This window comes from Paenarthrobacter sp. NPDC090520 (genome assembly GCF_044769205.1).
In the GTDB taxonomy this organism is placed as follows: Bacteria; Actinomycetota; Actinomycetes; order Actinomycetales; family Micrococcaceae; genus Arthrobacter.
Genome location: NZ_JBIVXM010000028.1, coordinates 1 through 56,551 on the forward strand (window position 1 = coordinate 1; position 56,551 = coordinate 56,551).

Annotated in this window: 52 protein-coding genes, 1 tRNA gene and 1 pseudogene; 14 read left to right on the plus strand and 40 right to left on the minus strand. The window is 64.1% G+C overall.

Annotated elements, in window-relative coordinates:
* Positions 1-128: 128 nt before the first annotated feature.
* Genes ACIQTZ_RS22045 through ACIQTZ_RS22060 form a run of 4 tightly spaced genes read right to left on the minus strand, consistent with a single transcriptional unit; the run spans position 129 to position 4,289 of the window.
* The gene (locus tag ACIQTZ_RS22045) at positions 129-746 is read right to left on the minus strand and encodes a rhomboid family intramembrane serine protease (protein ID WP_400330788.1); all 618 of its coding nucleotides are present in this window, start codon (positions 744-746) and stop codon (positions 129-131) included.
* A gap of 12 nt (positions 747-758) precedes the next feature.
* Complete coding sequence (gene ilvA, locus ACIQTZ_RS22050; RefSeq protein ID WP_400270495.1) at positions 759-1,997, minus strand: threonine ammonia-lyase; 1,239 nt, start codon at positions 1,995-1,997, stop codon at positions 759-761.
* Positions 1,998-2,000: 3 nt separating this feature from the next.
* Positions 2,001-3,281 carry an AI-2E family transporter gene (locus tag ACIQTZ_RS22055; RefSeq protein WP_402946971.1) on the minus strand — a complete coding sequence of 427 codons (1,281 nt, stop codon included), beginning with the start codon at positions 3,279-3,281 and terminating at the stop codon, positions 2,001-2,003.
* A gap of 57 nt (positions 3,282-3,338) precedes the next feature.
* Positions 3,339-4,289, minus strand: a complete 951-nt coding sequence (locus ACIQTZ_RS22060) for an aldose 1-epimerase family protein (RefSeq protein WP_402984117.1) — start codon at positions 4,287-4,289, stop codon at positions 3,339-3,341.
* Between the two features lie 99 nt (positions 4,290-4,388).
* Here ACIQTZ_RS22060 and galT point away from each other — a divergent pair, with 99 nt between their 5' ends.
* Genes galT through ACIQTZ_RS22075 form a run of 3 tightly spaced genes read left to right on the plus strand, consistent with a single transcriptional unit; the run spans position 4,389 to position 7,980 of the window.
* A complete protein-coding gene (gene galT / locus ACIQTZ_RS22065; RefSeq protein ID WP_402984120.1) occupies positions 4,389-5,531 on the plus strand; it encodes a galactose-1-phosphate uridylyltransferase in 1,143 nt (380 codons plus the stop codon).
* Positions 5,528-6,688, plus strand: coding sequence for a galactokinase (galK, locus tag ACIQTZ_RS22070; protein ID WP_402984123.1), 1,161 nt, complete (start codon positions 5,528-5,530; stop codon positions 6,686-6,688). Before galT ends, galK begins: the two co-directional genes overlap by 4 nt.
* Before the next feature lie 53 nt (positions 6,689-6,741).
* Complete coding sequence (locus tag ACIQTZ_RS22075) at positions 6,742-7,980, plus strand: acetyl-CoA C-acetyltransferase (protein WP_402984126.1); 1,239 nt, start codon at positions 6,742-6,744, stop codon at positions 7,978-7,980.
* A gap of 67 nt (positions 7,981-8,047) precedes the next feature.
* Here the strand turns inward: ACIQTZ_RS22075 and ACIQTZ_RS22080 are convergent, their stop codons facing one another.
* Entirely contained in the window at positions 8,048-8,971 is a 924-nt protein-coding gene (locus ACIQTZ_RS22080) for a Bax inhibitor-1/YccA family protein (protein WP_402984129.1), read from the minus strand.
* A 401-nt stretch (positions 8,972-9,372) separates the two neighbouring features.
* On the opposite strand from ACIQTZ_RS22080, the gene ACIQTZ_RS22085 reads away from it, so the two are divergent.
* From ACIQTZ_RS22085 to ACIQTZ_RS22100, 4 genes are read left to right on the plus strand one after another with little or no spacing between them, the layout of a single operon-like run.
* Complete coding sequence (locus tag ACIQTZ_RS22085; protein ID WP_400270488.1) at positions 9,373-10,650, plus strand: branched-chain amino acid ABC transporter permease; 1,278 nt, start codon at positions 9,373-9,375, stop codon at positions 10,648-10,650.
* Positions 10,651-10,659: 9 nt separating this feature from the next.
* The gene (locus ACIQTZ_RS22090) at positions 10,660-11,628 is read left to right on the plus strand and encodes a branched-chain amino acid ABC transporter permease (protein WP_400330768.1); all 969 of its coding nucleotides are present in this window, start codon (positions 10,660-10,662) and stop codon (positions 11,626-11,628) included.
* Positions 11,625-12,632 (plus strand): ABC transporter ATP-binding protein, encoded by a 1,008-nt coding sequence (locus ACIQTZ_RS22095; protein WP_402946983.1) that lies wholly within the window; start codon positions 11,625-11,627, stop codon positions 12,630-12,632. The genes ACIQTZ_RS22090 and ACIQTZ_RS22095 overlap by 4 nt, the downstream gene beginning before the upstream one ends.
* A complete protein-coding gene (locus tag ACIQTZ_RS22100) occupies positions 12,629-13,399 on the plus strand; it encodes an ABC transporter ATP-binding protein (RefSeq protein WP_402984132.1) in 771 nt (256 codons plus the stop codon). The genes ACIQTZ_RS22095 and ACIQTZ_RS22100 overlap by 4 nt, the downstream gene beginning before the upstream one ends.
* A 554-nt stretch (positions 13,400-13,953) precedes the next feature.
* On the opposite strand, the gene ACIQTZ_RS22105 is transcribed toward ACIQTZ_RS22100, so the two are convergent.
* The 25 genes from ACIQTZ_RS22105 to ACIQTZ_RS22225 all read right to left on the minus strand — a co-directional run bounded on the left by ACIQTZ_RS22105 (position 13,954) and on the right by ACIQTZ_RS22225 (position 39,922).
* On the minus strand, positions 13,954-14,808 hold the full coding sequence (locus tag ACIQTZ_RS22105) for a phosphotransferase family protein (protein ID WP_402984135.1): 855 nt from the start codon (positions 14,806-14,808) through the stop codon (positions 13,954-13,956).
* A gap of 280 nt (positions 14,809-15,088) precedes the next feature.
* Positions 15,089-16,450: an ABC transporter substrate-binding protein gene (locus ACIQTZ_RS22110; RefSeq protein WP_402984137.1), complete on the minus strand. Its 1,362-nt coding sequence runs from the start codon at positions 16,448-16,450 to the stop codon at positions 15,089-15,091.
* Between the two features lie 222 nt (positions 16,451-16,672).
* Positions 16,673-16,746: transfer RNA gene (locus tag ACIQTZ_RS22115), tRNA-Leu, on the minus strand.
* 21 nt (positions 16,747-16,767) lie between these two features.
* A complete protein-coding gene (locus ACIQTZ_RS22120; RefSeq protein WP_402984140.1) occupies positions 16,768-17,688 on the minus strand; it encodes an N-acetyltransferase in 921 nt (306 codons plus the stop codon).
* A gap of 83 nt (positions 17,689-17,771) precedes the next feature.
* Positions 17,772-19,226 carry an NAD(P)/FAD-dependent oxidoreductase gene (locus tag ACIQTZ_RS22125; RefSeq protein WP_400330754.1) on the minus strand — a complete coding sequence of 485 codons (1,455 nt, stop codon included), beginning with the start codon at positions 19,224-19,226 and terminating at the stop codon, positions 17,772-17,774.
* A 38-nt stretch (positions 19,227-19,264) separates the two neighbouring features.
* Complete coding sequence (locus tag ACIQTZ_RS22130) at positions 19,265-20,644, minus strand: S8 family serine peptidase (protein WP_402984143.1); 1,380 nt, start codon at positions 20,642-20,644, stop codon at positions 19,265-19,267.
* Positions 20,641-21,597 carry an exopolyphosphatase gene (locus tag ACIQTZ_RS22135; protein WP_402984145.1) on the minus strand — a complete coding sequence of 319 codons (957 nt, stop codon included), beginning with the start codon at positions 21,595-21,597 and terminating at the stop codon, positions 20,641-20,643. Before ACIQTZ_RS22135 ends, ACIQTZ_RS22130 begins: the two co-directional genes overlap by 4 nt.
* The gene (locus tag ACIQTZ_RS22140) at positions 21,594-22,283 is read right to left on the minus strand and encodes a DUF501 domain-containing protein (RefSeq protein WP_400330745.1); all 690 of its coding nucleotides are present in this window, start codon (positions 22,281-22,283) and stop codon (positions 21,594-21,596) included. Before ACIQTZ_RS22140 ends, ACIQTZ_RS22135 begins: the two co-directional genes overlap by 4 nt.
* 68 nt (positions 22,284-22,351) lie before the next feature.
* On the minus strand, positions 22,352-23,143 hold the full coding sequence (locus ACIQTZ_RS22145) for a septum formation initiator family protein (RefSeq protein WP_402984148.1): 792 nt from the start codon (positions 23,141-23,143) through the stop codon (positions 22,352-22,354).
* Between the two features lie 169 nt (positions 23,144-23,312).
* Positions 23,313-24,593, minus strand: a complete 1,281-nt coding sequence (gene eno / locus ACIQTZ_RS22150; protein ID WP_387433287.1) for a phosphopyruvate hydratase — start codon at positions 24,591-24,593, stop codon at positions 23,313-23,315.
* Positions 24,594-24,713: 120 nt separating this feature from the next.
* Complete coding sequence (locus ACIQTZ_RS22155; RefSeq protein WP_402984151.1) at positions 24,714-25,391, minus strand: MazG nucleotide pyrophosphohydrolase domain-containing protein; 678 nt, start codon at positions 25,389-25,391, stop codon at positions 24,714-24,716.
* Positions 25,375-26,517 carry an adenosine deaminase gene (locus tag ACIQTZ_RS22160; protein WP_402984153.1) on the minus strand — a complete coding sequence of 381 codons (1,143 nt, stop codon included), beginning with the start codon at positions 26,515-26,517 and terminating at the stop codon, positions 25,375-25,377. The genes ACIQTZ_RS22155 and ACIQTZ_RS22160 overlap by 17 nt, the downstream gene beginning before the upstream one ends.
* A gap of 29 nt (positions 26,518-26,546) precedes the next feature.
* Positions 26,547-27,230, minus strand: a complete 684-nt coding sequence (locus ACIQTZ_RS22165) for a DedA family protein (protein WP_397324820.1) — start codon at positions 27,228-27,230, stop codon at positions 26,547-26,549.
* 193 nt (positions 27,231-27,423) lie between these two features.
* On the minus strand, positions 27,424-28,092 hold the full coding sequence (locus ACIQTZ_RS22170; protein WP_400330734.1) for a DedA family protein: 669 nt from the start codon (positions 28,090-28,092) through the stop codon (positions 27,424-27,426).
* Positions 28,093-28,103: 11 nt separating this feature from the next.
* The gene (locus tag ACIQTZ_RS22175) at positions 28,104-29,414 is read right to left on the minus strand and encodes a thymidine phosphorylase (RefSeq protein WP_402984156.1); all 1,311 of its coding nucleotides are present in this window, start codon (positions 29,412-29,414) and stop codon (positions 28,104-28,106) included.
* Positions 29,411-29,809 carry a cytidine deaminase gene (locus tag ACIQTZ_RS22180; RefSeq protein ID WP_400330728.1) on the minus strand — a complete coding sequence of 133 codons (399 nt, stop codon included), beginning with the start codon at positions 29,807-29,809 and terminating at the stop codon, positions 29,411-29,413. Before ACIQTZ_RS22180 ends, ACIQTZ_RS22175 begins: the two co-directional genes overlap by 4 nt.
* A 3-nt stretch (positions 29,810-29,812) precedes the next feature.
* Entirely contained in the window at positions 29,813-31,102 is a 1,290-nt protein-coding gene (locus tag ACIQTZ_RS22185) for an ABC transporter permease (RefSeq protein ID WP_402984159.1), read from the minus strand.
* The gene (locus ACIQTZ_RS22190) at positions 31,099-32,445 is read right to left on the minus strand and encodes an ABC transporter permease (RefSeq protein WP_402984162.1); all 1,347 of its coding nucleotides are present in this window, start codon (positions 32,443-32,445) and stop codon (positions 31,099-31,101) included. Before ACIQTZ_RS22190 ends, ACIQTZ_RS22185 begins: the two co-directional genes overlap by 4 nt.
* Positions 32,432-33,955: an ABC transporter ATP-binding protein gene (locus ACIQTZ_RS22195; RefSeq protein ID WP_402984165.1), complete on the minus strand. Its 1,524-nt coding sequence runs from the start codon at positions 33,953-33,955 to the stop codon at positions 32,432-32,434. Before ACIQTZ_RS22195 ends, ACIQTZ_RS22190 begins: the two co-directional genes overlap by 14 nt.
* A 126-nt stretch (positions 33,956-34,081) precedes the next feature.
* Positions 34,082-35,149 (minus strand): BMP family protein, encoded by a 1,068-nt coding sequence (locus ACIQTZ_RS22200; RefSeq protein ID WP_400331623.1) that lies wholly within the window; start codon positions 35,147-35,149, stop codon positions 34,082-34,084.
* Positions 35,150-35,415: 266 nt separating this feature from the next.
* Positions 35,416-36,441, minus strand: a complete 1,026-nt coding sequence (locus tag ACIQTZ_RS22205; protein ID WP_402984168.1) for an NADP-dependent oxidoreductase — start codon at positions 36,439-36,441, stop codon at positions 35,416-35,418.
* Positions 36,438-36,869, minus strand: a complete 432-nt coding sequence (locus ACIQTZ_RS22210) for an organic hydroperoxide resistance protein (protein ID WP_402984171.1) — start codon at positions 36,867-36,869, stop codon at positions 36,438-36,440. The genes ACIQTZ_RS22205 and ACIQTZ_RS22210 overlap by 4 nt, the downstream gene beginning before the upstream one ends.
* A gap of 47 nt (positions 36,870-36,916) precedes the next feature.
* Positions 36,917-37,351, minus strand: a complete 435-nt coding sequence (locus ACIQTZ_RS22215) for a MarR family winged helix-turn-helix transcriptional regulator (protein ID WP_400330710.1) — start codon at positions 37,349-37,351, stop codon at positions 36,917-36,919.
* Between the two features lie 122 nt (positions 37,352-37,473).
* The gene (locus tag ACIQTZ_RS22220) at positions 37,474-38,679 is read right to left on the minus strand and encodes an amidohydrolase (protein WP_402947030.1); all 1,206 of its coding nucleotides are present in this window, start codon (positions 38,677-38,679) and stop codon (positions 37,474-37,476) included.
* A gap of 109 nt (positions 38,680-38,788) precedes the next feature.
* On the minus strand, positions 38,789-39,922 hold the full coding sequence (locus ACIQTZ_RS22225) for a mannose-1-phosphate guanylyltransferase (RefSeq protein ID WP_402984174.1): 1,134 nt from the start codon (positions 39,920-39,922) through the stop codon (positions 38,789-38,791).
* Positions 39,923-40,175: 253 nt separating this feature from the next.
* On the opposite strand from ACIQTZ_RS22225, the gene sdhC reads away from it, so the two are divergent.
* The 5 genes from sdhC (at position 40,176) to ACIQTZ_RS22250 (ending at position 44,599) form a co-directional block, all read left to right on the plus strand.
* Entirely contained in the window at positions 40,176-40,556 is a 381-nt protein-coding gene (gene sdhC / locus ACIQTZ_RS22230) for a succinate dehydrogenase, cytochrome b556 subunit (RefSeq protein WP_011773978.1), read from the plus strand.
* A gap of 3 nt (positions 40,557-40,559) precedes the next feature.
* Positions 40,560-41,021: a succinate dehydrogenase hydrophobic membrane anchor subunit gene (locus tag ACIQTZ_RS22235; protein ID WP_387433251.1), complete on the plus strand. Its 462-nt coding sequence runs from the start codon at positions 40,560-40,562 to the stop codon at positions 41,019-41,021.
* 94 nt (positions 41,022-41,115) lie between these two features.
* The gene (gene sdhA / locus ACIQTZ_RS22240; protein ID WP_400330700.1) at positions 41,116-42,915 is read left to right on the plus strand and encodes a succinate dehydrogenase flavoprotein subunit; all 1,800 of its coding nucleotides are present in this window, start codon (positions 41,116-41,118) and stop codon (positions 42,913-42,915) included.
* Positions 42,915-43,697: a succinate dehydrogenase iron-sulfur subunit gene (locus tag ACIQTZ_RS22245; protein WP_402947035.1), complete on the plus strand. Its 783-nt coding sequence runs from the start codon at positions 42,915-42,917 to the stop codon at positions 43,695-43,697. Before sdhA ends, ACIQTZ_RS22245 begins: the two co-directional genes overlap by 1 nt.
* A gap of 125 nt (positions 43,698-43,822) precedes the next feature.
* Positions 43,823-44,599: an alpha/beta hydrolase family protein gene (locus ACIQTZ_RS22250; protein WP_402984177.1), complete on the plus strand. Its 777-nt coding sequence runs from the start codon at positions 43,823-43,825 to the stop codon at positions 44,597-44,599.
* Between the two features lie 71 nt (positions 44,600-44,670).
* On the opposite strand, the gene ACIQTZ_RS22255 is transcribed toward ACIQTZ_RS22250, so the two are convergent.
* Complete coding sequence (locus ACIQTZ_RS22255) at positions 44,671-45,972, minus strand: ABC transporter substrate-binding protein (RefSeq protein WP_402984180.1); 1,302 nt, start codon at positions 45,970-45,972, stop codon at positions 44,671-44,673.
* 113 nt (positions 45,973-46,085) lie between these two features.
* Here ACIQTZ_RS22255 and ACIQTZ_RS22260 point away from each other — a divergent pair.
* Positions 46,086-46,895 (plus strand): annotated as a pseudogene (locus ACIQTZ_RS22260) (glycoside hydrolase family 43 protein); the annotation flags it as partial.
* 90 nt (positions 46,896-46,985) lie between these two features.
* Entirely contained in the window at positions 46,986-49,232 is a 2,247-nt protein-coding gene (locus tag ACIQTZ_RS22265; RefSeq protein ID WP_402984201.1) for a hypothetical protein, read from the plus strand.
* 7 nt (positions 49,233-49,239) lie between these two features.
* Here the strand turns inward: ACIQTZ_RS22265 and ACIQTZ_RS22270 are convergent, their stop codons facing one another.
* The 9 genes from ACIQTZ_RS22270 to ACIQTZ_RS22310 all read right to left on the minus strand — a co-directional run bounded on the left by ACIQTZ_RS22270 (position 49,240) and on the right by ACIQTZ_RS22310 (position 56,325).
* A complete protein-coding gene (locus tag ACIQTZ_RS22270) occupies positions 49,240-49,392 on the minus strand; it encodes a hypothetical protein (RefSeq protein WP_402984183.1) in 153 nt (50 codons plus the stop codon).
* Positions 49,393-49,411: 19 nt separating this feature from the next.
* Positions 49,412-50,497 carry a YihY/virulence factor BrkB family protein gene (locus ACIQTZ_RS22275; RefSeq protein WP_402984186.1) on the minus strand — a complete coding sequence of 362 codons (1,086 nt, stop codon included), beginning with the start codon at positions 50,495-50,497 and terminating at the stop codon, positions 49,412-49,414.
* Positions 50,424-51,101: a 2'-5' RNA ligase family protein gene (locus tag ACIQTZ_RS22280; protein WP_402984188.1), complete on the minus strand. Its 678-nt coding sequence runs from the start codon at positions 51,099-51,101 to the stop codon at positions 50,424-50,426. The genes ACIQTZ_RS22275 and ACIQTZ_RS22280 overlap by 74 nt, the downstream gene beginning before the upstream one ends.
* 4 nt (positions 51,102-51,105) lie before the next feature.
* Positions 51,106-52,203 carry a tryptophan--tRNA ligase gene (trpS, locus tag ACIQTZ_RS22285; protein WP_402984190.1) on the minus strand — a complete coding sequence of 366 codons (1,098 nt, stop codon included), beginning with the start codon at positions 52,201-52,203 and terminating at the stop codon, positions 51,106-51,108.
* 23 nt (positions 52,204-52,226) lie between these two features.
* Positions 52,227-53,060 carry an exodeoxyribonuclease III gene (locus ACIQTZ_RS22290; RefSeq protein ID WP_402984192.1) on the minus strand — a complete coding sequence of 278 codons (834 nt, stop codon included), beginning with the start codon at positions 53,058-53,060 and terminating at the stop codon, positions 52,227-52,229.
* Between the two features lie 10 nt (positions 53,061-53,070).
* The gene (locus ACIQTZ_RS22295; protein ID WP_402984195.1) at positions 53,071-53,637 is read right to left on the minus strand and encodes a hypothetical protein; all 567 of its coding nucleotides are present in this window, start codon (positions 53,635-53,637) and stop codon (positions 53,071-53,073) included.
* Positions 53,638-53,709: 72 nt separating this feature from the next.
* Positions 53,710-54,543, minus strand: coding sequence for an ABC transporter permease (locus ACIQTZ_RS22300; protein ID WP_402984198.1), 834 nt, complete (start codon positions 54,541-54,543; stop codon positions 53,710-53,712).
* Positions 54,540-55,367 (minus strand): ABC transporter permease, encoded by an 828-nt coding sequence (locus tag ACIQTZ_RS22305; RefSeq protein ID WP_402984204.1) that lies wholly within the window; start codon positions 55,365-55,367, stop codon positions 54,540-54,542. The genes ACIQTZ_RS22300 and ACIQTZ_RS22305 overlap by 4 nt, the downstream gene beginning before the upstream one ends.
* A 28-nt stretch (positions 55,368-55,395) precedes the next feature.
* The gene (locus ACIQTZ_RS22310; protein ID WP_400331618.1) at positions 55,396-56,325 is read right to left on the minus strand and encodes an ABC transporter ATP-binding protein; all 930 of its coding nucleotides are present in this window, start codon (positions 56,323-56,325) and stop codon (positions 55,396-55,398) included.
* Between the last annotated feature and the right edge of the window lie 226 nt (positions 56,326-56,551).

Genomic DNA, 56,551 nt, shown 5'->3' on the forward strand with positions numbered 1-56,551 from the left:
CGCAGACCCCGACCCACCCTCAACCTCGAAACCCCAGCCAACCGGCTTAACCAGCTGCTACAAGCGGCCTAACCCCCCAGCGTTGCTCCCACCCCCTCAAAACGCGCTTAAATGCGACCCAGTTGGGTTTAGGGGGTGGTGGCTGTGGATTTGGGGCGCAGGAGGATCGCCGCGACGATGCCGCCGATCGCGCCGCCCAGGTGCGCCTGCCACGAAACGTACCCCATCACGGTGGGCAGCACGCCGAACAAGATGCTGCCATAGGCCATGAAGAGCACCACTGACAACAGGATCTGCCACCAACTGCGGTTGAAGAATCCCCGGACCAGCAGGAAGGCAAAGAATCCAAACACCAGTCCGGAGGCGCCAACGGTGACTCCTCCCCCGCCGATGAGCCAGACGGTCAGGCCGGACCCCAGCCAACTGAACGCAAGTGCCGTGATGAACACCCTCAGCCCCGCCAGGAACACCAGGAAGCCGAAGATCAGCAGCGGCAGCGTATTGGAAAGCAAGTGGTTGAGGTTGGCATGCAGCAGCGGGAAGGTCAGGATATCCAGGACACCGTCGAGAGATCGCGATCGCAAGCCAAACGTGCGGTTGAGCCCATGCGACATGAGCGTATTCAGGAACTCAATGACGTAGAGCAGCACCACGAAGCCGCCCATGAAGAGCAACCCTCCCTTGGCCCTTCCCGCCAGCGAATCGCGGGCCTCGGCCTTTGAACCATCGGGCGTTTCGAGCACCATGCCGGCCTCCTGTCAGTGCACCACGATCGGCTGGAAGCCCTCGGCGCGGAGCGCGCCCAGTACTTGTTCCCCGTGTTCGTGGCCCTTGGTTTCCAGGTTGATGGTGATCGAAACGTCGCCCATGCTGATGGAGCCGCCCAGGCGCGTATGGTCCAGCCCGGTGACGTTGGCGTCGTTTTCCGCGATGATGCGGGCGATCGTTGCCAGGGAACCGGGCCGGTCGTCCAGCATCATCCGGACGGTCATGAACCGCCCGGCCGCGGAGAGACCGCGCTGGATGACCTTCAGCATAAGCATCGGATCGATGTTGCCGCCGGAGAGCACGACGGCGGTGTTCCCCGGGTTTTCGATCTTGCCGTCCATCAGTGCGGCTACTCCCACCGCGCCGGCCGGTTCCACCACCATCTTGGCCCGCTCCAGCAGGAAGATCAGCGCCCGTGCCAGCGAGTCTTCGCTGACAGTTACGACGTCGTCCACCAGTTCGCGGATGATGCTGAACGGGAGCTGTCCCGGCCGGCCTACGGCGATACCGTCTGCCATGGTGGAAACCTTCTTGAGGGGTACCAGGGCGTCGGCAGCCAACGACGGCGGGTAGGCGGCAGCGTTTTCGGCCTGGACGCCGATGACACGGATGTCGCGGCCCAGCTCCTTGGCTTTGGCCTTGATGGCGACCGCCACCCCGGCCAGCAGGCCGCCACCGCCGACGCCCATGAGGATGGTGTCCACGTGCGGGATCTGGTCCAGGATTTCCAGCCCGATGGTTCCCTGTCCTGCCACTACATCCACGTTGTCGAAGGGGTGAACGAAGACTGCACCGGTCTCGTTGGCGTAGCGCTGCGCCTCGGCCAGGGCTTCATCCACGTTGTGGCCGTGAAGCACCACCTCCGCGCCGTGGCTCCGGGTGGCGGCGAGCTTGGGAAGGGCCACGCCGAGCGGCATGTAGATGCGGGCGTTGATGCCCAGGCTCTTCGCGGCGACTGCTACGCCTTGGGCGTGGTTACCGGCGGAGGCCGCTACGACGCCACGCTTCTTTTCGTCCTCGGAGAGGCGGGCCATGCGGACGTAGGCACCGCGGACCTTGAACGAACCGGCGCGCTGCAGGTTCTCGCATTTGAAGAAGACGTTGCCGCCAACGAGGGTGCCAAGTGCCCGTGAGGACTCCACCGGAGTCTTCGTAATAATGCCCTCGAGCAGCTCCTGCGCCTTGAGGACATCGTCCAGCGTGACGGGCAGGGTTTCGAGGGTATTCACTGGCTATTCTCCTTTGTTGGTGTCGGCGTCAGAAGGCTCCGTGGGGACGCTTCCTGAAACCTTGGCCTTGCTGTCGGAACTGGCGCCGCCTCGGGTATGACCGGCGGGAAGGGCGACGTCCTTGAAATTGGAGTCGCCGTCAGGCCCCGGTGAACCTTCGGCGGTGGCGGCCTCAGCCGCTCCCAGTCCCCCATCATGTTCCCACGTCCGCCCGGCAATGTAGCGAACGGCCGTATTTACTACGGCGAGGATTGGAACGGCAAAGAGTGCTCCCGGGATGCCTGCGAGGTAGGAACCGGCCGCCACAGTGAGGATGACGGCGACCGGATGCAGCGCTACGGCCTTGCCCATGACCAGTGGCTGCAGGATGTGGCTCTCGAGTTGCTGGACCAACAGCACGATCGCCAGCATGATCAAGGCGTTGACCGGTCCGTTGGCTACCAGGGCCAGCAGGACGGCGATGGCACCGGTCACCAGCGCACCCACCACGGGGATGAACGAGCCGATGAACACCAGTACAGCCAAGGGCAATGCCAGGGGAACCTGGATGATTGCAGCTCCGACGCCGATGCCCACGGCATCCACGAAAGCGACGAACATCTGGATCCGCACGTAATTGACCATGGAGGTCCACCCGCGGCGGCCGGCCCCATCCGTGGCCCGCCGGGCTTTCTTGGGGAGCAGCCGGACAAGGAAGGCCCAGATCCGGCTCCCCTCCAGCAGGAAGAAGATCAGGATGAAGAGTGCCAGCACCAGTCCGGCCGCGAAATGGCCTGCCGTGCTGCCGAAGGAGAGCGCTCCGCTCAGGATGCTGCTGCTGTTGTTTTGCAGGGCGTTTGCTGCGTCGGCGATGTACTTGTCGATCTGGTCCGCGGTCAGGTGCAGTGGACCGTCGGCAAGCCAGGTCTGGACCTGCTGAATGCCGGTAAGCGCCTCCTGCCACAGCTCCCCGAAGCCGGCCGCCAACTGGCGTCCCACCAGGGCCAAGGCCCCTGCGATCACGCCAATAAAGGCCAGCACCGTGATGGCCACAGCAAGCCCGTTGGGCACCTTCAGGTTGCGCAGCCAAACCACCACGGGGTAGAGCAGGCCTGCCAGCAGGGCAGCAACCATGACCGGGATGATGAGGAAGCTGACCTTGCCCAGCAGCCAGACGAGGATGCCGATCATCACCAGAATGAGGCCGGCACGCCAGGACCATGCGGCCGCTATGCGCACACCGTACGGTATATCCTCGGCAATTTGGCGGTCTGAACGGGTTTTGGCGTCCGGTGTTGGCGTCATGAACCCATACTTCCGCAGCCCGGGCCGTATGGGAAACCGGCACTACCCGCAAACCGGCTAAAGCGAAGCGCTGATACCCCAGGTCATGGCGAAGGATCCACCGGGCGCCAGCCAACGCAGGCCGTCTCCGCTGTTAAAAGCGTTGGCCGGACCCGTCATGGGTTCCAGCGCTACGGCTTTGCTCCGGCCCGGGAACGTGTCGGTCACGAACACGTGGACATACTGGCAGTTCCGGTCCTGCACCAGGCTCACGCTGCGCCCATCCGGTGCGCTCAGCGTGTGGCGGGCAGTGCCGCCGTCGTACGCCAAATCGGTGAAGGCGACGTCTATGTCCAAACTGCCCACGGAGCGCCCTCCGGACAAGTCGAAATCGCCTTCCACGGGGGCGGTGCTCCGTGGAATCAAGCGCTCGTCGGCAACCAGCCGGGTTCCCGCCTTGACGTGCAACGTCAGGTCTTCCGGAGCAACGTCACCGAGGCGCAGGTAAGGATGGGCCCCGAGAACGAAGGGTGCCTGGGCATCCGAATCGTTCACCAGGGTTTGCTCGACGTGCAGGTCCTGGTTGGCATCGAGTTCGTAGCGGACGCGGTGGCGGACCAGGAACGGGTAGCCGTGCTGCGGAAAGACCGTGGCCTCCAAGGTCACGGAAAACTCGGATTCATCCACCAGCGCGTACCCGGCGTTCCTCAGCAGGCCGTGGCTGGCATTGTTGCGGGACACCTCTGTAACGTCGAGTTGCTGCTTCTTGCCCTCGAGGTGCCACACGCCGTCTTCCACGCGGTTGGCCCACGGCGCCAGGGTGATTCCCGTGGCACCGGGAGGAATATCGGCGTCCCCGTAGCTTTCGGTCAGCTGGACTCCGCCGCGCGAGTACAAGCGGAGGCCGGCAGCCAGTTCCGTGACAATTGCGATCGCCTCGCCGCGGCGCAACTCGAATTGGCGGCCTGTGGCAAAGCGGCGCGCCTCGGACCGGGGTTCTGCATCTGGAGTGGGGGAAGAGTCAGGCATGGAAATACCGTACTGCACCCCGATGCTTGACCGGATTCGAGCAATGTTAATTTTTGTTAGAAACTATGCGTTTTTGATTGCTTATGGAATGATGGGTTCATGAGTCGCATCACCACTACCCGCCTCGCCGACAGCCGCGAGCTGATCTACTTCGACGACCCCGGGACTCCCGAACGGACACCTGGGTCCTTGGTGGACCACCGGGACCTTCCGGCCCGCGGGGAACCCGGCGAGGTGCGGTACGACGCTTTGTCCGGAGAGTGGGTTGCGGTGGCTGCCCACCGCCAGAGCCGCACCCACCTTCCGCCGGCTGAGCAGTGCCCCATATGCCCCACCACAGCCGCCAACCCGTCGGAGATACCTGCTCCTGACTACGACGTGGTGGTCTTCGAGAACCGCTTCCCCTCGTTGGGTCCTGCGCTGGGCGATATTCCACAAGCCCCCGCCAGCGGAGGCCACGGCATCAAGGGAGCCGCGTTCGGCCGTTGCGAGGTAGTGGCCTTCACCCCGCAGCACACGGGCTCGTTCGCCGGACTTGGCGAGACCAGGGCACGCACGGTCATCGAAGCATGGGCCCAGCGCACCGAAGCCTTGAGCGCCCTGCCCGGCATCAAGCAGGTGTTTCCCTTCGAGAACCGCGGCGCAGACATTGGAGTGACGCTGCACCACCCACACGGCCAGATTTACGCCTACCCCTACGTCACTCCGCGCGCCGCCAGCCTGGGCGCTGTTGCCCGGAAGTACTACGACGACGTCGACGCGAAGGAAACGCTCGCGGCGTCGTTGCTCAGGGCCGAACGGGAAGACGGAAGCCGCATGGTGCTGGAAGCACGCCACTTCAGCGCCTACGTTCCCTTCGCTGCCCGGTGGCCCCTGGAGATCCACCTGGTTCCACACCGGCACGTTCCCGATCTTGCGGCCCTGACCGGGGAGGAACGGGACGAACTGGCACACGTGTACCTGGACCTGCTCAAGCGCCTGGACGCCCTGTATCCAACGCCCATGCCCTACATCTCGGCCTGGCATCAGGCTCCCCTGGATTCTTCGCTGCGTCCCGCCGGACAGTTGCACCTGCAGCTCACCTCACCCCGGCGCGCCGCGGATAAGCTGAAGTACCTGGCCGGCTCGGAGGCGGCGATGGGTGCGTTCATCAACGACACCACTCCGGAGGCCGTGGCAGAACGCCTGCGCAGCGTCGCCGGCGCCCCCTCCGTCAAGACCCTGGAAGGCTCCCCCGCATGACCACCACCACAGACACCAGCGCCCTGGCCGAACGCTTCCAGGAGACGTTCGGAACAGCCCCCGACGGCGTGTGGCAGGCACCGGGACGGGTGAACCTCATCGGAGAGCACACCGATTACAACGAAGGCTTCGTCCTGCCGTTCGCGATCGACAAGACCGCCAAAGTTGCCCTCAGGCTCCGCAACGACGCCACCGTTCGCCTGCTCTCCACGTTCGGCGGCCACGGACTGGTGGAAACGTCGCTGGAGGGCCTGGAACCCGGCTCAGGCCAAGGGTGGTCCCGCTACCCCTTGGGCGTGGCCTGGGCTCTGCAGGAACGCGGAATCACAGTGCCCGGCTTCGACCTCCTGCTGGATTCCGACGTGCCCCTGGGCGCCGGACTGTCTTCCTCGCACGCCATTGAGTGCGCAGTGATCACGGCCCTGAACGAACTCACGGACGCTGGTCTCAGTGCTGAAGAACTGGTCCTGGAAACGCAGAGGGCCGAGAACATCTTTGTTGGCGCCCCTACGGGGATCATGGACCAATCGGCTTCCCTCCGCGGCGCCAAGAGCCACGCTGTGTTCCTTGACTGCCGTGACCAGCACGTGGACCTGGTCCCCTTCGATGCAGAATCCGCAGGACTGGTGCTGCTGGTCATCGACACCAAAGTCTCGCACTCCCACGCCGACGGCGGGTATGCCTCGCGCCGGGCGTCCTGCGAGTTGGGCGCAGAGGTCCTGGGCGTCACCGCCCTGCGCGATGTTGGCGTGGAAGACCTCGAAGAAGCCTCCGGCGTCCTGGACGAAACCACGCTGCGCCGCGTCCGCCACGTGGTGACGGAAAACGACCGTGTGCTGCAAACCGTAGAGCTGCTGGGCAGCCACGGCCCTGCCAGCATCGGCCTCCTGCTCGATGCCAGCCATGCTTCGATGCGGGATGATTTCGAGATTTCCTGCCCGGAACTGGATCTGGCCGTCGAGGCCGCCAAGACTCACGGCGCCATCGGTGCCCGGATGACAGGCGGTGGCTTCGGCGGCTCGGCGATCGCCCTCACTCCGGTGCGCCAGGAGCAGCAGGTGCGGGACGCCGTCGTACGTGCTTTTGCCCAGGCCGGCTTCACTGAACCGGACATCTTCACCGTCACTCCGGCGGCGGGAGCGCTTCGCTTGGCGTGAAAGGCCGGGCCTGGCCCCGGTTTGCGTACCGATACCGGGCGTAAGCTGGGGCCATGACCGAGGCCGTCATTGTTTCCACTGCCAGGAGTCCAATTGGCCGGGCCTTCAAAGGCTCCCTCAAGGACGAACGCCCCGACGATCTTGCTACGGCCATGGTGCAGGCCGCCTTGGCCAAAATCCCCGGTTTTGACGCCGCTGCCCTCAACGGTGGCGGCTTGGACGACATCCTGCTTGGGTGTGCCGAACCCAGCGGTGAGGCCGGCTCCAACATGGCCAGGGTGGTAGCCGTCCTGGCCGGCCTGGACAGCGTGCCCGCAGCCACCGTCAACCGGTTCTGCGCCTCGAGCCTGCAAACCTTGCGCATGGCCTTCCACGCCATCAGGGCCGGCGAGGCGCACGCAGTGGTGGCCGCCGGCGTCGAAAGTGTTTCCCGATACCAGAACTGGCAGGGTGCCGGTGAAACAGACGCCGCCAACCACAACCCCCGCTTTGATGCCGCTGCCCAACGGACGGCAGCGCGTGCGGCGTCCAACATTCCCTGGACCGACCCACGGCTGGGCGGCAGGCTTCCGGATATCTACATCGCCATGGGACAGACCGCGGAAAACGTGGCCACCACCTACGGGATCACCCGGGCCGAGCAGGACGAATGGGGCGTGCTGAGCCAAAACCGGGCAGAAGAGGCCATTGCCTCGGGCTTCTACGCGCGGGAAACCACCCCGTACACACGCAAGGACGGCTCAGTGGTCAGTGCCGATGACTCCCCACGTGCCGGCGTCACGTTGGACGGGGTTTCTGCGCTACAGCCTGTCTTCCGGGCCGAGGGAACCGTCACCGCAGGCAATGCCTGTCCGCTCAACGACGGTGCTGCGGCACTGGTAGTCATGAGCGACGCGCGTGCGCGCCAACTGGGCCTTGAGCCAGTGGCCCGGGTGGTCTCCACCGGCGTCAGCGCCCTCTCACCCGAGCTCATGGGAATGGGCCCGGTCGAGTCCACTCGGCGCGCACTGTCCCAGGCCGGGCTCACCATCGATGACATGGACCTGGTGGAAATCAACGAGGCCTTTGCCGTTCAGGTGATCGCGAGCGCCAGGGAACTGGGCATCAACCCGGAGAAGCTGAACGTCCACGGCGGTGCCATCGCCGTGGGCCACCCCTTCGGCATGACGGGAGCACGCATGACCACCACCCTGCTCAACGGGCTCAAGGAACGCGACGGGACACTGGGGCTGGCCACCCTGTGCGTGGGCGGCGGCCAAGGAATGGCCGTGGTTTTCGAACGCCTGGGCTGACTGCTTTAAAGGGAAAATGCCCCCGATATCTCCGGGGGCATCTTCCGCATGGCTCGCTTGGTCGTCTTTAGTCGTCGCCGCGCAATATGGCGAGGAGGCGGATGATTTCAACGTAGAGCCAAACCAGGGTGACTGTCAGGCCGAACGCGGCAACCCAGGAATAGCGTTCCGGAGCGCCGGCGCGGACGCCTTCCTCGATGCTGGTGAAGTCCATGATCAACGAGAAGGCAGCGAGGCCGATCGCGAGGATGCCGATGAAAACGCCCAGCGGGATACCGGCGATGGTGATGCTGGTGCGCAGGCCAAAGGGCTCCTGCACGGCACCGGTCCACATCATCACCAGGTTGATCAGCGCGAACACTGCGTAACCGATGGTGGCGATCATGAAGAAGCGGATCATCTTGGGCGTGGCACGGACCTTGCCGCTCTTGAAGAGCAGGAGCGTGACGCCGAAGACTGCCAAGGTACCGATGACTGCCTGGAGGCCGACGCCGGGGAACATTCCGTCAAGGATGCGGGTAAGGCCACCAAGGAACAGGCCTTCAAGTCCTGCGTACGCAAGGATCAGCGCAGGTGAGGGCTGCTTCTTGAAGGTGTTCACGAGGGCGAGCACGAAGCCACCCAACGCGCCCACGATCATGAGCGTTGTAGCCAACGTCGGGGCGACAAACAAGGTGACGCCAGCGCCCAGGACCAGGACGACGAGGCACATGACGGTCTTCATGATGACGTCGTCGTACGTCATGCGGCCGGTATCGGCCGGACCTGCGGCAGGCTGGTTGTACATCTGCTGCAATTGTTCGTTGGTCATGCTCTGCTGCTGGGCAGACCATGCTGCCTGGCTATCCATGACCTGGCTGGGGGCACGTCCGGGTACCTGGTTAAACGGCTGGCCGTAGGGGTTGCCATACGGATTTTGCGGTACAGACGGTGCCTGTTTGGCTCCACGGAAATTCTTTCCGTTGAAGATCGGGTTTCCGCCAAGTGCCATTGCGGGTGTCCTCCTGAAAAAGGGCTGAGTGATAATTCACGGTACCAATTACCACGCACGCGCGGCAGGGAAAGTTCCCTTGTTCATCCAGAAGAAACCCAACCGTGACACGGCGCTGGAAGAGTGGAGGGCAGTTGCCTCCTGCGTCACTTTTGTTACCTGATCGCGACCTTTGGACCCCTTGGCCCTGCATTTTTTGGCCGCACTGAGCGGTAACATAGCCACAGCATGGGTGACTTGGGTCACATTTTGAGACGCAGGCAGGAAATGTGCCAAGCCCCGTGTCCGTTCGCACCGGTTGCAATGGCGCAGCCGGGACCACCCCCACTGTGGAGGTTTCCATTTTGAGAAGCACACTGCGCGACCCGTCCATCAGACGGTCCAAGGGACTACGGAGAGCAATGGGGGCGTTCTTCGCGGCCCTCATCGCCACTCTGTTGATCGCCGCTCCCGCGGCGGAGGCAACCACCCCCTCGCCTTCGCCATCAGCCACCAATTTCCAGAACAGCATCAGCGGATTCCTCCGCGACGACGCCCGGGCGCCCATAGCCGGCGTCAAGATCAAAGCCTCAGGAAACGGATTCGAAGGCGAGGCGACCTCCGGCACCAATGGTGCATGGAACATCGGAGTCCCGGTCCAAGGCACCTACAAGATCGAACTCGATACCTCCACCCTGCCGGACGGCATCAAACTGGCCGACGGCCAGGAAAATCCCCGCAATGTCACGTTCAGCCAAACGTCCAACCTGTCCGTGATCTTCGCCTTCGGCAAAGGCATCGTGGTCCAGCAACAGGACTTCGGCCAAAATCTCCTCAACCGCCTGGTTGCAGGCCTCAGCTTCGGCCTCCTGCTGGCCTTGGCGTCCGTTGGTTTGTCGCTCATTTTCGGAACCACGGGCCTGACCAACTTTGCCCATGGCGAGATGGTCACGCTCGGCGCCGTCCTGGTGTTCCTCTTCAATGGATTCGGGTTCCCGTTCTGGCTCGCGATACTGCTGGCCCTGGTGGGCGGCGGCCTCTTCGGCTACGCCCAGGATGCCGGCCTTTGGCGTCCGCTGCGCCGCCGCGGCACCGGCCTGGTTCCCATGATGATCGTCAGCATCGGCTTGGCCCTGGCCATCCGCTATGTGATCCAGTTCTACTTCGGTGGAGCCACCCAGCAACTGCCAGGCGCGCAGAGCGCAGAAATCCAACTCGGCCCCATTTCCATCTCGCCCAACAACTTGTGGTCCCTGGTGATCAGTGCCGTCGTCATCGCCCTGATCGGCATCGTTTTGCTCAAAACGCGCCTGGGCAAAGCCACCCGTGCAGTGGCGGACAACCCAGCCCTCGCGGCAGCCTCGGGCATCGACGTGGACTCGGTGATCCGCATCGTCTGGATCGTCGGCGGCGTGCTTGCCTCCCTTGGTGGCATCCTGTGGGCCTACTACCGTCCCGGAGTCACGTTCGATATGGGTTCCCAGATCCTGCTCCTCATCTTCGCCGGCGTGACGCTGGGTGGCCTGGGGACCGTCTTCGGTGCGCTGATCGGTTCGATCGTCGTTGGCATTTTTGTGGAACTGACCACCGTGTTCGGGCTGCCGGCCGACCTGAAGTACGTCGGTGCTTTGTTCATCATGATTGTTGTCCTTCTGTTCCGACCGCAGGGCATCCTCGGCCGGCGTGAGCGTGTGGGTTAGGAGCGGGCCATGGATTTCGGATTTATCTTCTCCAGCGCCGCCGGTGAGTTGTTCAGTCCAACGACGGCGGCCTACGCCCTTGCCGCTTTGGGCCTCGCCGTCCACTTCGGCTACTCCGGCCTGCTGAACTTCGGCCAGGCCGGCTTCATGGCTGTGGGAGCCTACGGCTTCGCGATCTCGACGCTGACCTTCAAAACGCCGTTCTTCATCGGCCTGCTCATCGCCGTCTTGTGTTCGGTAATCTTCGCCTTCATCCTCGGCATTCCCACCCTTCGGCTTCGAGCGGACTACCTGGCCATCGTCACCATCGCCGCGGCTGAAATCGTGCGGTATGTCGTGACCACCAACCAACTGACGAGCGTTACGGGTTCGGCCAACGGACTCGCCGCCTTCGAAGGTGGCTTCTACTCCATGAACCCCTTCCCCGAGGGGTCCTACATGGGCATGAACAACAGGGACTTCTTCATCCGCGTGGTTGGGTGGGGACTGGTCATCGTCTGCTGCCTCCTGGTGTGGCTGCTCATGCGCAGCCCGTGGGGACGCGTCCTGAAGGGTATCCGCGAAGACGAGAACGCGGTGCGTTCCCTCGGCAAGAACGTCTATTCCTACAAGATGCAGGCCCTGGTGATCGGCGGTGTACTCGGCGCCCTCGCCGGCATGATCTTCACGCTCCCCCGCGGCGCAGTCCAACCGTCCAACTATGGCACCGAGCTGACGTTCTTCCTCTGGACCTGCCTCCTCCTGGGCGGCATGGCCACCGTTTTGGGACCCGTCATCGGTGCCATGATCTTCTGGGTGGTGCTGTCCCTGACCCAGAGCCTGCTGTACGGGCTCATCGAATCCGGAGCAGTCACCTGGCTTACCACGGTCCAAGCCGGCCAGCTGCGCTACATCCTGGTGGGCGTGGCCCTGATGCTCCTGATGATCTTCCGCCCGCAAGGCGTCTTCGGCAATAAGAAGGAGCTTGCATTCGCATGAGTGAAAGCAACGGTCAGCCGACCGAAAACATCGATTACATGACAGACTCGCGGCCCATCGCCGTCGGGGAGAATACCCCCGGCTGCAAGAAGCGCGATCCCATCGTGGTGGCAGAGAACGTGACGCGCTCGTTTGGCGGCATCAACGCCGTGGACGTCGAGTACCTCGAAATCCCCCGCCACAAGATCACCGCTTTGATCGGGCCCAACGGCGCCGGCAAAACCACACTCTTCAACCTGCTCACGGGATTCGACACTCCGAACTCCGGCAAGTGGCAGTTCGAAGGCAACAGCCTCGCCGGGGTCTCCTCCTACAAAGTGGCCCGCATGGGCATGGTCCGTACCTTCCAGCTCACCAAGGTGATGGGCAAGCTGACCGTCATGGAGAACATGCGCCTCGGTGCCTCCGACCAGCCCGGCGAGCGCCTGTCCAAGGCCCTCTTCAAGGGGATCTGGGGTGGCAGGGAAAAGGAGATCACCGCCCAGGCCAACGTCCTGCTGGAGAAGTTCAAGCTCGATGCCAAGAAGGACGACTACGCGGCTTCTCTGTCCGGTGGTCAGCGGAAGCTGCTGGAAATGGCACGCTCCCTCATGGTCCGCCCCAAGCTGGTGATGCTCGACGAGCCCATGGCCGGCGTCAACCCGGCCCTGACCCAGTCCCTGCTGGACCACATCAAGAACCTCAAGGCCGAAGGGATGACCGTCCTCTTCGTCGAGCACGACATGAACATGGTCCGGCACATTGCCGATTGGGTGGTGGTCATGGCCGAAGGAAAGGTTGTAGCCGAGGGTCCTCCGGGCGAAGTCATGAAGAACCCCGCCGTGATCGACGCCTATCTGGGCGCCCACCACGACGTGGACCTGGGCGACGCCCAGGGCATCCGGGAGCTGGAAGCCGAACTCGTCGCCGACGAGGAGTCAGTGGTCGGCACCGAAGACGCCGGCATGCTGTCCACCGAAACAACCGCAACCGGCGTGACCGAAACCAAGGAGGACGAGAAATGAGCGCCACCAGCGCAATCCCCGCCCCCGCAGGCAATCCCACGGAAGACGCCGTCGTCAAAGTCACCGACCTCGTGGCCGGGTACCTGCCGGGCGTCAACATCCTCAACGGCTGCAGCATCGAGGCCCGCAAGGGTGAGCTGATCGGCATCATTGGCCCCAACGGCGCCGGCAAGTCCACGCTCCTGAAGGCCATGTTCGGTTTGGTGAAGGTCCACTCCGGCGCCGTGGTGGTGCGTGGCCAGGACCTCACGGGGCTGAAGGCCAACAAGCTTGTCACCCAGGGCGTTGGCTTCGTCCCCCAGACCAACAACGTCTTTGCCACGCTGACCATCGAGGAAAACCTCCAGATGGGCCTGTTCCAGCGGCCCAAGGTCTTCGCCGAGCGCTTCGACTTTGTCACAGGACTCTTCCCTGAGCTCGGCAAGCGGCGTGCACAGCGGGCGGGCTCCCTGTCCGGCGGCGAACGCCAAATGGTTGCCATGGGACGGGCGCTCATGATGGATCCCGCGGTGCTGCTTCTCGATGAACCGTCTGCAGGCCTCTCCCCCGTCAAGCAGGACGAAACATTCCTCCGTGTCCACGAGATCAACCGCGCCGGTGTTTCGGTGATCATGGTTGAACAGAACGCCCGGCGCTGCCTGCAGATCTGCGACCGCGGATACGTGTTGGACCAAGGCCGCGACGCCTACACCGGCACGGGCCGCGAACTCATGAAGGATCCCAAGGTCATCCAGCTCTACCTGGGCACCCTGGCCGACGAGGTCTAGGAGCTCGCCAACACCACGTGGGCCCCGGTTCAGGCAACTGACCCGGGGCCTGCTCTTTGCCCCTGGCGGCGCCCGCTCTGCGACCATACTCCTCGAATAGAACGCAGGGCAGGCCCCACAACGAGCATCTGCCTCGGGGGTGCGGACCGTCACGACCTACTTTGCGGACGCACAGTCCCTTCGGGCTCCGGAACACCGACGTGTCCGCCTGGGCGAGGCCCAAAGTGGGTCGTGGCCGCCCGCTCATCTCCCATAAACGCAGACGCACGACGTCGGCACTCACGCAGGCGCCGTCGTCGAACCTCTCGCTCTTGGTGGCGGGGCACACCCGGCGGGCTCGTGTGCCGTCACGACCTACTTTGCGGACGTTGAGACGCGACACGCCGAGATAGGGATGCCCAATGGAGGGCTGCACCTTCAAAGTGGGTCGTGGCCGCACACGAGCCGCACTGCGGAGCCCGCCGTGCGCCCCAAACTCCGCCCGCAGCCCGCAGAGCAGGCCTCACAACACCAAAGAAAGAGGCCCTTTCCGCGTGGATGGGGCCGTGCCCTCGTTAATCCAGGACGTGGTTTCGGACCAGCAACCTTTCGACCATGGCGATCCCCTGCTGCTCAAACGATCCGTCTCCCACGCGGTGGGCCCAAACGACTGTTCCAATGGCTTGGTCCACGTTTTCGAGTGTCCACAACCGTCGATCGAGATCCGTTTCAACAACCCTTCCGTACCCTTCGTGGAAGGCCGGCGCGAGTTCGGGGTGCGTCAGGAACTGTTGATGACTCAGCCGAACCAGGTCATGGACCCATGGGCGAAGGTCCGCGCGGCCAAAGTCGATGACTTTCACCCGCCCGCAGTCATGCAACCAGTTCCGCGGCTGGTAGTCACCGTGGGTTGACACCAGCTCCACAGGCGAAACTTCGACGGCGGCCACCACCTCGGACAGGCGCCGCACCGTGTCTTCGGGAAGCAGTCTCCCGGCCTTTTCCAGCACAGAATTGGTCCTGTCGCGCAGCGACCGCATGTAGCTTGCCGACGTACCTGCGGGGCGATGGAGTCGCGCCAAGAGTTCTCCCGCCTGGCGATATGTATCGGAGGTGACTTCCGCAATGCTGCCGGCAACCAGTGCACCAGGGAGGTATCTCGTAACCAGAAGGCCAGCCTCGGGAGCCGCGTGGGCCAACGTGGGAACAAGTCCTTCGAGGGCCGGCATTCCCCGTGAATAGGCGGCGATTTCACGGCGGATATGGTGGCTTGTCTGACTGGCCTTGACGATATATTGGCAGCCATCCGGGGTTTCCACACGGAGCACCGTGGTGTCCTGCAAGGGCCACGAATGGTCTGTGACCACAGTGAAGCCACCCAGCCACGAGACAAGCAGGCCGTGTTGTCTTTCGCTGATCCCATCAGTCACCCCACCAGCATGCCACCCGGCGGGCTCGTGTACCGTCACGACCTGCTTTGCGGACGTTGAGACGCGACACGCCGAGATAGGGATGCCCAAGGGCTGGCGGTGCCGGCAATGTGGGTCGTGGCCGCACACGAGCCGCGTTGCGGGGCCCGCTCGGCGCCCCAAACTCCGCCCACAGCCTGCAGAGCAGGCCCCGCAACACGGGCTTCGGGAGATCCGGACGCAGAACAGGTCCCCTTCCTGTTGGAAGGGGACCTGTTCGGGTCGGGGGAAGGAGTGTGGCTTACAGCTTGCCGAACTCTTCTCGAACCGGCTTGTAGGTGTTGTCATCCTGGTACTCGTAGATACCGATGTACGCCTCGGTGGGGTCACCGGCGTCGGAGAACGTTACGGGGCCGGACTGGCCGTCGTAGTCGATGTCCTTGCCTTCGCGGAGGAGCGTCACACAGGCCGCGAAGCTGGTGCACTTCTCGCCGCCTTCGGAGACTTCCTTCAGCTTGGCCGCGATGTCCTTGCCCTTGGTGCTCTTGGCGGCCTCAGCTGCCAGGGCGATCAGGTTCACGGCGTCGTAGGACTCACCTGCGTAGCTGTAATCCTTCAGGGCGGGATCGATGGCCAGGAGCTTCTGCTTGAAGGCATCCTTGGCGAACGTACCGGGAATGGTTCCCTGTGCGCCCTTCAGGGTGCCGGGCTGGAAGTCCTTGCTGTAATCAGAAGTGTTGCCGTCAACCATGAAAAGCTGCGTCGGCTTGATGCCCTTGCCGGTGATCAGCGGGACGATGCTCTTGGCCTGGTCGAACGTGATCAGTGCGATGGCGTCCGGCTTGGCGGCAAGAACTTTGTCCACCTGGCTGCTGAACTGCGAGTCACCTTCGTTGAAGAGTTCCTCGGCAACAACCTTGCCGCCTGCTGCCTCGAAGGCTTCCTTCACGTTCTTCTGCAGGCCGGTGCCGTAAGCGTCGTTAAGCACGATCATGCCAACGGTCTGGGCGCCACACGTGGCCATGTAGTTGCCGAGCACCTTGCCCTGGAGGACGTCCGAGGGTGCAGTACGCCAATACAGGCCCTTGTCGTCCCAGGTGGTGAAGTCGGGCGACGTGTTCGCAGGCGAGAACTGGATAACCCCGGCACCCGTGATCTGGTTGATGACCGTCTTGGAAACGCCGGACGAAGCCGCACCGATGATGGCGCTGACACCCTGGCCGAGCAAGGCCGTGGTGGACTGCGTTGCGATGTCCGTCTTGGTGTCACCGGAGTCGCGGTGGATCACGGAAACGGGAGCACCCAGGACACCACCGGCGTCATTGACTTCCTTGATGCCAAGGTTGACGCCGGCAATTTCAGGTGGGCCGAGGAACGCCAGCGACCCCGTTGTCGGCAGGAGCGAACCAAGCTTCAGTGGCGTGGACGTGGTGGTGGTCGAAGGAGGCACGGGTCCCGTGTTGGTAGCGGCCTGGCTGTTGCCGGCCCCTGCACCTGCACTGGGAGCCGGGCAGGATATCCCTGCCGAGGCTGCGGAACTGGAACCGGAGCCGGTCTGGCTCGGCGTGGAAGACCCGCCACAGGCCGTGGCGAGAAGAGCGACCCCAATGCCAAGCGCGGTTAGCTTGGCGGCCCTGGGCGCCGCTTGGGAAAGATCAAACATGCGTAATCTCCTCGATCGAAAGGTGCGAACTGCCTTTGATGCGATTGCTCAGGTATTCCTGATTACTGCTCAAACTAGTGCAATTGATCCGTGAAGATAAGTGATTCAGGTCACATCCCTATAACACTCGTTGCCTGTGGGGAATCTACGAGCCGACTGGGAAAATTCTCTGAGAGGCACACGAAAAAAGGAAGGGGAGGATACTCCTCCCCTTCCTTGCAGTGCCCCAGGTGGGACTCGAACCCACAACACGCAGATTTTAAGTCTGATGCCTCTGCCAATTGGGCTACTGGGGCGCCCGGACCATGGTATCCCAGCTAGAGACGATCGAACGGCGCCGCATAGCGGAAGGTGCCCGTGACGCCGTCGGGCCATCCCGGCAGCCGAAGAAGCTGGAAATGGTCTCCCCAGGCGGCAACCGGCGGTTCGACGCCCAACGAGGCCGCCGGTACATAGCCGAACCGCGGATAGTAGGCCGGACTGCCCAGGAGCGCGATCCCCGGGATCCCGGCGGCAGCCGCGCGAACCGCGGTTTCGCGCATGAGGGCCGAGCCTATCCCCCGGCGCTGCAGGGTTGGAGCTACCCCGATCGGGCCGAGGCCTACCAGCACCAGGCCGCCCACCGAGCCTCGGGTACTGATCACATGCCCCACAATGTCACCGCCGATCTCCGCCACGATGCTGAGATCAGGAACGTACTCTTCGCAGTCGAACAATTCACGGAGCAGGCCGACCTCCACCGGCACCCCTTCAACCGGCTCGCCCGTCACCGGCGAGACCGAGAACGCCTGCGCGGTCAGCGCCAGGATGGCCGGCCGGTCCTCGGGCTGCTCACTCCTCAGCACAATGCCGCGGCCAAGCAAGTGAAGGACCTCCATGGCCCTGCCCGCATCGGTGGCAGGAACCAGCAAGTGGTCATGGTGGAAACCGGCCAGGACATTGCAGCTGATCCCCGCATGCGTCAGGGCAGCGCTGACCGCGGCCGTCAAGCCCACGGCTTCAAGCGCCGAATGGATCTGGAGGGTAATCCAGGCCGCCACGAAATCGTAGCTGAGCCCCAACCTCTCAGCCTCAGCGCGGCGAAGGACCACCGTCAGGCCCTCGGCCTCGCGGACGGCGGCCTCCACGTCACCCTCCAGGGGTCTTCCGTGCGGCCAAAGAGCGTAGACATAGTCTCCGTCCCGCATCACGGGGTGCATGCAACCAAGAAGTGTTTGGAGGTCGGTTTCGCCAGCCATGGAAACAGTCTAGGGGCGGCGTCCCGGTTAAATGCGCGACGGCGGCCACTCCCCTGGGGGAGCAGCCGCCGTCGGGCGAGGTACTACTTGGCGTCAGCCGTGACCGGGGTCTTTTCCTCGGCGGGCTTTTCAGCAGCCGGGGCCGGTGCGGGAGCAGCGGCAGGCTTGGGAGCCGGGGTCGCTGCGGCCACGAAAGCACCACGCGGGTTGTCCAGGTCGATCAGCTGGGTGGTGTCGCGGCCTGCGAAGAAGGACAGGATCCAACCGAAGATCACGCGGAACTTGCGCTCAACCGTGGGCATGGCCATGCCGTGGTAGCCACGGTGTGCCAGCCAGGCGAGACCGCCCTTGAGGCCGATGCGGCCCAGGAGGTTGATGTTGGCAACGCCCTTCCACTCGCCGAAGCCGGCTACAGCACCAAGGTTCTTGTGCTTGTAGTCGTGGAGCGGCTTGTCCCAGCGGGAAGCCCAGAGGTTCTTGGCGAGCTTCTTGGCCTGGCGAAGCGCGTGCTGTGCGTTCGGCACGCAGGTGCCGTCCGGCAGGCCCTTGCCCGTGAGGTCCGGAACAGCGGCGATGTCACCGGCAGCCCAGGCATTCTCGATGATGCCTTCGTCGCCCGCGATGCGCAGGTCCGGGAGAACGCGGACGCGGCCACGCGGTTCCAGCGGGAAGTCGGTGGAGCGGATCATCGGGTTGGCCTGCACACCGGCAGCCCAGACCAGGGTGTCAGCTTCAACTTCGCCTGCGGAGGTCTTGTCCGGCAGGTTGATGAGCTTGAGGTTGCCCTCGGCGCTGTCCAGGGAGGTGTTGAGCAGGACCTCGATGCCGCGGCTGCGGAGGTGCTCAACAACCCACTCGGCCTGGGGTGCCGTGACCTCGGGCATGATGCGGCCCATGGCCTCGACCAGGATGAAGCGGACTTCTTCCTGGCGGACGCGCGGGTTGTTGCTGACGGCAGCGCGGGCGAGGTCTTCCATTTCGGTGAGGCACTCGATGCCGGCAAATCCGCCACCGACAACCACGAAGGTGAGGGCCTTGGCGCGCTCTGCAGGATCGGTCATGGTGGACGCTGCTTCGATGCGCTCCAGGACCTTGTTGCGCAGTGCAACGGCTTCCTCGATGGTCTTCAGGCCGATGCCCTTGTCCGCGAGGCCCTTGATGGGGAACGTGCGGGTGATGGCGCCTGCGGCGATCACGACGTCGAAGTACGGGATCTCGAACGGCTCGCCGCCGTCGGAGGGGGCAACCACCGCAGTGCGGTTGGCGTGGTCGATGCCGGTGACGCGGCCCTGGATGAGCTCGGTCTGCTTCAGGTGCTGGCGGTGGGAGACCACGGCGTGGCGGGCCTCGATGTTGCCACCGGCCACCTCGGGGAGGAACGGCTGGTAAGTCATGTAGGGCAGTGGATCCACGACGGTGACGATGCCACCTGCGTTCGCGATCTTCTTCTGCAGTTTGAGGGCTACGTACAGGCCGACGTAGCCGCCGCCGACGACAAGAACGCGCGGACGGTCAATGAGCTCTGGGGTGGTTGCCATGAATCCAGAGTACAGCACTTTGTGAAAATCTTCACTAGCTACTTCTTCGCGGGTGGATCCACCACTTCCACGGCCCCGGTTTCGGCCTCTTCCGGCACCGCCGGCGGGTTCCTGTAAGCACGCCGCAGCTGCAGCGCTGCGCCCGTAACAATGGCGGCGAAAAGGCCACCGAAACCAAGCACGACGGCGGCAGGCAGGGCGTCGTCGACGCCCGCCGGCGTCTTCGCCGTGGGAACGGTAGGATCGGCCAACGTTGGAGCCGCACTTGTGGGGCTGGCCACCGGTGCCTGCGAAGGTGTGCTGAAGTCGCCACGGCGGTGCACGCGGATCCAGTCCGCGATGGACCCCAGGGGGTTCACGGAGGTGGTGGGCACGTCACCCTTCAACGCAGCCTCGGCGTCCAGGATTCCGTAACCGTAAATGGGGTCCTTGCCTGGGGCGCCGGCATCCTTGGCCGTGCTGACGATCCTGTTGATCACCTGCTTGGCGCTCATGTCAGGCCACTTGGAGCGGATCAATGCGGCCACGCCGGACACGATCGGGGCAGCGCCCGAGGTGCCGGCCCATTCGGCGTACTCGCCACCCGGAACGCCACCTACGAGGTCTTCGGCGGGAGCCGCAACGCCAATGCTGATGCCCTGCGACGAGGAGTCGACACTGGCCTTTCCGTCACTGTCGAGGCCGGCCACGGTGAGGACACCGGGAATGGTGGCCGGTGCACCCACCTGGACGTTGCCGCCCACGCGGTTGCCCGCGGCTGCGACGATCACCACGTCCTTCTGCTCGGCGTACAGGAACGCGGCATCCCAGCTTTGCGGCCAATCCGGAGACGTGCTGCCCAAGGAAATGTTGATTACCTTGGCGCCGTTGTCCACTGCCCAGCGAACGGCCACGGGAATTTGTTCCTGGTCCGTCTTGCCGCCCGGGTTGGGCGAGCCAAGCCACGTGGAAACGGACAGGATGTCAGCCTCGGGGGCTACGCCCACCATGCCATCCGGTCCCCCTGCAGGTGGAACCGTAGGGGTCGCAGGCGGAGAAGCGGTGGGCGAGGCAGTCGGCGTCGTGTGGCCGCGTCCGGCCAGCATGGTGGCCACCAGGGTTCCGTGCTCCGGCTTTGCCCCGATGCTCTTCTGGCCGTTGGCGGCTCCGGCTCCGGAAGCATCGGCCCCGCCCGTCACCACGCCCTTGAGGTCCGGGTGGTTGCCGTCGACGCCGCTGTCGATGACGGCAACCTTGACACCGGCGCCCTTGGAGACCTGCCAGGCATTCGTGATGCCTGAGTCCTTGAGCCACTGCTCCTTGTCACGCCAGGAATCCGCCATGGCCGAAGGAGCGGAGGCCAATCCCCCCACCAGGGATCCTCCGGCCAGGAAGGCAGCCAACGAGGCCGAAAGGAGCCGCCTGTGCCGCATGGTCATGCAACTCCCCGGATACTGAGCGCGATGCCGTCAAGGATGTCGTGCTCGCTGGAGGTTGCCCCCTGGATGCGGCCGTCGCTGGCCTGGCCCAGGCGCCACAGAATCCTGCGCCACACCAACGCACCTGCACCGATGACGTCCACCCGGCCGGGGTGCATGTAGGGCAGGGCAGCCCGCTCGGACCTGCTCATTTCCAGCAGGTTGGTGGCGGCATCGCTGATGGTCTCAATGTCCAGGTACGCGCCATGGATCTTGTTGGGCTGGTATTCGGCCAGCCCAAGGGCGTGCGCGGTGATGGTGGTGATGGAACCCGCCACGCCAACCACGGCTGTGGCGCGGCCAAGCGGTACCGTTTGTGCCGCGAGATCCAGGGCAGCGTCGACGTCGGCCTCCGCAGCGGCGATCTGGGCCGCCGTCGGCGGGTCGCTCGTGAGGTGCCGCTCGGTCAGCCGGACGCACCCGATATCCACCGAACGGGCGGCTATCACTCCGTTCGCGTCGCCCAGGACGAATTCGGTACTGCCGCCGCCCAGGTCAACCACCAGGACAGCGTCGTCGCCCTTGATGGGCAGGACACTGCTGGCTCCGGCAAATGACAGTGAAGCTTCCTCGTCACCCGAGATGACTTCGGGGGCAACCCCCAGCAGGTCCCGGATGCCATCCACGAACACCTGGCGGTTGCGGGCGTCGCGGGTAGCGGACGTGGCAACGAACCGGACAGATCCGGCTCCGTGGTCACCGATGAGGGCAGCGTAGTCCTTGGCCGCGGCGAACGTGCGGTCCAGGGCCTCCGGTGCGAGTTCGCCGGTAGCGTCCACACCCTGCCCCAGGCGCACCACGCGCATTTCCCGGACGACGTCGGTCAATGGACCTGCCGCACTGTCAGGCGACACATCGGCGATCAGCAGGCGGATGGAATTGGTTCCGCAGTCAATGGCGGCAACGCGGCTCATGTACGCTCTTCCGTCGATTCCGGGGTGGAAAGGGAGGTCTTCGATTTCCGGACCGGGGCAGGCCTGCCCACGATGTCCGGCAGGCCCTGCGGGCCGTGGCGGCTGAGGTCCCTCGACGGGGTCTCCCCCGCGGTGTCCCAGGCGCCGTCGCAATAGCAGCGGTCCTTGGTCCACCACTCGGAGATGGCCTCCAGCGCCTCGTCGCCCAGGGGGTTCACCCCGGGACCGGCGGCCAACGAGTGCCCCACGAGCACGTGCAGGCACTTGACCCGGGTGGGCATGCCGCCGGCAGAGACGCCGGCGATTTCCGGAACGGCTCCGGTTCCGGAACGTTCGGCAATCCCGTTGCGCGCCTGCAGGTAAGCATCGTGGGCACCGTGGTAAGCGGTGGCCAACTCCTGGTCCTCGACCAGGCGATCGTTCATCCGGTTCATCAGGCCACCGGCCTCCAGCCGGGAAACAGCCGAGGTGATCACGGGATGCGTGAGGTAGAACGTGGTGGGAAACGGTGTTCCGTTGCTGAGCCTCGGTGCCGTTGCCGCAACCAGCGGGTTGCCGCACACGCAACGCGCGGGGATCTCCACCACGTCACGGACGGGCCGGCCAAGCTGACGGCTCAGCACATCGAGGTCATGTGCTGATGGCTGGCGGGATTCCTGCGGCATTGCTGCCGTGTTCTCTTCCACTTGCGCTGCCAACCTTCCTGCCCTTTTGGTCGCCTCCCGTCAGGGCACGACGGCGGCGGGCACCGCGTCTAGTCTGTTGCCGATCGTCTGATGGACTCCCAAAGTGCATCCACCCAAGGCAGGTTTGCCGGGTTCGCAGATGATCCGGAGCCGGTGCGGCCCCCAGGGGTTCCAGCGGCTTCATCCCCGCCAAATACCCAGTAACCCGTTTCACCCGGCATAACCATGTTAATGCGGTCGCGGGCCTGCTGCTTCACATAGTTGGGGTCCTGCCACCGGGAGAGCTGCTTGTTGAGGTCCGCCTGCTCGGCTTCCTTGCTGGCGATTTCGGCTTCCAGCGCCGAGATTTCGGAGCGCTTCTCCAGGAAAATCTTCACCGTCGGGGCCAGCATGATGGTGATGGCAATCATCACGACGGCCAGCGCCAAAACGCGGCCGGAGAACGCCTTGGCCGGTACGGGATCGCTCGCCGGCGTCCCTTGAGATGCCTTGTCCTTGGCGCCGGATCCGGTGGCCGGGGCTTTTGTCGCGGCCGCTGCCGCGCCGGTGGACGTCGGTTTTCCGGCAGTCGAAACCCGTGGACGGACGGGCGTCCTGGGCGCACCGGGCCTGCGGGGGCCGGCAGCCTTGCCGTGGGCTTCAACGCGGGGAGCGGGCTTGGCGTTCGAACCACCTGCGGCGCTTGCGCGGGGAGCGCCGAACTCGGCCTCGATGAGATCTCCGCCAGCCTGGCCCGCAGAACCCTGGCGCGTGGGCTCCGGGGCAGCCGGGGTCTTCCCCGGCCATTTGCCTGAAGTGGCCTGACCGGACGGCCTGCCGAGGGCATCAGCCTTGGGTACCTTGGGACGACGGGTGGCCATGACACTCCTGTAATGCCCGGTGCTTGCCTGGCGGGTTGCTGCGCTTGCCCTGCGCCTGGGTACGTGACCGAAGTCCTGGTGCGCCCGCGGTTCAGCAGGCAAGCGTTAAACAGAACCGGTGGCTATGGTCTTTCCACCATAGCCACCGGTCAGCTGTTTTCGCTGAAGGCTAGCCCTTGAAACGCGGGAAAGCGCTGCGGCCGGCGTAGCGTGCGGCGTCGTCGAGTTCCTCTTCGATGCGCAGGAGCTGGTTGTACTTGGCAACGCGCTCGGAGCGGGCCGGGGCACCGGTCTTGATCTGGCCGGCGTTGGTGGCAACGGCGATGTCGGCGATGGTGGTGTCCTCGGTCTCGCCGGAGCGGTGCGAGGTGATGGTGGTGTAACCCGAGCGCTGGGCCAGGGAAACAGCGTCCAGGGTCTCGGTCAGGGAACCGATCTGGTTCACCTTGACCAGGAGCGAGTTGGCCGTGGCAGCGTCGATGCCCTGCTGCAGGCGGACCGGGTTGGTGACGAAGAGGTCGTCGCCAACCAACTGGACCTTGTCGCCGATCGTGTCGGTGAGGGTCTTCCAGCCTTCCCAGTCGTTCTCGTCCAGCGGGTCCTCGATGGAAACCAGCGGGTAGTCGGCAACGAGTCCGGCGTAGTAGGCGCTCATCTCGGAAGCGCTGAGGGCCTTGCCCTCGAACTGGTAAGCGCCGTCCTTGTAGAACTCGGAGGAAGCAACGTCCAGGGCCAGGGCGATGTCCGTGCCCGGGGTGTAGCCGGCGTTCTTGATGGCTTCCTGGATCAGATCCAGTGCAGCGCGGTTGGACGGCAGGTTGGGAGCGAAGCCACCTTCGTCGCCCAGGCCGGTGGAGAGGCCCTTCTCCTGAAGGACAGCCTTGAGGTTGTGGTAAACCTCGACACCCCAGCGCAGGCCCTCGGAGAAGGTCTCTGCACCGATCGGGGCGATCATGAATTCCTGGATGTCGACGTCGGAGTCTGCGTGCGAACCACCGTTGAGGATGTTCATGAGCGGAACCGGAAGGACGTGGGCGTTCGGGCCGCCGAGGTACTTGTAGAGCGGCAGGTCGGCCGAAGCGGCAGCGGCGTTGGCCACGGCAAGGGAAACACCGAGGATGGCGTTGGCGCCCAGCTTGCCCTTGTTCGGGGTACCGTCGAGGTCGATCATCGCCTGGTCGATGCTGCGCTGGTCCGTGGCGTCGAAGCCGATCAGGGCCGGGGAGATTTCGTCGATGACGGCGTCTACGGCCTTCTGGACACCCTTGCCGAGGTAACGGCCCTTGTCGCCGTCGCGGAGCTCAACGGCCTCGTGCTCACCGGTTGAGGCACCGGAAGGAACTGCTGCACGGCCGATCTGGCCGTCAGAGAGCAGGACCTCAACTTCTACAGTCGGGTTACCGCGGGAATCAAGGATCTCGCGTGCGTGGATGGCATCGATAAGCGCCATGGATGTGCTCCTTATGGTGAAGCGATTTACAGGAATCTAGAGGGGAATTCTCGACGTCCTCGTCGCTACTAGCGTAGTCGAGAGTGGCTTAGGTTACGGAACGGCTTCCAACCGCTCACGTCATGAAGGCCGGCCTTGACCTTCCTGGAACGTTCGTACTGCCCCACGAAGGGCCCGCTCGGCGTCGAGTCCTTGGCCCCGGGCACCGGCGACGATCGCCAGCAGCAGCTCACCGAGTGCCTCTTCCGAGGCTGGAATGGCAGGAACCACGACGTCGGCCTGGGCACCTTGCGCTTTGACGGCAAAACCCGCGCGGGCGGCCCTGTCCAAGGACTTCTGTGCCGCTGCCAAAGCTGGAAGGTGCGGCGGGATGCCCTCGAAAGGATCGGTGCGCTCCGGCTTCTCCGCCCGTTTGGCTGCATCCCACTTCAGGATGATTTCCTCCACCGTTGCGGGGAAGGTGTCCTGGAGCGTGCCGTCGGCCTTGAAGACGTGCCGGTTCCGCCGGATCATTTTTGCGTTGATGTCCCGTGCAACCGCCGCGAAGTCAAAGCTGCCGCGCTCCTCGGCGAGCCGGGCGTGCAGCACCACTTGAAGCAGCACATCGCCCAGCTCGCCGCGAAGCTCCTCGTCAACAGCTCCCGACTCGATGGAGTCCACCACTTCGTAGGCTTCCTCGATCAAGTACTCCACCAGCGATTCGTGGGTGAGCGCGCCCATCCACGGGCAGTGTTCCCGAAGAGCGGCGATTGTTCCGATCAGCGTGTCGAGGCTGGATTTGTCAGCCGAGGTTGGCATAGGCGTCGTTGATGTACTCCACCAAGGCTTCGCGCTCGTCCAGCGGCAGGAACGCTGCCTCGGCGGCGTTGAGCGTCAGCTCGAGCAGATCATCGAGGTCGTAGTCGAAGGTCTCCACCAGGAGCTCGAACTCGTCCGTGAGGGTGACGCCGCCCATGAGGCGGTTGTCCGTGTTGATGGTGACGTTGAAGCCCAGCTGGAACAGCATGTCCAGCGGGTGGCTCTCGATGCCCTCGCCGAAGTTGGCGATGGCACCGGTCTGCAGGTTGGAGGACGGGCAGATTTCCAAGGCGATGCCGCGGTCGCGAACCCAGCCGGCCACGTTGCCGAGGGTCACCAACCCAACGGTTCCTTCGCCGTCGTCGTCCGTGTCTTCCTCGAACTCGACCGTGATGTCCTCGGCGATCCGGACGCCGTGTCCCAAGCGCAGGGCGCGGCCGTCAACCAGCGCGGACTGGATGCTGTCCAGTCCGGCGGCCTCGCCCGCGTGGACTGTTGCCGGGAAGTTGTTGGCGGCCAGGTAGGTGAAGGCTTCCTTGAAGCGGGAAGGCAGGAAACCATCCTCGGCACCGGCAATGTCGAAGCCAACGGCACCCTTGGTGCGGTGGCGGACGGCCAGCTCGGCGATTTCCTGGCCTCGGTCTGCATGGCGCATGGCGGTGATGAGCTGACCCACCTGGATCTGCTGTCCGCGCTCGTCAGCGGCGGCCATGCCGGCTTCAAGCCCGGCCTGGACGGCTTCCACAACCTCATCAAGGCTGAGGCCCTTCTGCAGGTGCTGCTCGGGGGCCCAGCGGACTTCGCCATAGACCACTCCGTCTTCGGCCAGGTCCTCGACGAACTCCTGGGCCACCCGGAAGAGGCCTTCCCTGGTCTGCATCACGGCAATGGTGTGGTCGAAGGTCTCGAGGTAGCGGACCAGGGAACCGGAGTCTGCGGATTCGCGGAACCACTCACCCAAAGCAACAGGATCCGTGGACGGCAGCGTGTGCCCTACGGCTTCCGCCAGTTCGATGATGGTGGCGGGCCGCAGTCCTCCGTCCAGGTGGTCGTGGAGGGAAACCTTCGGCAGGCTCTTCAGATCGAAATCGAGGGCAGGGGCAGCGTCAAGAATTGGCTCAGTCACGTACCCAACTGTAGGGGGACGGCAGGTCCTTAGCCAGCGGGCTTGGAACGGTCGACGCCGGCAATCGCCTTGGCGCTTGCGTCTGCCGTGGGAGCGGTCCCGTGGGCGGCAGCTTCCTTGGCATGGTCCTTCTTTTCGAGGTACTTGTGCCACCAGCGCAGCACATGGTCCACGACGATGCCAAGGACCACGGCGAAGGCCACGGCAATACCGACGCCAAGCAGCGGGTTGTGGTGGACCCACTGGCCGGCGAGGAGTCCGATGCCGATCGAGTAGCCAACCCAGGTGATGCAGGCAAAGGCATCAAGGAAGAAGAAGGTCCGGTGCCGGAATCCGGTCTGCCCTGCCACGTAGTTGACTGCCACACGTCCCCACGGAATATAGCGTGCCGTGAAGATCAGGACGGCTCCGCGCTTGTCCAGCTCGTACTGGGCCCATGCGAACATCTTCTGGACCTTGGGCCGGCGCATCCATTTCCAGCGGGTCAGGCCGATCTTGCGGCCCAGCATGTAGGCCATGTTGTCACCGGCCATGGCTCCAATAAGCGCAGTGGTCCCCAGGATCCAAAGGTTGGGTTCCCCGCTGTGAAGGGACAGCGCCGAGAGGCCAACAATTGCTGTTTCGCTGGGAAGGATGGTGGCGAATCCGTCGATGAAGAAGAACACCAGGAGCACCGGGTAAATCCAAGGCTGCCCGGCTGCATGCTCGAGCATTTGGTTCAAAAACTCCACGCGGCGGTAGCTCCTAGATGAATATGACTTGACACTGTGACGGAAGTCGCTCTTAGTGTCCCATGGCCGGGACGTCGTTCGCTACGCCCCAGCCTCGGGATCACACAATTAACGCTATAGGCGCGGGTGTTGTTCCGGCGTCAACCGGCGGGGTGATCTTGCCCTGTTTCGGGTCTCATACCTTGGGTGGAGGCGGGGCGCTCTCCCCCGGCTGGATCTCCGTCTCGGGGATGTCCTTGCCGTCCAAAGGCACGGAGCCCCGGACCTTGCTGATGATGCGGTCGATGACGATGCCCAGGATCACGGCAACCACGATCGCGATGACGGCGCCGAGCAAATGGTTGTGCTCAAACCACACACCGAAGAAGTAGCCAAGGACCACCGAGTAGCCGGCCCACAGGACGGCTGACAAGGCCGTCAGGGCCACGAAGCGCCGGTGGTTGAAGTGGGTGGCTCCAGCCGTGAGGTTCACCGCGACGCGGCCGATCGGGATGAACCGCGCCACCATGATCAGCGAGGCGGCCCGGCGTCGCAGTTCCTTGCCCGCCCACCGGAAGGCACCTTGCATGCGCTGGGTCCGCATCCAGCGCCACCGCTGGATGCCGATGCGGCGACCGATCAGGTACGCGATGTTGTCCCCGGAGAAAGCACCCAGCGCTGCCACCAAGGCCAGCAGCCACACGTTCGGTGAACCGCTGCTTCCGGAGACAGCGCTGAGCCCTACCACCACCGATTCGCTGGGGATCGGCGGAAAGAAACCGTCGATGACGCAACAGGCCAACACCAGGAACAGCACCCAGGGCTGCCCGGCTGCGGCGAGGATGAAATCGTTGATGGCCTGCACAGGAATTAAGCCTAGGCGATCCTGTCGATAATCAGTCGCCGGGCCGGGCGGGAACCCTCCGGCGCAATCACCACGGCATCCTGCAACGCCTCCTTGGCACGGCCGAATTTCTCCGGAGTATCCGTCAGGAGCGTCATGAGCGGCTCACCGGCCCGGACCAGGGCACCGGGCTTGGCATGGAGCCGTACGCCAGCCGCCGCTTGGATCTGGTCTTCCTTGCGGGCCCGCCCGGCGCCGAGCCGCCACGCAGCCACGCCCACAGCGAGTGCGTCCAGTTCCACCAGCACGCCATCTGCTGGCGCGTAGACCACCTCGGATTCCCGGGCTACCGGCAAGGCTGCCCGGGGATCGCCACCCTGGGCTTCGATCATGCGGTTCCACACGTCCATGGCCCGGCCGTCCTTGAGCGCGGCGGCGGGATCGGCGTCATGGATTCCCGCACCCGCCAACATCTCTTCGGCGAGCCGGACGGTCAGTTCGACGACGTCTTCCGGACCACCGCCGGCAAGGACCTCTACTGACTCTTCCACCTCAATCGCGTTTCCCGCGGTCAGGCCGAGCGGGGTGGACATATCAGTCATCAGCGCAACGGTGTGCACGCCGGCGTCCTTGCCCAGGTCCACCATGGTCTCCGCAAGCTCCCGCGCCTTGGCCTCGTCCTTCATGAAGGCGCCGGAGCCCACCTTGACGTCGAGGACCAGGGAGCCAGTGCCCTCGGCAATCTTCTTGCTCATGATCGAGGAGGCAATGAGCGGGATCGCTTCAACAGTCCCTGTCACGTCGCGGAGGGCATAGAGCTTTTTGTCCGCCGGAGCCAGCCCCGATCCCGCCGCGCAGATCACTGCGCCGACGTCCTGGAGCTGGGCCATGATCTCCGCATTACTGAGGTTGGCCCGCCATCCGGGGATGGCTTCGAGCTTGTCCAACGTGCCGCCGGTGTGGCCCAGTCCGCGGCCCGAAAGCTGCGGAACGGCCACCCCGAAAACAGCCACCAACGGCGCCAACGGGAGCGTGATCTTATCCCCGACCCCACCGGTGGAGTGCTTGTCGCTGGTAGCCTTCCTGCCGCCGTCGGGCGTTGTCAGCGACGAAAAGTCCATCCGCTCCCCCGAGGCGATCATGGCGGACGTCCAGCGCGAGATCTCTTCCCGGTCCATGCCGTTCAGGAGGATGGCCATATTGAGCGCCGCCATCTGCTCCTCGGCAATGACGCCCCGGGTGTAGGCATCGATGGTCCAGTCGATCTGTTCGGGCGTCAGGGTGCCCTTGTCCCGTTTGATGGTGATGATCTGGACGGCGTCGAACGCTTCGGTACTGGTCACGTGTTTTCCTCCAGGTGTTCCGGACCGAAGGCGTCAGGCAGCACCTGGTCCATGGTTTTGATGCCTTGGGTGGTCATGAGCTGCATGCCGGGTGCGCGGAATTCGTACAGCAGCTGGCGGCAACGGCCACAGGGCATCAAGACGTTTCCTTGGCCATCCACGCAGTAGAAGGCCGCGATCCTGCCACCGCCGCTCATGTGCAGTTGCCCCACCAGCGCGCATTCCGCGCACAAGGTCAGGCCGTAGCTGGCGTTCTCCACGTTGCAGCCGCTGATGATCCGGCCGTCCTCGGTGAGGGCCGCAGCCCCCACCGGGAACTTCGAATACGGGGCGTAGGCCTTTGCCATGGCCTCCTTGGCGGCGTCCTCCAGGACCTGCCAATTGACATCGCGCATCCGTCAGCCCTTCACGTACGGTATGCCGCTCGCGGCCGGTGGCCTCGACCTGCCCACCAAACCGGCGACGGCGAAAATCGTCACCAGGTACGGCAGCATGGCCATGAACTGGCTGGGCACCGGAGTTCCGATGATGCCCAGGATGGACTGCAGGTTGTACGCGAAGCCGAACAGCAGCGAGGCCAGGAAGGCACCGATGGGGTTCCACCGGCCGAAGATCAACGCCGCAAGGGCGATGAAGCCTCGACCGCCGGAGATCTCCTTGGTGAACGAGTCGATGGTCACCAAGGTGAAGACGGCGCCACCGATGCCGGCAATGGCACCACCCAGGGTCACGTTCCAGAAACGGGTGGCGTTGACGTTGATGCCCAGGGTGTCTGCTGCCTGGGGGTGCTCACCCACTGCACGGACACGCAGGCCCCAGCGCGTCTTGAACAGCCCGAACCACACCACGGCCACCGCGATGTACATGAGGTAGCCGGCGATCGACTGTTCAAAGAGGATGGGGCCAATGATCGGGATGTCCGAGAGCAACGGAATCGGAAGGATATCCAGGCGCCCGGGAGTGTTGAACTGGTCCTTGTTCGGAGCCATGACCGTACCGAACAGGAAGCCGGTGAGGCCGGAGACCAAGACGTTCAGGACAACACCGACGATGATCTGGTTGACCAGGTACTTGATGCTGAACACAGCCAGCACCATGGACACCGCGGCACCTGCCGCCGCTGCGGCGATGAGCCCGATGTAGGGGCTTCCCGTCACGGTGGCTACCAGCGCTGCCGTGAAGGCGCCGCCGAGCAATTGGCCTTCGATGGCGATATTGACCACGCCTACCCGTTCACACAGGACGCCGGACAACGAACCAAACACCAGGGGAACTGCCAGCGTCACGGAACCTGCCACCAGGCCGGCCAGCGAGATGGACGGCTGGCGGGCGCCGGCCACGATCCACACGAGCAGGGCGAAGACGAACACCACGGCGAACGCGATCGGCAGCCACTTGGGCGAGCGTTCCCCGCGCGTCCAGAGATAGATCGAGTAGGCCGCCATGGCCAGCAACAGGATGGCCAGCACCACGCCGCCTACCTGGCCGGGGATCATGAGCGCCGGAACCTGGACACTGTCGCCTGGATCGCTGATCTTCATTTCGGCCGTCTGCCCGGGGCCGAGCAAGCCGAAGAAGACCAAAGCAAGCAAGGCCAGGACACCCAGGGAAACGGGCACCTTCAACGACGGGCGCGTGCCCGGCAGTGCGGTTGCTCCAGCCCGGGGAGCGGTGGTTGTTGCGCTCACTTTGCACCTCCGGTGGCAACGGCGACCTTGGGGGCCACCTTCTTGTTTTTCTTCTTCTTGCTGTCCAGCCGGAAGAGCGACCGGATCAGCGGCGGAGCAGCGATGAACAGGACGATGAGCGACTGGACCACCAGGACAATGTCGATCGGTGTGCCGGTCTGGATCTGCATCTGGACTGCGCCCGCCCGGAACGCACCGAACAACAGGCCGGCGAAGAACGTGCCCCACGGGGTACTGCGGCCCAGCAAGGCCACCGTGATGGAGTCGAAGCCGATCTGGGCGGCCACGCCACCGGTGAGGACCTTTTCCGTTCCGGCCACCTGGGCTACGCCGCCGAACGCTGCCAACGCTCCCGCGAAGGCCATGACCAGGATGGTGGCGCGGGGAACCTTGACGCCAGCCGTCCGCGCGGCGGCAGGGTTGGCGCCGACGGCACGGAATTCAAAGCCGATGGTGGAGCGGTTCAGCATCCACCACACGCCGTACGTCAGGAGCACGGCCACCAGGAAGCCGAGGTGGAGCCGCGAACCGGGAATCAGTACCGGGTAGGTGGCGGACTCATCCAGGCGTGGCGAAATGGGGCTGTTGTCCCCCGGCCGGCGGAACGCTGCCGTGTTCAGCAGGAAGTCCAGCAGGAACAGGGCAACGTAGTTCAGCATGATGGTCACGATGACCTCGTGCGCGCCCGTCCGGGCTTTCAGGACACCAACGATTCCGCCCCACACGGCGCCGCCGAGGACGCCCATGATGATGACCACCAGGAGGTGCAGGCCGAAGGGCAGGTGCCAGGTGAAGCCGACATAGGCGGCCAGGGTGGCGCTGATGATGATCTGCCCCTGGGCGCCGATGTTGAACAACCCAGCGCGGAAGGCGAGGGCAACGCCCAGGCCGGCGCAGATCAGCGGCGTTGCCACGGTCATGGTTTCCAGCAGCGGCATGAAGCCCTGGCGGGTGTTGAACACCGCGCCCTGGAAGAGCGCCACGTAGCTCTTGGTCATGGCATCCCACAGGGCCAGCAGGAAATCGGTGGGCCGGGCAAAGAAGTAGCCTGCCGTCCTCGCGACGCGGGCGTCCGTGCTGGCGATCAGGAGACCGCCGAGGATCAAGGCCACAATCACGGCGAGGACCGAAACGAAGCCGTTGCCCATGACGATCCTGCGGAACAGGCTCCCCTGCTGGTGTCCGATATCCCCGCTCTGCGAGGAGACCGGAACGATCGATGGTTCCAGGGTGCCGCCGGCTGTGTCCAGGGCGACGTCCGCCGCCTGGGCATCAGCGGTGGATTCCTGGGGTGCTGCGTCCTTCTTGGACTGGTCGCTGCTGGTCTGGTCACTGGTTGTCATCGGAGCCCCCTTCCGGGCTGACGCCGGCCATCATGAGGCCGAGGGTGTCGCGGGGAGTCCCGGCGGGAACGATGCCCACAAGCTTGCCCTTGTAAAGCACGGCGATGCGGTCTGCAAGTTCCATGACTTCATCGAGCTCCGTGGAGACGATCATCACGGGCGTTCCAACATCGCGCTCGGCGACGATGCGCTTGTGCAGGAATTCAATGGAGCCAACGTCCACGCCGCGGGTGGGCTGGCTGGCGATGAACAGCCGCAACGGGCGGGACAGTTCACGGGCCATGACCACTTTTTGCTGGTTGCCGCCGGAAAGGGTTCCGGCCGCGGCACCGGCCGATGGAGTCCGGATATCGAACTCCTCAATCTTGGCCTTGGCATTGTCCGCCACCTTGGCCGGCTTCATGCTCACGCCGCTGGCGAAAGGCGCCTGGTCATAAAGGTCAAGGACGAGGTTTTCGGCGACGGAGAAGGGACCCACGAGGCCGTCAACCGTCCGGTCTTCAGGAACAAAGCCAACACCTGAACGCAGGACATCCTTCACCGGCAACCCCAAGAGCTGCTTGCCGTCAAGGGTGACGGAACCGGTGACGTGTTCCTGCACTCCGAGGATCGCCTCGGTAAGTTCCGTTTGTCCGTTGCCTTGGACACCGGCGACGGCGAGGATCTCGCCTTGGGCGATATCAAAGCTGATTCCGTCCACCACGTTGGTGCCGTTGGGGGCACGGACCGTGAGGTTCTCGACGACGAACGTAGTTTCCTTGGGCTGGGCGGCCGCCTTGTCCAGGCTGAGGCTGACCGGACGGCCCACCATCATGGAGGCTAGTTCGGTGGCCGAGGCGGTCGGCGGAGCATCGCCCACCACCTTGCCGCGCCGGACCACGGTGATGACGTCCGAAACGGCCTTCACTTCCCGCAGCTTGTGGGAAATGAACACGATCGAGGTCCCGCTGGCTTTGAGCTGGCGCATGATGTCCAGGAGCTCATCGGTTTCCTGCGGCGTCAGGACCGCCGTGGGCTCATCCAGGATGAGTACCTTGGCTTCGCGCACCAGCGCCTTGATGATCTCCACGCGCTGCTGGACACCTACCGGCAGGTCTTCCACCAGGGCGTCGGGTTCCACGTCGAAGCCGTACTTCGCCGAGATCTCGCGGATCCTGCGGCGGGTTTCATCCATGCTGAGGACGCCGCCGAAGGACGTCGGCTCCGCACCGAGCGCCACGTTTTCGGCCACGGTAAACACCGGGACCAACATGAAGTGCTGGTGCACCATGCCGATTCCCGCCGCCATGGCGTCGCCAGGGCCGCGGAAGTTCACGGGCTGGTCATCCACCAGGATTTGTCCGGCTGTAGGTTCATAGAGCCCGTACAGCACATTCATGAGGGTTGATTTTCCGGCACCATTCTCGCCGAGGAGGCAATGGATCTGGCCGGATTCGACCACGAGGTCGATGTCTTGGTTGGCGTAGAAGCTCCCGAACGCTTTCGAGATCCCCTTTAATTCGAGTTTCACAACTCCCACCGTTCTTTGAGTCCGAGGGACGGCTGCACTGCTCACTACCTATGGCAGCAGCCTACGTCAGGGCAAAAACGAGCCGCCAGTACCGCGGAACGGTACTGGCGGCGCGTCCAGGAGTTGCTACTTCTTGGGGCTGGCCGCCGATTCGACTTTCAGCTTCCCGGAGATGATGTCCGCCTTCAGGGCGTCGAGTTCGCTCTTGGTGTCGGCGGAGATGGCCGAGTCAAGGTCGTGGAACGGGGCGATCGCCACGCCGTCGTTGGCCAGCGTGCCAACGTAGGCTTCGTTGCTGAACTTGCCGTCCTTGTCGTCCTTCACCACGGTTTCCACCGCTTCGCCCATCTGCTTGACCACAGAGGTCAGCATCAGGTCCTTGTATTCGGGAGCGGTGAGGAAACCATCGGAGTCGACCCAGATGAGCTTGACGTCCTTGCCGGCCGCCTTGGCTTCCTTGAGCGCAGCGCCCGCACCCTTGCCAACAGGTCCGGCCACGGGCATCACGATATCCGCGCCCTGGTCCAGCAGGTTCTTGGTGATCTGCTTTCCGGTGTCCTGCTTTTCGAAGTCACCGGTGAACGAGCCGTCCTGCGTGGCCTTGTCCCAACCCACGACCTGGACGGTCTTGCCCTTGGCCTTGTTGTAGGCCTGGACGCCGTCGTAGAAGCCATCCATGAAGATGGTGACCGTGGGCAGCTTGATGCCGCCGAAGGTTCCCACCTTGCCGGTCTTGGTGGCCGAGGCAGCGGCGTAGCCCGCCAGGTAGGCGGCCTGGGCGGTGTCGTAGACAACCGGCTTCACGTTGGCGATGGGGGTCTGGTACGAGTAGTCGATGATGGCAAAGTGCTTGTCGGTGTTCTTCTCGGCAGCGGCCTTGGTTGCGTCACCGAGGAGGAAGCCGACAGTGATGGTCATGTTGCAGTTGGCCGAGACCATGCCGTTCAGGTTGGTCTCGAAGTCGCTGTTGGCCTTGGACTCCGCGGACTTGGTGTTGATGCCCAGGTCCTTTTCGGCTTTCTTGAGGCCCTCGAAGGAGGACTGGTTGAAGGACTGGTCGTCAAACCCACCGGAGTCGGAGACGATGCAACCGGTGTAGTTACTGGCGGTATTGCTGGCGGAGCCGGCGTCGGGAGCCTGTCCGCAGCCGCTGAGCAGGAGCGCGCTGGCGCCCAAGGTGGCCACACCGGCCATCGAACCGCGCTTCAGGGTGGCACGCAGTGGTTTCTTCAATGTTCCTCCAGGAAGAAAGTGATGATCGCTACGACTGGTGGTCAATGAGTGTCCGTTTCCAAAACCCCGGGGCAGAAATTCTGTTTTCACTGATGCTTCGCAGCATTGCGCCGTAGCGCATTGATAACCACCACCCTAGTGGCGTACACCACACGGAGATAGCACAAAGCTGGCCCCTGCCCCAGATCGTTGACTTTTTGTTACCAATCAGTAGGCAGGGGCGTGCGTCACAGGCGGACCAGCATCTTTCCGGTGTTCATTCCGTCCAGCAGATCAATGAAGGCACGGGGCGCGTTTTCCAGTCCATCCACGATCGTCTCGTCATAGCTCACGGTCCCATCAGCCAACCAGCCGGCCATCTTCTGCCGGAACTCCGCAGCATGCTGCCGCTGCCCGCCCACCAGGAAACCGCGAAGCGTCAGCTGCTTGCCAATGGCCACGGCGAGGTTCCGCGGCGCTGCCGGCGGCTCGGTGGAGTTGTACTGGGCAATGGCCCCGCACATGGCAACCCGACCGCCAACGTTGAGCGTAGCCAAGGCCGCCTCAAGGTGCTCGCCGCCAACGTTGTCGAAGTAGACGTCGATGCCGCGCTCCCCCGCCGCCTCCCGCAACTGCTCAAGCACGGGGGCATCGTTGTAGTTGAAGGCGGCGTCGAAGCCAAGCTCCAACAGCCTGGCAACCTTGGCTGCCGAGCCCGCACTGCCTATCACTTTGCCGGCGCCCATGGCCTTGGCGATCTGTCCCACCATGGAACCCACGGCACCGGCAGCACCGGAAACGAAGACGACGTCGCCTTCCTTGAATTCGGCCACCTTGAGCAGTCCGGCATAGGCGGTCAGGCCGGTCATGCCCAACGCCCCGAGGAACGCCGATGCGGGCGCAAGCCCCGCCGGCACCGTGGTGGCCGTTGCGGCGTCAACCACCGCGTGTTCACGCCACCCCAGTTGATGCACGACGACGTCACCCACCTTGTGTGCGTCCGAACGGGACGCGATCACCTCACCCACCGCACCGCCGTCGAGCGCTGCATCGATGCGGAAGGGCGCCGAGTACGACTTTGCATCATTCATGCGGCCGCGCATGTAGGGATCCACGGACATGAACTGGTTCTTCACCAGGACCTGGCCTTCCTCCAGCTGGGGAAGCCCAGCCTCGGCCAGGCGGAAGTTGTCCGGAACAGGCCGGCCGGAAGGCCGGGAGGCGAGCTGGATTTCGCGGGTTGCGGCAGGAAGCTCCTGCGTCAGGGCGCTCATGCTGCGAACTCCACGAGCTTGAGGTCCACGGCGATGTTGCCACGGGTGGCATTGGAATAGGGGCAGATCGTGTGCGCCTTGGCCATGAGTTCCTCGGCCTTTTCCTTGCCCAGGGCGGGCAACGCGATTTCGAGTTCGGCGGCCAGGCCGTAGCCTTCGCTGTCGGTCAAGGCTCCGAAGTGGATCTTGGCGGCGACCGCAGAGTCCGTCACGTCAACGCGTTCCTTCCGGCCCACCAGGCGCAACGCGGAGTGGAAGCAAGCCGCGTATCCGGCCGCGAACAACTGCTCCGGGTTGGTTCCCTGGCCGTTGCCGCCCAGTTCCACCGGGCTTGCCAAAGCCACGTCAAGCTTGCCGTCGTTGGTGCGGGCGTTGCCGTCGCGGCCTTCGCCGGAGGCAAGGGCCTCAGCTGTGTAGAGGGTCTTCATGGGTAGTGTCCCTTTCTGGTGTGAAATCTTCTTCTCGTTCGAAGTCTTCAGAGTGACTTCTGCAGGGCCGCAGTGAGTTTGCCGAGGGTGGCGTGCAGTTGCTGGATCTCCGCGGCAGACAGTCCTGCGGCGTCCGCGAGGCGCTGCGGAACGGCTTCTGCACGTTCGCTCAGCCGGCTCCCCGCCTCGGTGAGGACCACGTCAACACGGCGTTCGTCCTCGGCGGACCGGTGGCGCTCCACGAGGCCGAGTGCCTCAAGGCGCTTCAGGAGCGGTGACAGCGTCCCGGAATCCAGGCCGAGCTCGGCCCCCAACTCTCGTACGCTCCGCGGCTCCTGCTCCCACAGGACCAGCATCACCAGGTACTGCGGATACGTCAGGCCCAGATCGTCCAGCACGGGGCGGTAGACCGCCGTCGCGGCCTTGGATGCCGAGTACAGCGCAAAGCAGACCTGGTGGCGGAGGCGGGGAGCATCACTCATGGGTAAAACGGTAGCGCACAATTGAATTGTGCACAACTCAATTTGGCCGAGTGCACCCAACTGAGGGACAGATCACGCTCCACTGAACGCTCAGTGGGCCTCCATCTGTCCCCCGGTTGGGTTTAGTTCTGGAGGTCCCGGATGGTCCGGAGGGCCGCAGCTGACAGGACGCGGACCGCGTAGCCCAAGGCCCGCTCGTCCACGATGAAGTCGCCACGGTGGAGGTCGTACTCCTCGCCGCCGGGCGTGTGGGTGCCCAAGCGCATCATGGCGCCGGGGAGGTCCGCGAGGAACCATGCGAAGTCTTCGCCGCCCATGGACTGCGGGGTCAGGACCACCGCGTTTTCGCCAAGTTCCGCCCGGGCAGCCGCCTCGATCAGCGCCGTCTCGTGCTCGGAGTTGACTACGGGAGGAACGCCACGGGTGTGCTCAAGGTGGACATCCACGCCATACGGGGCAGCAACCTGCTTCACGACGTCGTCCAGCAACTCTCCGGCGCTGTGCCACGCATCGCGGTCCAGGCAGCGCATGGTCCCGGCCATGTAGCCGCTGCCCGGGATGGCGTTGGGGGCTGAGCCCGCAGAGATCTGCCCCCACACCACGGAGACCCCGCTGCGAACGTCAACTCGGCGCGACAGGACGGCGGGGACGTTGATGGCGATCTGCGCCAGCGCGAAGACCAGGTCTTCGGTCAGGTGGGGCCGGGAGGTGTGCCCGCCGCGGCCCGTCAGTTCGATCTTGATGGTGTCCGACGCCGAGGTGATGGCGCCAATGCGCGTGCCGATCTGGCCAACATTGATCCGGGGATCACAATGAAGCGCGAGGATACGGGGAACACCCTGCAGCACCCCCTGCTCGATGCAGGACAACGCACCGCCGGGCATGGTTTCCTCGGCCGGCTGGAAAATGATGCGGACCGTGCCGCCCAGCGGGTTGTTCTTGTGCATGCGCTGCAGGGTCAGGGCAATGCCGAGCATGGTGGTGGTGTGGATGTCGTGGCCACACGCATGTGTCACCCCGTGGTTCTTGGAGGCGAACGGCAGTCCCGTTTCCTCAATGATCGGCAGCGCATCGATGTCGCCGCGGAGGGCCGTGGCAATGGGGCCTTCCCCCACATCCACCGTCAGGCCAGTGTTCTCTAGGCGGCGCGGCTTCAATCCGGCGGCCTCGAGCCGCTCCACGAGCTTGTCCGTGGTGCGGAACTCCTTGAAGGAAAGTTCAGGGTGCGCGTGCAGGTCCCGCCGGAATTCGATGAGTCCGGGCAAGAGCTCGTCAACCCAAGGACCTACAACAGGAGTGGGCTCGGTTTCAGTCGTGTAATTGCGCACGTCACAACTCTAGCCATGCACGGCCCCGGAAGAACGAAAGCCACCTCTTGGTTACGCTGCGTTCAGGCGCAGGACAACCAAAGAGGTGGCTTAAGTTATACGGACTGGGCTAGAGCACGTCCGTGTCGCCGCTGGCCTTCAGGGCATCCACGGCGCCCTTGACCCGCTGTGCGTGTTCCTTGGTGGTCACCAGGAGCGCGTCGGGGGTGTCCACGATGACAACGTCCTTGATGCCGATCAGTGCGATCACGCGCTTCGTGTCCGAAACAACCACGCCGCTGGCGTTTTCGGCGAAGACACGTGCACCTTCGCCAAGGACGGTCACCTCGTCAACGTCGCCGGCATTGTTAAGGCGCCCGATGGCGGCGAAGTCACCGACGTCGTCCCAGCGGAATGTACCAGGTACGACGGCGACATCGCCGGCTGCCGCTGCGGGCTCGGCTACGGCGTAGTCAATGGCAATCTTGGGCAGGGTGGGCCACACGCGTGCGGTCACCTCGGCACGCTCCGGAGTGTCCCAGGCGTGGGCAATCTCCTGGATGCCCGCGAAGAGCTCAGGCTGGTTGGCTTCCAGGTGCTGGAGCATGAGGGCTACCGGGGCAACGAACATGCCCGCGTTCCAGACATAGTCGCCGGCCTCGACGTATTTACGGGCAACGTCCTCGCTGGGCTTCTCCACGAATTCCGCGACGGCCAGGGCATTGGGTGCGCCGTCGACCTTAAGCTCCTTGCCGGAACGGATGTAGCCGAAGCCGGTGGACGGGTGCGTGGGCTTGATGCCTATGGTGACAATCTTGCCCGTGGCCGCGGTGAAGATCGCCTCGCGGACGGTGTCCTGGAAGAGCTCGTCCGGGCTGATCACCTGGTCGGCGGCGAAGGAGCCCATGATGGTCTCCGGGTTCCGCTGGTAGAGGATGGCCGCGGCCAGGCCAATGGCTGCGCCGGAATCCTTGGGTTCGCTTTCGAGGACCAGCTCGTCGTCCCCTACTTCGGGAAGCTGGCGGCACACGGCGGCCCTGTGCGCCTGGCCCGTTACCACCAGGACCCGCTCGCCGGCCAAGGGCTCGAGGCGATCGTAGGTAGCCCTCAAGAGAGTGCTGCCGGAACCGGTCAGGTCATGGAGGAACTTCGGTGCCGCGGCACGCGAGAGTGGCCACAGCCTGGTTCCCACACCGCCGGCCGGAATGACTGCATGGAAGCGGTCCAAGGGTGATTCCGGGAATGTCGCGTCTTCTGTACTCACCTCAACACTTTATCGGACACAGCTGCCAGGCCCCGCCGCGCGCCACACATGTGGCATTAGTCTCATGCAGCGGAAAAATTCCCGGAATCCCGGGCGGGAAACACAGAATTAACAAGCAGAGAAGCCGGTCCTAAATTGAATAAGCTGTTAGCGAAGCCTAGATTTAGGCGTGAGCTACGAGTGCTCTCGCAGCAGGCGTTCCCCCCGCGTGGATCCCATGCCAGCGCCGCTGTGTTGCAGGAAGGTTTATTCAGTGCCGACAAAACCAGCTGGCACCTTGTACCGCGGCCGTGAAGGCATGTGGTCCTGGGTTGGACACCGCATTACCGGTGTAGTGATCTTTTTCTTCTTGTTGGTCCATGTGCTGGACACCTCATTGGTGCGCGTGTCCCCTGAGGCCTACACCGCCGTTATCGGCGCCTACAAGAACCCCCTGATGGCCCTGGGTGAAACGGGCCTGGTCGCTGCGATCATCTTCCACGCCTTCAACGGCCTGCGCGTGATCGCCATCGACTTCTGGAAGAAGGGCGCGAAGTACCAGCGCCAACTGCTGTGGGTCGTACTTGCGCTGTGGCTGGTTACGTTCGCAGGGTTCGCCATCCGCCACCTTTCCCTCGCGCTGGGAGGCCACTAAGCCATGACCACCATCCAGTCCCCCCGTTCGGGCAAGATCGCCCCGAAGTACAACCGGACCGGCAGCAGCCGCGGCAACTTCGAAATGATCGCGTGGCTCTTCATGCGCCTCTCCGGCATCGTCCTGGTGGTGCTCATCTTCGGCCACCTGTTCGTGAACCTGCTGGTTGGCGAAGGCATCCACGCGATCGACTTCGGCTTCGTGGCAGGCAAGTGGGCAGATCCCTTCTGGCAGTTCTGGGACCTCGCCATGCTCTGGCTGGCCATGCTCCACGGCACCAACGGCGTCCGCACCATCATCAACGACTACGCGGAAAAGGATTCCACCCGCTTCTGGCTCAAGGTGGTCCTGTACGCAGCTACCGCGGTGATCGTCATTCTTGGCACCCTGGTGATCTTCACCTTCAACCCGTGCCCCGTCGTCGACGGCGTTCAGCTGCCTGGCGGTTTCTGCCCGGCGCCGTAGCGGCTCCTCCGGTGGGCCTGTTCCGTGGGCCGCACCTGACTTAGCGGAGCAGGCTCCGCCGACCATCTGAATTTTGAAAGAGAGAGCATCTGGTATGCAGGTCCATAAGTACGACGTCGTCATTGTCGGTGCAGGTGGCGCCGGCATGCGCGCCGCGATCGAGTCCGGTCAGCGCGCACGCACAGCGGTACTGACCAAGCTCTACCCCACCCGTTCGCACACCGGTGCGGCCCAGGGTGGCATGTGTGCAGCACTGGCCAACGTCGAAGAAGACAACTGGGAATGGCACACCTTTGACACCATCAAGGGTGGCGACTACCTGGTTGACCAGGACGCAGCCGAGGTCATGGCGAAGGAAGCCATCGACGCCGTGCTGGACCTGGAAAAGATGGGTCTGCCGTTCAACCGCACGCCCGAAGGCCGGATCGACCAGCGCCGTTTCGGTGGCCACACCCGCGACCACGGCAAGGCCCCCGTCCGCCGTGCGTGCTACGCCGCCGACCGTACCGGCCACATGATCCTGCAGACGCTGTACCAAAACTGCGTCAAGCACAACGTTGAGTTCTACAACGAGTACTACGTCCTTGACCTGCTGATCGTCGAAGAAGACGCAGTACGCGAAGACGGTACTCCGTACAAGCAGAAGCGCGTTGCCGGCGTGGTCTCCTACGACCTCGCATCCGGTGAACTGCACGTCTTCCAGGCCAAGTCCGTGGTGTTCGCTTCCGGCGGCGCCGGCAAGGTCTTCAAGACCACCTCCAATGCCCACACCCTCACCGGTGACGGCATGGGCATCGCCTTCCGCCGCGGTATTCCGCTGGAGGACATGGAGTTCTTCCAGTTCCACCCGACCGGCCTCGCCGGCCTGGGCATCCTCCTCACCGAGGGTGCACGTGGTGAAGGTGCCATCCTGCGTAACTCCGAGGGTGAGCGTTTCATGGAGCGCTACGCCCCCACCATCAAGGACCTCGCACCCCGTGACATCGTGGCCCGCGCCATGGCCAACGAGGTCCGCGAAGGCCGCGGCTGTGGCCCGAACAAGGACTACGTGCTCCTTGACCTGACCCACCTGGAGCCGGAGCACATCGAAGCCAAGCTTCCGGACATCACCGAGTTCGCCCGCACCTACCTGGGTGTGGAACCGTTCACGGATCCGGTTCCCGTGTTCCCCACGGCCCACTACGCCATGGGCGGCATCCCCACCAACATCGCAACCGAAGTCCTCCAGGACAACGACACCGTTGTGCCGGGCCTCTTCGCCGCCGGTGAAGTTGCCTGCGTTTCCGTCCACGGCTCCAACCGCCTGGGCACCAACTCGCTCCTGGACATCAACGTCTTCGGCAAGCGTGCCGGCGTTGCCGCAGCCGAGTACTCCAAGACTGCCGACTACGTCGAGCTTCCCGAGGATCCGGAGGCCATGACCCGTGGCATCCTGTCCGGCCTGCTCAACGGCACCGGCACCGAACGCGTGGCCCAGATCCGCAAGGAACTGCAGGACACCATGGATGCCAACATGCAGGTGTTCCGCACCAAGGAATCGCTGCAGCAGGTCCTCAGCGACATCGCTTCCTTCGAGGAGCGCTACAAGAACGTCACTGTCCAGGACAAGGGCAAGCGCTTCAACCTGGACCTCCTGGAAGCAGTGGAGCTGGGCTTCCTGCTGGACATGGCCAAGGTCATGACCGTCGGTGCACTGCACCGTGAAGAGTCACGTGGTGGCCACTACCGCGAGGACTTCCCGGACCGCGACGACGAAAAGTTCATGAAGCACTCCATGGCTTACCTGGACAATTCCGTCACAGCCGCCTCGTCGGCGGAATCCGTTGCGGGCATCCGTCTGGAGACGAAGCCCGTGATCTTCACCCGTTACGAGCCGATGGAGCGTAAGTACTAATGACGACCGAAATGGCAGAACCCGCTTCCAAGATCGAGCTTCCTGCGGGCGTTGGCGGCGGCGGGGAAATCCCCACGTTCCACATCACCCTGCGCGTGCGCCGGTACGATCCCGAGATCTCCGACGAAGCCCGCTGGGACGACTACAAGCTGACCATGTACGGCACGGACCGTGTGTTGGATGCATTGCACAAGGTCAAGTGGGAGATCGACGGCACGGTTTCGTTCCGCCGCTCCTGCGCCCACGGCGTGTGCGGCTCCGATGCCATGCGCATCAATGGCCGCAACCGCCTCGCCTGCAAGACGCTGCTCAAGGACCTGGACACCACCAAGCCCATCACCGTTGAGCCCATCAAGGGCCTCCCGGTGGAGAAGGACTTGATCGTGGACATGGAACCCTTTTTCCAGTCCTTCCGCGAAGTGATGCCGTTCCTGATCAACAAGGGCCACGAGCCCACCAAGGAACGCCTGCAGTCCGTCGAGGACCGTGAGCGCTTTGACGACACCACCAAGTGCATCCTCTGCGCTGCCTGCACCTCGTCCTGCCCGGTCTTCTGGACCGACGGCCAGTACTTCGGCCCGGCAGCCATCGTCAACGCCCACCGCTTCATCTTCGACTCCCGTGATGACGCCGGCGACATGCGCCTGGAAATCCTCAACGACAAGGAAGGCGTGTGGCGTTGCCGCACCACCTTCAACTGCTCCGAGGCCTGCCCGCGTGGCATCCAGGTCACCAAGGCCATCGCCGAGGTCAAGCAGGCTATCCTGTCGCGCAAGATCTAGTCAGCCGTTCCCCAAGGACAGCACGACGACGGCGCCGCCCACCACTTTTGGTGGGCGGCGCCGTCGGGCTTTAATCATCAGCGGAGACGCTCCGAACCGGGCGTCCGAACAACAAGGAGACCAGCGTGTCACGCTCTGAGAAGATCAGCTTCACGGGAAGCACCGGCGATGCCTTGGCGGGAATCGTCGATGTGCCCGAAGGTCCCGTCCGGGGCTGGGGCGTGTACTCGCATGGCCTGACCCTGGGCAAGGACAGCCCGGCGGCCTCGCGCATCTGCAAGGGACTGGCCGAGCAGGGCGTCGGCATGCTGCGCTTCGACAACCTGGGGCTGGGCGGATCAGAGGGCGAATGGTCTGCGGGGTCCTTCAGCGTCAAGGTCGCCGATACGATCCTTGCCGCAGCGTTCATGAAAGAGCAGGGCCGCGCGATTTCGCTGCTGGTGGGCCACTCATTCGGTGGCGCCGCCGTCCTGGCGGCCACCCGGGACATTCCCGGACTCAATGCCGTGGTGACCGTTGGCGCGCCGTTCGAACCCAAGCACGTGGAGCACATGTTCGACGCCGAAATCGACTCCATCCTGCGGGACGGGTCCGCTGTGGTGGACCTGGGCGGCCGGCCCATGGAGATCCGCCGGCATTTCGTGGAAGACGTGGAGCGGGCCGACCTGCGCGACTGCATCCGGACCCTCCACAAGCCGCTGATGGTGATGCACTCCCCCACGGACAATACGGTGGGAATCGACAATGCCAGCGAAATCTTCCGCACCGCCCGGCATCCCCGGAGCTTCATTTCGCTCGAAGGCAGCGAACACCTGCTCACAGGTAAGGGGCAGGCGGCGCGCGTGGCACGGATTATTGGTGCGTGGGCTGACCCGTACCTGGAGGTCCGCGACGCCGCCTGACTCCCAACTGGGTCGCAGTTAAGCGCGTTCTGGGCGCCCAAAACGCGCTTAACTGCGACTTAGTTGGGTGGCTACTTGCCGATCGCGGCTTTGCTCTCGCTGATCCATTGCTCGGCTGCCTTGTCCGGGCTCAGCCGCTTGAACAGCACCTCGGTGTTGATGCGCGCCGTGATTTCGGAGACCGCCGTGGAACCGGTGGGGCCGATGTAGGTGGGCGCGAAGTCCATCTTGCCGATCTGGTCGATGTAGGCCGCCTCAACCTTGCCCTGCGGTGTCAGCAGGTCCTGGATGGCCGTGCGCATGCCTGAGTTGCTGGGCACGCCCCGGTCGCTCTGGATGATCTTGGCTGCCTGCTCATTGTTCACCAGGAAGCTCACCAGCTTGGCAGCAGCATCCGCGTGCTTGCTGCGGGCGGAGATGGTGTAGAACTGCGAGGACTGGAGCCAGATACCCGGCGTGGGCGTCTCCCCCGGCAGTTTGAGGAGCTTGAGTTCGGCACCGGATGCCTTGCTGAGCGCCGAGAGCGAGTTGCTCCACGTGAGCATCATGCCGGCCTTGCCCATGCCCATGAGCGTCTGCTCCGTGCTGACATTGAGCTTCTCGACGGTCTCGGACGCACTCGGAGCGGCCCCGGATTCACTCAGCTTGAGCGAATAGTCGAAGTAGGCCTGGACCGTACTCTTGTCCAGCCCCAGCTGTCCGTCCTGGGTGTAGAGGGACTGTCCGCGCTGGCGGGCGAAGGCATCAAGCGAGTCGTGGGTCAGGACGGTTGCGGTGCCGTAGGTTCCCTTGGGACTCTTGGACGTGATGTCACCGGCGATGCGGGCAAAGTCGTCCCAGCTCCACTTGCTGTCGTCCGGGAGGGAAACCCCGGCTGCCTGAAACACTGCCGGGTTCACGACGATCGCCAAAGCATTGGCTCCCGTTGACACGCCGTACTGCGTGCCCTTCACCTGGCCGTTCTCCAGGGCGCCCTGGTCGAGCTTGGACAGATCCAGCGAGCCATTGACCTTGGACAAGTCCAGGAGGGCGCCACGGTTGGCATATTCTGCAGGATACGCGCCGCCCATGGTGATGACATCCGGGGCATCGTTGGCCGCAACCTGGGTGGCCAGCTTGTCGAAGTAGCCGCCGATGTCGCCGTATTCCGGCTTGACCTTGATGTTGGGGTTGGCTGCCTCGAATTCGGCGATGGCCTTGTTGGTCAACTCTGCGCGGCTGGCGTTCCCCCACCAGGAGAACCTGATCTCCACCGGACCGCTCTCGGCCTGGGTGTTGCTGCCTGCTGAGCACCCTGTGGCCAAGCCGGCCAGGCCCAGTGCGGCAATGAATGCCATGGATTTTCGGATACTACCTAGAGATTTACGCGCCATTGGGTAAGCTTCTTTCAGACTCAGAAAACGGTTCCTGAAACGTATCAAGCACTCAGATGTGCGTCAATAGTTCTGATCGTTAACTATTTAGGAAGCTCCCCGGAGGCCCCGTCTTGACCCTGAAACTTACCGACATCCAGATCCGCGATCCCTACGTCCTCACCCTTCCCGGAACGGGTGAATACCTGCTTTTCGGCAGCACGGACAAGAACATCTGGTCCGGTCCCGCCACCGGATTCGACTGCTACCGGAGCCCTGACCTCAAGGCGTGGGAGGGGCCGTTCCCAGCCTTTCGGCCAGACCCCGGTTTCTGGAGCCACGAACAGTACTGGGCCCCCGAAGTACACGAATACCAGGGGCGTTTCTACCTGTTTGCCACCTTTATCGCACCAGGTCATTTCCGGGGAACCCAGATACTTTCCAGCGACCAGGCCGAGGGGCCGTACACACCGTGGAGCAACGGGCCGGTGACCCCACCCGATTGGGAATGCCTTGACGGAACACTCCATCTGGACGCCGACAGGCAGCCGTGGATGGTCTTCTGCCACGAGTGGAAGCAGATCGACGACGGCGCCATCGTTGCCCAGCGCCTCAGCCCGGACCTGCGCAGCGCGGTGGGTGAACCGACGGTCCTGTTCACGGCTTCCGAGGCTCCGTGGTCACGCCCCTTGGACAAACCGTCCCACACGGGCGCTCCAGTCCATGTCACCGACGGTCCGTTCCTCCACAGGCTCGCCAGTGGCAAACTCATCATGCTGTGGTCCAGCTTCGGGGACCACGGCTATTCCATGGGCATCGCCCGCAGCCAATCCGGCACCGTGCTGGGTCCTTGGATCCAGGAGCCTGAAGCCCTGTGGAACAAGGACGGCGGCCACGGCATGATCGCCCGGGCCCTCGACGGAAGCCTGTTCCTGACGCTGCACCAGCCCAACCAGAGTCCCAACGAACGTGCGGCCTTCTTCACCCTGCGTGAGCTTGAGGACACCGTTGTGCTGGAGCCTGCCAGTGCCGGCATCGACCGCGAGTCGCTGGTCAGGCGCCACAACGTGACGCAGAAGGAACTGGACCCACGGAGCCCAGTCTCAGTGGGCAATGGCGAATTCGCCTTCACCATGGACCTCACTGGCCTGCAGACATTTCCCGGCTCCTACCCCGTGGGGGCCCGGGACGAGCTCCCGCCCGGAACCTTGCTGGGCACCCAGGCACAATGGGGCTGGCACTCCGTCCCGCCGGAAGCTTCCTACGACTTGTCGGGGTCCACTGTCCTCTACGATTCACCCCGCGGGCCCGTGCCCTACGTGGACATGGTGGGAGACATCGTGGATGACCGGGAAACCGGAACTTCCCGGGCAGAAACGTGGCTCCGCGCGAACGCGCACCGCCTGGACCTGGGCAGGATCGGCTTCCGGTGGGTGGAAGGCGGGAAGGAACGCCCCCTCGAACCGGCCGACATCACCGGAACCGAACAAACACTGGACCTCTGGTCCGGAATCGTGACCAGCCGCTTCACCGTGGCGGGCCACCCCGTGACGGTCACGACGGCGTGCCACCCCGACCGCGACCAGCTCGGCTTGCGCGTGGAGTCGGCTGCGTTGGGCTCGCCGGGAACGGGGCCCCGCCTGGTTGTCGGATTGGACTTCCCGTACGGATCCGAGGCCTGGCACGACGCCGCTGATTGGAGCAGGCCGGACGCGCACACCACCACCCTGGAGCAGCCCACCCCGACACTCGCCGGGAAGACGGGCTGGGTGGTGCACCGGGAACTGGATGACTCGCGTTACGAGGTGGTCATTACCGGAAAGAGCCTCCGGATCGAACAGACAGGCCAGCATTCGCTCCGTGTTGGCTCCGACGACCACGTAGAATCCGGCGCCCGGGGTTCCATTCTGGACCTGTCCATTGCCTTCCTCTCCGCGGGCGATGGCGACTGCATCCCGCGCGGCACCGCCGGAATCGGGCAGGCGGCACCGGCACCCGAGCCGACTCGGGCGGCAACCGAGGCGAGCCCCGGCACGGGGCCAGCATCCGGCGTCGTACGTTCCTTGGAACCGGCCGCAGGCAGCGACGTCGCGGCAGCGTCTGCCGCGCACTGGCCGAAATTGTGGAACTCCGGTGGCGCGATCGAACTCCACGCCACCGATGACCCGCGGGCCAAGGAATTGGAACGTCGGATTGTCCTCTCCCAGTACCTGACGGCGATCAACTGCTCCGGCTCGTTGCCGCCGCAGGAAACGGGGCTGGTGTGCAACTCGTGGCGCGGCCGCTTCCACTTGGAAATGCACTGGTGGCACGCTGCCCACTTTGCCCAATGGAACCGCCCGGAACTGCTGCTGCCCTCGTTGCGCTGGTACTCCACGGTGCTGGAGAGGTCCCGGCAAACGGCCAAGCAGCAGGGCTTCGAGGGAGTGCGTTGGCCCAAGCAGGTTGGCCCGGATGGACGGGAGAGTCCCAGCACCATCGGCACCTTTTTGATCTGGCAGCAGCCGCACCCCATCTACCTCGCGGAACTGGCCTACCGCGCCAACCCCTGCCGCGAAGTGCTGGAAGAATTTGCGGAGACGGTGTTCGAGTCGGCAGCGTTCATGGCCGGCTTTGCGCATCCGACGCAGCGGGGATTCGAGCTCGGACCGCCGTTGGTCCCCGCACAGGAAAGTTACGGTTCCATCCGCGGCAGGGTCAGCAACCCTACCTTCGAGCTGGCCTATTGGCAGTGGGCCCTGGGCATCGCCTCGGACTGGCGTGACCGGCTGGGCTTGGAGCCCGTTGCCGCTTGGAAGGACGTAGCAGGAGGTATGGTCAAACCGCACGTGGTGGATGGGGTGTATACCGCGATCGATGTGGAGCCTTTCACCATCCGCACCGACCACCCGTCCATGCTCTGCGCACTGGGGGTTCTTCCTAGGACGGAGCTGATCGATCCGGACACCATGCGGGCCACCCTGCACGACGTGCTGGCGGACTGGGATTGGGTAAGCACGTGGGGCTGGGACTACCCGGTGATGGCCATGACGGCGGCCCGCCTCGAAGACCCGGAAGCCGCCGTTGATGCACTCCTGCTCGACGCAGGAAAGAACACGGTGCTGCCGAACGGCCACAACAGGCAAACGGATTCACTGCCGTTGTACCTCCCGGGCAACGGTGGATTGCTGGCCGCCGTGGCGTTGATGGCGGCAGGGTGGGACAACGGACCGTCCCGGAACGCACCTGGCTTCCCGCCCGATTGGAACGTGGCATGGGAGGGCTTGGTGAAAGCGCCGTAAGAGTCGCCTAGCCGCGCTTGGGGCCGAGGGACGCACCGACGAGCGCCCCGAGGCCCACACCCACCAGGATGCCCACGAACGGTGAGTTGAACACGAGCTGGCCAACGACCAGTCCCACCGCGGCACCGATGAGGCAGGCGATCCACAACTGGTTGTTCATGGCGCCTCCAACGGCGTTGTCAGGTTTGTGGTGTGGCCCGGCGGGCGCCGAGGAACCTCTTGCGCGGAGTCTCCCCCGCTTGCACGTCGGCCTCGCGGATAGCCGACCATGCTGTCGATATGAGGTAAACCTGGCTGACCAGGTTGAACCAGATAAGCAACCCGATGATAATCGCGAAGGAGGCCAGGACCGGGTTGTTCCCTGCCCTGGCAAGGAGCTCGGTGCTGAAGAACTGCAGGACCGTTGTCCCGACGCCGGCCAGGACCACCCCTTCCAGGAACGCCTGGCGGCCCAGCTTCAGTCCACCGGCCAAGCGGAACAGCACGGCCGCCGTCGCGCAGTTCAAGAGGAGCGGGACCACGATCTTGACGACGGCGGCGATCGGACCGGCGATCGACTCGTCCAGGCGGAGAGCGTCGAAAATCCAGTCGGCGGCGGTACCGAACACCAGCGAGGCACCGGCGCTGACCACCAAAATGACCCCGAGGAGCAGCAACGTTCCGGCGTCCACGAGCTTCTGCAGCACGGCGCTGCGCTGGAGGGGGTCAGCCTGCATGACTCCGCGCACGCCTTCCCGGACGCTCGCAATCCAGCCCAAGGAGGTGAAAATCGTGACGACGGCTGCGATGGCGGCAGTCCAGCCGAGGCCGGAGGGGTTCAACAGCGTCTGCGGGTCCACCAGGCCCTCACCGCCATTAACTTGCAGGAGCCCGGGCGCCGCCGACGCCACGCTGCGGATGACAGCGTCCTCCAGGACGGGGTTGCCGCCCAAGACGATGCCCGCGATGGCGAAGCCGGTGGTCAGGAGGCCGGTGACGGAGAAGAACATGTTGAAGCCGATGCCCGCGCTCAGCAGCGGCCCATGCTGGCGGGAGTAATGCTGGAAGGAGCGCATGGCCCGGTTGGTATTCAGCTTGGCGAGGGCCAGGGCAAAGAAAGCGGCGGCCCTTTTGGGCAAGCCGTCGCCGGCACGCTTGCTGTGGCCCCAGTCCTGCCGTTTGTGGAGGAGTTCGAGTTTGAGCTTGGCCAGCTCAGTTGGCAGCGGAGGACTGTCCGCCTGTTGACGTGGATTCCGCCTGCTGGTCTTCGTCACTGTCGCCGCCAAAGTCGAGCTCTTCCCGTAGCTGCCAAATTCCATTGGTGTCGTGCTCGTAAAGTCCCATGCTAACCACTGGGAAGGTTGCCCGGTAATCACTGAGCACCGTTTCGGCCTCGTCAAGATTTTCCTGGGCAACATCGTGGGCCACCGTGACGTGCGGGTGGTACGGGAAGGGAAGCAATCGCTCCAGGGGGCCGGTCTGCAGTTTCTCGTGGAGCTGCACGCATTCCTCGAAGCCTTGCTCCACGTTCACGAACACCACGGGAGAAACCGGACGGAAGGAACCGGTGCCGGAAATGGTGATGGTGAACGGGGGCTGGGTCTGCGCTATCGCCCGAACGTGGTCCCGGGTGGCTTCCCAGTCCTGCGTGGGAGTCGTGGTGATCAGGGTGATGTGCGCCGGAATGACCTCGGCCATGGGGTCGCCAAACGACGCCCGCCAATCCTGGAGCTCCTGCGCGATCTCCGGCGGGAACCCGAGGATCACGCCAACGCACATGGCGTCACCGGCACCGCAACCGGTGCCGGTGACAGCGGGCTGGCGCGAACCGTCCGGACCGGCACCCTGGCGGGAGTCGGCCTGGATGTTGAGCTGACCAGCGGCGCACATGGATTTAGCGGACTCCCTGCTCTGCTCCGCGGTAGGGCAGGAACCCCACTTTGGAGTAGACGTCGGCGAGGGTGGCGGAGGCAATCTCCCGGGCCTTGTCCGCGCCAAGCGCCAAGAGGCGGTCCAATTCGGCGGGGTCGGCCAGGAGTTCGTTGGCACGTTCGCGGATGGGGGCCAAGTGACCCGAGACGAGTTCTGCGAGGTCCACCTTGAGGTGGCCATACATCTTGCCCTGGTAGTCAGCCACGATCTTCTCCACTGGCATACCGCTGATGGCCGAGTAGATGGTCAGCAGGTTGGAAACGCCGGGCTTGTTCTCGCGGTCGTAGCGGATCTCGGTCTCGGTATCCGTCACGGCCGACTTGATGCGCTTGGCCACGGTCTTGGGCTCGTCGAGCAGGTTGATGAGGCCCGCCGGCGATTCCGCTGACTTGGACATCTTGGCCGTGGGGTTCTGGAGATCGTAGATCTTGGCCGATTCCTTCTGGATGAAGGCCTCGGGCACCTGGAACGTCTCCCCGAACCGGCTGTTGAAGCGGTTGGCGAGGTCCCGGCTAAGCTCCACGTGCTGGCGCTGGTCTTCGCCTACCGGTACGCCGTGCGGCTGGTAGAGCAGGATGTCCGCAGCCTGCAGGATGGGGTAGGTGAACAAGCCCACGCTGGCGTGGTCCGAGCCCTGCTTCTGGGCCTTGTCCTTGAACTGGGTCATGCGGCCGGCTTCGCCCATGCCGGTGATGCAGTTCAGGACCCAAGCGAGCTGTGCGTGTTCGGGAACCTGGGACTGGACGAACAGTGTGCACTTTTCCACGTCAACCCCACCGGCAATGTATTGCGCTGCGGTGACACGGGTGCGGCGTGCGAGTTCGGCCGGGTCCTGCGGGACCGTGATGGCGTGCAGGTCCGGGATGAAGAAGACGGCGTCGTACTCGTCCTGCATGCGGACCCAGTTGACCAGGGCACCGAGGTAGTTGCCCAGATGAAGGGAGTCGGCCGAAGGCTGCATGCCGGAGAGCACGCGGTGCTTGGCCCCGGCAGCAAGCTTGGTGGAGGTCACGGGGTTGGCGGTCGGCAGAACGGCTGCGTCAGTTTCAGCTGTAGTCATGGGGTAGATACTTTCGTCAAGCTTTAGAGCCGGTAGTCAACAACCACCGGCGCATGGTCGGAGAAGCGGGTGTCCCACGAAGGCGCCCGGTCCACTACTGCCGAGAAAGCCGCGGCAGCGAGTGCGGGAGTAGCCAGGTGGTAGTCGATGCGCCAGCCAGTGTCAGTGTCAAAGGCTTTGCCGCGCTGGGACCACCAGGTGTAGGGGCCGGCGACATTTCCTGCCAGGCCCCTGTGGACATCCCTCCATCCGATCTCTTCGCCGAAGAAGCGGTCGAAGTAGGCACGCTCCTCCGGGAGGAAGCCGGCACGCTTGACGTTGCCCTTCCAGTTCTTGATGTCGAGTTCGGTGTGACCCACGTTGAGGTCGCCCACCACCAGTGCGTGATCGCTGTGCTTGGCCAGTTCAGGCAAGCGGGTGGTCATGGCGTCCAGGAAACGGTACTTGTCATCCTGCTTGGGCGTTCCAGCCTCGCCGGAGTGCACATAGGCGCTGACGGCGGTCAGTGTGGTTGCCTCACCTGCGGAGTTCCGCAGGGCGAAGTCGGCTTCGACCCAGCGTCCGGAAGTATCGAAGTATTCGTCTCCGTTGCCGACCCGCGTGGCGGTGGGTTCCTGGCGTGAAGCGATGGCTACGCCGGCACGGCCCTTGGCTTCCGCCTCGGAGTGGAGGATGTACCAGCCCTCACCGATCAGCGAGTTGACGATCTCGTCAGGTGCACGGACTTCCTGAAGGCAGAGGATGTCGACTTCGCGCGGCTCCAGCCATTCCGCCATGCCCTTCTTGTAGGCAGCCCTCAGGCCGTTGACGTTGACCGATGCGATGCGAAGGAAATCCTTCTTCAATGCCGTACTCACCCGCTCTACTCTAGTCGATGATGGTTCCGGCCACGGGCTCGTCGGAGTCACCCGAGGACTTGATCATGTCCCGTGCGTTGGTGGACGTGATGGCGATGGTTTCCAGGGCGCGGTTGATGGTGTCCTGGTTGGCATCGGCACCCTTGGCGCGCTCGTCTTCCACCACCCGGACCTGGACCTGGACGATCTTGAAGGAGTGGTCCAGCTTGAGGTCCCGTACCTCGTCCGCCTGGCTGCGTTCGGACACCACCCGGGTGCCGCCATGGTCTGCGGAGGACGACGACGGCGCGCGGCCGGTTGCCGCGGCAAAGGCGTTTTGCGCTTCGGTCAGCTTGGCCCCGGCCCGCTTTGCGGCCCGCTGGATGCTCAAGACGACGAACGCTGCGAGCGCGAGCCAGCCAAAGGAGACAACAGCCACAACCCAGCCCACAACGTCGTTCTGGTTGGCGGCGAAGATCACGGCCACCAGGAAGGCGATGATGACAACGGTCATGCCCAAGCCGCCGATGCGGAAGCCCTTGAGGGGGCCGCGGGCGGACGTGGGCGTGGAGGGGTGCGGGTCACCGAGAGATTGCATGGATCCATTGTCTCAAATGCCCGCAGGTGCCCCTGCACGCTTCCACGGACGGCGAACAGATCCCCGCCGTGCCTACTTCAGGAACAGTTGGCGCAGCCTTCCCGTGGTCAGCATGATTCCCAGCACGATCATCACCAGGTAGTAGCCCACATGGATGGCCGTAGCCGGGGTGAAGACTCCAACGCTGATCTGCCGCAGCAACTCCACGCCGTGCCACAGCGGCATGGCCTGGATGAACCACTGGATGGGCTGCGGGTACACGCTGAGCGGGTAGAACGTGGCGCTGAACAGGAACATTGGCAGCAGGAAGAAGTTGATCCAGTCCATCTGCTGGAAGGTCTTCATGAAGCTGGTGATGCCCATGCCGAAGCTCGCAAAGCCGAAGGCGATGAGCACGGAGGCCGGGATCACCAGGATGGCCCACCACGTGGTCAACAAACCCATGACGCCCATGACTGCCGTGAATCCGGTGGCGTACAGGAGGCCCCTCAGCAGGGCCAGGAAGATCTCGCCGATCGCAACATCCAGCGGCCCAAGGGACGTGTACAGCATGCCTTGGTAGAGCTTGGCGAAGTTCATTTTGAAGAAGACGTTCCAGGTGGAGTCGTAGATGGCGCCATTCATGGCCGAGACGGCAAGGAGCGCCGGCGCAATGTAGGCCGCGTAACTGATCTCCTCGCCACCAGGTCCTTGGACCGTGCCCACGATGGAGCCCATTCCCACGCCCATGGCCAGCAGGAACAACACCGGCTCGAAGAAACCAGACAACAGCACCAGCCACGTGCTGGACTTCGCCGCCATCAACCCACGGGCCACCACGGCCTTGGCGTTGCGGGAGTACAGGGACCCGAACTTCCGTTCGCGGGCCACGTCGGTGGCGCTGTGCCCGCCGGTCAGGACACTCATGAACCCATCCTTTTCACGAACTGACGGCGGACCAGCACAAAGCCCACGGCCGCGGTGGCCACGAGGAACAGCACGTGCGCGAGCGTCAGCAACGGGTTTTCGTCCATGCCGTACGTGAACACCCTGCCCAATTCCGTCCCGTGCCATACCGGGGAGATCCAGCCAATCCACCGGACGGCCAGCGGCAGCGTGTCCAGGGGAAAGAACGTGCCGGAGAAGAGGAACAGCGGCATCACGATGAAGCGCTGCACCAAGGCGAACTGTCCCTTGTCCTGCGTGATGCTCGAGGCATAGGCCATGAGTGGCAAGCCAAAGGACAATGCCGCCACCGTCGCCACGATCGCAGAGACCCAACCCCACGGACCGGGCGAGGCACCGAACAGGGCCACCACGGCGAAATACACCACCGATTGCAGCAGGAACCTCAGACTGCTGGCCATGATGTGGCCCGTGGCGATCTGCTGCGGGACCAGTGGCGAGGCGTGCGGACCGTAGAACACCCGCCGCCACTTGAAGCCGTCCATGATCGGGTAGGAAAACTCCCCCGAGGCCGTCATCACCGCGGCCGACACGAGCAGCGCTGGAGCCACGAATTCCAGGTAGCTGACCCCGCCGAAGACCGATTCGCTGTTCGCATCCACCAAGCTGGCCAGGCCAACCCCCATGGCGAACAGGTACGCCACCGGCTGCCCCACGCTGTAAAGGACCACGGACCAGCCGTAGTTGCGCATGACGCGGAGCACTTGCTCGGCGTAGAAGAATGAACCCCATCTCCGCGCCCTGGCGGCCGAGACGCCAGGTGAGTGTGCGCTCAGAGGTGGCACCGGCGTCGTGCTTGTCTTTTCGCTTCCGTTAGTCAACGAGGCTCCTGCCCGTGAGCCGCAGGAACACGTCCTCCAGGGAGGACCGGCGCACCAGCGAGGTCAGGGGCCGCAGGCCGCGGGCGGAGACCTGCTCCAGAGCGGCTTCGCCATCGTCGGCGTAGATGAGCACACGGTCGGGCAGCGTTTCGAGCCGCTCGCCGATCCCTTCAAGCTCGACGCCGATGGTCGCGTTCCGCTCGGAGCCGAACCTCAGCTCCAGTACTTCGCGGGAGGAATGCTCGCGGATCAGGTTGGCCGGCGAACCCTCCGCCATGATCCGGCCCTTGTCCACCACGATCAGCCGGTCGCACAATTGCTCGGCTTCATCCATGTAGTGGGTTGTGAGGATGAGGGTGACACCGCTTTCCTTGAGCCGGAACAAGCGGTCCCAGAGGATGTGGCGGGCCTGCGGATCCAAGCCGGTGGTGGGTTCATCCAGCAGCAGGATGCGGGGTTCGTTAATGAGCGAGCGGGCAATGGTGAGGCGGCGCTTCATGCCGCCGGACAGGGCATCCACTTTGGAGTTCGCCTTGTCCGTGAGCTGCGCGAATTCCAGGAGCTCGTCGGCTTTGGGCTTGAGGTAGCTCAGCGGCAACCCGAAGTACCGGCCGTAAACGATCAGGTTTTCGCGGACCTTCAACTCTTCGTCGAGGTTGTCCTGCTGCGGAACCACGCCCAGGTGCGCCCGCACTTCCGGACCGTGGGATTCGGGATCCAGGCCCATGATGTCGAGGGTCCCGGAGGTGCGCTGGGAGACACCCCCGATCATTTTCATGGTGGTGGACTTTCCAGCGCCGTTGGGACCGAGCAGTCCGAAGGACTCCCCCGCCGGGACCTCGAAGGAGATGTTATCCACGGCGGTGAGCTCACCATAGGTCTTGGTGAGGTTGTGCGCGCGGATGACGGTGGGTGGGTTCATGGCGGACGTTTCGTGCTGCGATTCCGGGAGGGCTGCAGGGCGGGTTGCTTCATTGTGCACCCTCAGCAGACTAGTAGCGCCCACCGATATGTGAAAGAGCTCTTGCAGATATTCGCCCAACTGGCTGGCAGTTGTGGTTGTTCTGAGCCCTTCGAATCATGCGGTGATCGCAACACCTGATTATTGAAGGGTGTCGATTGCCGTGGTGAAGTTCTCGAATCGTTTG

Excerpts from the sequence above, each read along its gene's own strand:
- ACIQTZ_RS22045 (WP_400330788.1), bottom strand. The coding sequence starts at position 746 with ATGGTGCTCGAAACGCCCGATGGTTCAAAGGCCGAGGCCCGCGATTCG.
- ACIQTZ_RS22055 (WP_402946971.1), bottom strand. The coding sequence starts at position 3,281 with ATGACGCCAACACCGGACGCCAAAACCCGTTCAGACCGCCAAATTGCC.
- ACIQTZ_RS22060 (WP_402984117.1), bottom strand. The coding sequence starts at position 4,289 with ATGCCTGACTCTTCCCCCACTCCAGATGCAGAACCCCGGTCCGAGGCG.
- galT (WP_402984120.1), top strand. The coding sequence starts at position 4,389 with ATGAGTCGCATCACCACTACCCGCCTCGCCGACAGCCGCGAGCTGATC.
- galK (WP_402984123.1), top strand. The coding sequence starts at position 5,528 with ATGACCACCACCACAGACACCAGCGCCCTGGCCGAACGCTTCCAGGAG.
- ACIQTZ_RS22075 (WP_402984126.1), top strand. The coding sequence starts at position 6,742 with ATGACCGAGGCCGTCATTGTTTCCACTGCCAGGAGTCCAATTGGCCGG.
- ACIQTZ_RS22080 (WP_402984129.1), bottom strand. The coding sequence starts at position 8,971 with ATGGCACTTGGCGGAAACCCGATCTTCAACGGAAAGAATTTCCGTGGA.
- ACIQTZ_RS22085 (WP_400270488.1), top strand. The coding sequence starts at position 9,373 with ATGGGGGCGTTCTTCGCGGCCCTCATCGCCACTCTGTTGATCGCCGCT.
- ACIQTZ_RS22090 (WP_400330768.1), top strand. The coding sequence starts at position 10,660 with ATGGATTTCGGATTTATCTTCTCCAGCGCCGCCGGTGAGTTGTTCAGT.
- ACIQTZ_RS22095 (WP_402946983.1), top strand. The coding sequence starts at position 11,625 with ATGAGTGAAAGCAACGGTCAGCCGACCGAAAACATCGATTACATGACA.
- ACIQTZ_RS22100 (WP_402984132.1), top strand. The coding sequence starts at position 12,629 with ATGAGCGCCACCAGCGCAATCCCCGCCCCCGCAGGCAATCCCACGGAA.
- ACIQTZ_RS22110 (WP_402984137.1), bottom strand. The coding sequence starts at position 16,450 with ATGTTTGATCTTTCCCAAGCGGCGCCCAGGGCCGCCAAGCTAACCGCG.
- ACIQTZ_RS22120 (WP_402984140.1), bottom strand. The coding sequence starts at position 17,688 with ATGGCTGGCGAAACCGACCTCCAAACACTTCTTGGTTGCATGCACCCC.
- ACIQTZ_RS22125 (WP_400330754.1), bottom strand. The coding sequence starts at position 19,226 with ATGGCAACCACCCCAGAGCTCATTGACCGTCCGCGCGTTCTTGTCGTC.
- ACIQTZ_RS22130 (WP_402984143.1), bottom strand. The coding sequence starts at position 20,644 with ATGACCATGCGGCACAGGCGGCTCCTTTCGGCCTCGTTGGCTGCCTTC.
- ACIQTZ_RS22135 (WP_402984145.1), bottom strand. The coding sequence starts at position 21,597 with ATGAGCCGCGTTGCCGCCATTGACTGCGGAACCAATTCCATCCGCCTG.
- ACIQTZ_RS22145 (WP_402984148.1), bottom strand. The coding sequence starts at position 23,143 with ATGGCCACCCGTCGTCCCAAGGTACCCAAGGCTGATGCCCTCGGCAGG.
- eno (WP_387433287.1), bottom strand. The coding sequence starts at position 24,593 with ATGGCGCTTATCGATGCCATCCACGCACGCGAGATCCTTGATTCCCGC.
- ACIQTZ_RS22155 (WP_402984151.1), bottom strand. The coding sequence starts at position 25,391 with ATGCCAACCTCGGCTGACAAATCCAGCCTCGACACGCTGATCGGAACA.
- ACIQTZ_RS22165 (WP_397324820.1), bottom strand. The coding sequence starts at position 27,230 with ATGCTCGAGCATGCAGCCGGGCAGCCTTGGATTTACCCGGTGCTCCTG.
- ACIQTZ_RS22180 (WP_400330728.1), bottom strand. The coding sequence starts at position 29,809 with ATGCGCGATGTCAATTGGCAGGTCCTGGAGGACGCCGCCAAGGAGGCC.
- ACIQTZ_RS22190 (WP_402984162.1), bottom strand. The coding sequence starts at position 32,445 with ATGACAACCAGTGACCAGACCAGCAGCGACCAGTCCAAGAAGGACGCA.
- ACIQTZ_RS22200 (WP_400331623.1), bottom strand. The coding sequence starts at position 35,149 with ATGGCCGGTGTGGCCACCTTGGGCGCCAGCGCGCTCCTGCTCAGCGGC.
- ACIQTZ_RS22205 (WP_402984168.1), bottom strand. The coding sequence starts at position 36,441 with ATGAGCGCCCTGACGCAGGAGCTTCCTGCCGCAACCCGCGAAATCCAG.
- ACIQTZ_RS22210 (WP_402984171.1), bottom strand. The coding sequence starts at position 36,869 with ATGAAGACCCTCTACACAGCTGAGGCCCTTGCCTCCGGCGAAGGCCGC.
- ACIQTZ_RS22215 (WP_400330710.1), bottom strand. The coding sequence starts at position 37,351 with ATGAGTGATGCTCCCCGCCTCCGCCACCAGGTCTGCTTTGCGCTGTAC.
- ACIQTZ_RS22235 (WP_387433251.1), top strand. The coding sequence starts at position 40,560 with ATGACCACCATCCAGTCCCCCCGTTCGGGCAAGATCGCCCCGAAGTAC.
- sdhA (WP_400330700.1), top strand. The coding sequence starts at position 41,116 with ATGCAGGTCCATAAGTACGACGTCGTCATTGTCGGTGCAGGTGGCGCC.
- ACIQTZ_RS22245 (WP_402947035.1), top strand. The coding sequence starts at position 42,915 with ATGACGACCGAAATGGCAGAACCCGCTTCCAAGATCGAGCTTCCTGCG.
- ACIQTZ_RS22255 (WP_402984180.1), bottom strand. The coding sequence starts at position 45,972 with ATGGCGCGTAAATCTCTAGGTAGTATCCGAAAATCCATGGCATTCATT.
- ACIQTZ_RS22270 (WP_402984183.1), bottom strand. The coding sequence starts at position 49,392 with ATGAACAACCAGTTGTGGATCGCCTGCCTCATCGGTGCCGCGGTGGGA.
- ACIQTZ_RS22280 (WP_402984188.1), bottom strand. The coding sequence starts at position 51,101 with ATGTGCGCCGCTGGTCAGCTCAACATCCAGGCCGACTCCCGCCAGGGT.
- trpS (WP_402984190.1), bottom strand. The coding sequence starts at position 52,203 with ATGACTACAGCTGAAACTGACGCAGCCGTTCTGCCGACCGCCAACCCC.
- ACIQTZ_RS22295 (WP_402984195.1), bottom strand. The coding sequence starts at position 53,637 with ATGCAATCTCTCGGTGACCCGCACCCCTCCACGCCCACGTCCGCCCGC.
- ACIQTZ_RS22300 (WP_402984198.1), bottom strand. The coding sequence starts at position 54,543 with ATGAGTGTCCTGACCGGCGGGCACAGCGCCACCGACGTGGCCCGCGAA.
- ACIQTZ_RS22310 (WP_400331618.1), bottom strand. The coding sequence starts at position 56,325 with ATGAACCCACCCACCGTCATCCGCGCGCACAACCTCACCAAGACCTAT.